This is a genomic window from Pseudomonas sp. GW822-FHT01E03, from assembly GCF_058802985.1.
On the sequence record NZ_JBXAOQ010000016.1, the window covers coordinates 54,383 to 111,308 of the forward strand.

A 56,926-nucleotide genomic window follows, 5' to 3' on the forward strand; every position below is an offset into this window, starting at 1 on the left:
CATACATGCTTCCCTTGGGCCATCCGGTGGTAATCGAATTGATCAAACGCAATACTGTTTGAAACACAATTGGTGAAAGACAGGTGCTGCAAATAACGTCCGCCAGACAAAAGGAAGTGCAACGGGTGGACACGTAATAGATACGAGCCAAGCTCGTAGGAAATCACCCTGATACCATTAGGAAGTTTCGACATCGTATTCTTCAGATTCATAGTTGACGATTGATTACTTACAAGAAAAAACGTACTCATTACGCATACGTTAAGCACTCAAAAAGCATATGTCAAAAGGAAGAGGCTCAAATTGCGTAGCAAAAAATCACAAGCTGTTTTGGCCCGCCTGAAGCAAATCACGGGTACAAAAACTGACGCTTCCCTGTCTACTGCGCTACAGATCAGCCCCCAGACACTCAGCAGCTGGAAAGGCCGCGACAGCACGCCATACTCATTATGCGTAGATATTGCACAGACTCGCGGCATCTCCCTTGACTGGTTGCTGCTGGGCGAGGGGCCAATGCTGCGGCAGCCCCATGTCAACGCTCCTGCAAATGCTGCGGAAACTGCAACAACGCAGGAAAGCACCATCCTTTCGCTGTGGCGATTACTTGATGAGGATGACCGCTGCGCAATACAAAACGCATTGGAGGAAAAACGACGCCTGCGGGATCTGGAAACACAACTTTCGGAAATGGCCGCTACCCTGGCCTCACTTGGACACTCAAACAAAACCTGACTTGAAGTCCGACGTTTCAATGCTTGAAGGCATGCCACAAAACAATAATGTTGCCACTACTGCGAACAATCATTACGCATGAAAAAACACTCACCACTGCGTGCCATGGGCTCACCGGCAGGAATGTCAGCAATACATCGATGCCGGCAAGGCAGAACACTGCGCCAAGCAAGCTGATCAATATCCTGTCGCACCAGTGGTAACGTTGTTCGTCGCGCTGGTAACACGCCAGCCTCAACGCACTGACCAGGTGAGCCACGCCCGCCACCCACACCAGAGCCGCCATCTCAAAGGTCATTGCCCTCTGAGATGACGAAGGATGTCACCGAGGCCGGCGCCATCGATCCACTGCATGAGCTTGATGCTGATGGGAATGACCAGTAACGCGCACAGAAAGGCCGTCACGCCGGCTGTCAGAAAAGGCGCCATTGGCTGGGCCACCGGGGCAAACAGGTAACCGACACCCGCCGACAACAGCCAGGAACCGATGCGTTGCCAGGCCTTGAAGTTGGCGCGAGTGGTCGTGACCAGCCACGCGCCAAGTGTCGCGCCGAACAGGGCTTCTCCATCGATAGCCGGCAACGTCGCAATACCCAACCCCACCATGAGCCCGCTGATACTGTTGTAGGTCGAATCAGTCAGGCTCATGGGTATCTCGCGACTGCAATGGCTCAACAGTGATGGCTCCCGACTCCAGCGCCCTGAACACGGCAGCGTTGCGAGATCTGACGGCGAACTTGCGACGGATATTGGAAAAGTGGAAGTTGATGGTGGATTCCGAGCAACTCTGAATCCTGGCGATCTCCCAGGACGTCTTGCCTTTGAGGCACCACTCCAGGGCTTGTGTCTCTTTCGTTGTCAGTCGCACCAGCGGAGTAAGCATTGCGCTACCGGGTGCATCCTCCACCAAGGTCTCCAGCGTTTGTTGCGTTTTCATAAGAACTCCCTCTACACAGAACGCCCATCGCAGGGCGTGCACTATGAGAGAGATGTTGAAGACAAGCTCCCCGCCGGACAACGTTCGGGAACTGTGTCGCGGCGCATTACAAAAGCACATGAAGCCCTGGCTTAACCCAGCACCACCAGACGATTCGGCAGCTCGTTGCGCACATGGGTCACCGGCACATGTACCTTGAGCAACTCGCCACAGGCCTCGACGCAACTGACAAAGCCCTGCAGCGTCTGCCCCTGTTTCACCTGCTGGGTGAACGTCGCGACGATCGCGTCCCAGTTCTTGTTGTCCAGGCGACTGGAAATCCCTTCATCCACCAGGATCTCCACGTAACGCTCGGCCTCGGAAACGAAAATCAGTATGCCGGTGCTGCCCTCGGTGTGGTGCAGGTTCTGCTCCAGGAACTGCCGGCGCGCCAGGTTCGAGGCACGCCAGTGGCGCACCGAGCGCGGGATCAGATGGGTGGTGACTTTCGGCAGGCGGAACACCAGGCACAGCACGATGAAGATGGCCCATTGCACCATCAGCAGACTGTGCATGGTCAGCCAGCCGGTGAGGTAATGCACGATGCCCGGCACCAGCAGCGCCAGCAAGCTGGCCCACAGCAACGGGATGTACGCATAGTCGTCGGCGCGGGCTGCGAGTACTGTCACCAGTTCTGCGTCTGTCTCGCGCTCGACCCGGGCAATGGCCTCGGCCACCTTGCGTTGTTCGTGTTCAGTCAGTAATGCCATGTCGTGAAGTGCCTGCTAATTTTTATTATCACCAGCCGCCGGACGAACCGCCCCCGCCGAAACTGCCCCCGCCGCCGCTGAAGCCTCCCCCTCCACCGCCGCCGCCAAACCCGCCACCGCCAAAGCCGCCCCCGGATCCACCGGAGCCGCCCCGGCCAGCGGGAAGAATACCGAGCATCTGGCACACAAAAACAGTCAGGATGAATAACATCACAAAAAACACGAACAACCCGGGATGCCGCGCGATGAAATCGTCCCCCGGATCGCCTCTGGATTCATACGCCGTGGAGGGTTCGTCCAGGGGGTTGCCGCCCAGCACCACCAGCATCGCCGCTACGCCGTCACTGATGCCTTTACTGAAATTGCCGGTCTTGAATGACGGGGTGATGACCTGGTTGATGATCACCGAACTCTGGGCATCGGTCAGGCGATCCTCCAGGCCGTATCCGACTTCGATACGCAGCCGGCGCTCGTCCCGGGCGATGATCAGCAAGGCGCCGTTGTTCTTGTCCTTCTGCCCGATGCCCCAGTGGCGGCCGAGTTGGTAACCGAAGTCGGCGATGTCGGTACCTTGCAAGTCCGGCAACGTCACTACCACAAGCTGCTCACCGGTGGCTTGCTCATGGGCCTGAAGCTGTTGGCTGAGCTGCTGGCGCACCGATGGCTCGATCATCTGCGCAGTGTCGACCACCCGCCCGGTCAGCGCCGGAAAGCTCAGCTCGGCGCGGGCAGCGATCGCCACCACCCACAACAACAGCAACAGGCCTGTTTTCAGGACGCGCATTGGCAACCTCTTGCGTGGTGACGCCGATTAGCGCTGTTCAGAATTTGACCTCGGGGGTCTTTTCCGAACCCGGCGTGGCTTCGAAGGTCTCGCGCATCGGCAGGTCGCTATACATCACGCTGTGCCACAGGCGACCGGGGAACGTGCGGATCTCGGTGTTGTATTTCTGCACCGCGAGGATGAAATCACGCCGGGCCACGCTGATGCGGTTCTCGGTGCCTTCAAGCTGCGATTGCAGGGCGAGGAAGTTCTGATTGGCCTTGAGGTCCGGATAACGTTCGGAGACCACCATCAAGCGACTCAAGGCGCCGCTGAGCTGGTCCTGGGCCTGTTGGTACTGCTTGAGCTTTTCCGGGTTGTCGAGGGTCGAGGCATCCACCTGGATCGACGTGGCCTTGGCCCGGGCTTCGATGACGGCGGTCAGGGTTTCCTTCTCGTGGGCCGCATAGCCCTTGACGGTTTCCACCAGATTGGGAATGAGGTCGGCGCGCCGCTGATACTGGTTCTGCACCTGGCCCCAGGCGGCCTTGGCCTGTTCATCGAGCGTCGGGATGTTGTTGATGCCGCAGGCGGTCAGCAACGTAGCCAGCATCAGCAACGTGACGACCTGCAAACGCGAGCGGTAGGTTGGACTTACATTCATCAGGATGATGCTCCCTTGTGCATTTCATGAAAAAACCGACCGTGAAACCTTCTGGGCCGGCTCTTGGGGCATAATCGCCCGCGCCTCTGGATTGCAACGGGCCGATGGGCTAAAAAGAGGCCCTGCGCGAAAACGCATCCGCCATCTGGCTGTGGTTTTTTGGCTCTGGTCTTTTGAGCTGGTACCCGAACAACAATAGACGCTCCCTAAATTTTGGCTGGCCGGCGTGTACATCGCCGTTTGGGCCCTTGAGAAAACTATTCATGAAGAAGCTGTGTTTGCTGGGCCTGTTCGTCAGCCTGGCCAGTCATAACGTATTGGCCGCCACGACGCCCGCACCCCTGGAGAACAAGGAAGCCTTCGTCAGCAACCTGATGAAGCAAATGACCCTCGATGAAAAAATCGGCCAGCTGCGCCTGATCAGCATCGGCCCGGAAATGCCGCGCGAAATGATCCGCAAGGAAATCGCGGCAGGCAACATCGGCGGTACGTTCAACTCGATCACCCGCCCGGAAAACCGGCCGATGCAGGACGCAGCCATGCGCAGCCGCCTGAAGATCCCGATGTTCTTCGCCTACGACGTGATCCACGGCCACCGCACCATTTTCCCGATCCCGCTGGCCCTGGCCTCGAGCTGGGACATGGACGCCATCGGCCTGTCCGGACGCATTGCCGCCAAGGAAGCCGCGGCTGACAGCCTCGACATCACCTTCGCACCGATGGTCGACATCTCCCGCGACCCACGCTGGGGTCGTACTTCCGAAGGCTTCGGTGAAGACACTTACCTGGTGTCGCGCATTGCCGGCGTGATGGTCAAGGCGTTCCAGGGTACTGGCGCGAACGCAGCCGACAGCATCATGGCCAGCGTCAAGCACTTTGCCTTGTACGGCGCGGTCGAGGGTGGCCGCGACTACAACGTGGTCGATATGAGCCCGGTCAAGATGTACCAGGACTACCTGCCACCGTACCGCGCCGCCATCGATGCCGGCGCCGGCGGGGTCATGGTCGCGCTGAACTCGATCAACGGCGTGCCGGCCACCGCCAACACCTGGCTGATGAACGACCTGCTGCGCAAGGAGTGGGGCTTCAAGGGCCTGGCAGTCAGCGACCACGGGGCGATTTTCGAGCTGATCAAGCACGGTGTTGCCGCCGACGGTCGCGAAGCGGCGAAGCTGGCAATCAAGGCTGGCATCCACATGAGCATGAACGACACCCTGTACGGCAAAGAGCTGCCAGGGCTGCTGAAGTCCGGCGAGATCCAGCAGAGCGACATCGACAACGCCGTGCGTGCGGTACTGGGCGCCAAGTACGACATGGGCCTGTTCAAGGACCCGTACCTGCGCATCGGCAAGGCCGAGGATGATCCGGTCGACACCTACGCCGACAGCCGCCTGCACCGCGCCGAGGCCCGTGATGTGGCACGCCGCAGCCAGGTGCTGCTGAAAAACCGGAATGACACCCTGCCACTGAAGAAGACCGCGAAAATCGCCCTGGTCGGTCCGCTGGCCAAGGCGCCCATCGACATGATGGGCAGCTGGGCAGCCGCCGGTCGCCCTGCTCAATCGGTGACCCTGTTCGATGGCATGACCAACGCCCTGGGAGACAAATCGACACTGATCTACGCCCGTGGCGCCAATATCACCAGCGACCCGAAAATCCTCGGTTACCTGAACTTCCTCAACTTCGATGCCCCGGAAGTGGTGGACGACCCGCGCCCGGCGAACGTGCTGATCGACGAAGCAGTCAAAGCGGCCAAGGATGCTGATGTGGTGGTTGCCGCCGTCGGCGAATCCCGTGGCATGTCCCACGAATCGTCGAGCCGCACCGACCTGAACATCCCGGAAAACCAGCGCGAGCTGATCCGGGCCCTGAAAGCCACCGGCAAACCGCTGGTACTGGTGTTGATGAATGGCCGTCCACTGACGATCCTCGAAGAAAAGGAACAGGCCGACGCAATCCTGGAAACCTGGTTCAGCGGCACCGAGGGCGGCAACGCCATCGCCGACGTGCTGTTCGGCGACTACAACCCGTCGGGCAAACTGCCGATCAGCATCCCGCGTTCGGTAGGCCAGATTCCGACCTACTACAACCACCTGACCATTGGCCGGCCGTTCACTCCGGGCAAACCGGGCAACTACACCTCGCAGTACTTCGATGACATCACGGGCCCCCTGTACCCGTTCGGTTATGGCCTGAGCTACACCGAGTTCAGCCTGAGCGACATGGCGCTGTCGTCGACCACGCTGAACAAGACCGGCAAGCTCGACGCCAGTGTTACGGTGAAAAACACCGGCAAGCGCGACGGCGAAACCGTGGTGCAGCTGTACATCCAGGACGAGACCGGCTCGATGATCCGCCCGATCAAGGAACTGAAGAACTTCCAGAAAGTGATGATCAAGGCCGGCGAACAGAAAGTCGTGCACTTCACCATCACTGAGGACGACCTGAAGTTCTACAACACCCAGCTCAAGTACGCGGCGGAACCGGGCAAGTTCAACGTGCAGATCGGCCTGGATTCAGAGGACGTGACGCAGCAGAGTTTTGAGTTGCTGTAATTAATCAAACACCGCAAAACCATGTGGGAGCGAGCTTGCTCGCGATAGCGGACTGACAGTCGACAGAGATGTTGAATGTTAAGCCCTCATCGCGAGCAAGCTCGCTCCCACAGTGGTTTCAGTGTTCAGAAAACTGGGGTCAACCCCGCCGATTCAGCAGGTTCACCACCACCCGATCCACCCATCCCCACACCCGCTGCTTGACCCGCCGCCACAGTGGCCGGCGCTTCCATTCCTCCAGGCTGACTTGCTCACTCAACCCAAAGTCCCGTTCGAAACTCGCCGCCACCGACCGGGTCAGTCCGGGGTCCAGGGCTTCCAGGTTGGCTTCCAGGTTGAAGCGCAGATTCCAGTGATCGAAGTTGCACGAACCGATGCTCACCCAGTCGTCGACCAGGACCATTTTCAGGTGCAGGAAACACGGCTGGTATTCGTAGATCTTCACCCCGGCCCTGAGCAGTCGCGGGTAGTAGCGATGCCCGGCATAGCGCACGGATGGGTGATCGGTACGGGGCCCGGTCAGCAGCAACCGCACATCGACGCCCCGGGCAGCCGCCCGGCGCAGGGAACGGCGGACTTTCCAGGTCGGCAAAAAGTACGGCGTGGCCAGCCAGATCCGTCGCTGACCACTGTTCAGGGCACGCACCAGCGATTGCAGAATGTCCCGGTGTTGACGGGCGTCGGCATAGGCCACCCGGCCCATGCCCTCGCCTATGGACGGCACCCGTGGCAGGCGCGGCAGACCGAAATGTGAAGCCGGTCGCCAGGCACGTCGATGGCGATTGGCAATCCATTGACGATCGAACAGCAGCTGCCAGTCGAGCACTAGCGGGCCGGTGATTTCCACCATCACTTCGTGCCATTCGCTGACGTCTTCGCCCGGCGTCCAGAACTCATCAGTGACACCGGTGCCGCCGACCACGGCCAGGCTCTGGTCCACCAATAACAGCTTGCGGTGATCGCGGTAAAAGTTACCGACCCAACGTCGCCAGCTCAGGCGATTGTAAAAACGCAGCTCCACGCCAGCGGACATCAGCCGCTGACGCAAGGCCAGGGTGAAAGCGAGGCTGCCATAATCATCGAACAGACAGCGCACCCGTACACCGCGCTCGGCGGCCTGCACCAATGCCTGGACCATGGCTTCGGCGCAGGCGCCCGCCTCCACCAGATACAGTTCCAGCTCAACCTGCTCTTCAGCCCGGGCAATCGCCACCAGCATGCGCGGAAAAAACTGCGGACCGTCGATCAGCAGTTCGAAGTGGTTGCCTTCACGCCACGGAAAAATCGCTCCGGCCATGTCAGCGCGCCGTGAAAATCAGTACCGCACCCACCGGTACGGAAAGACTGATAGCTGATACACCGGCCAGTTTGCGCAACGTTTCCAGGCCGGGAGCCAAATCGAAATCCTCGGCGCTGATCACCAGCGGTTCGAGGGTCACCACCTGGAAACGCCGGTCATCGAGTCGGGTCGCCAACAGTTCGGCCTGGTATTCGTGTTGTTTGCCGTGCAGGTCGACCATCAGCGGCAGGCGCAACTCCAACTGCGCGCCGGGAGCGAGGTCGTTGATCGGGCGCAGATCGATTTTCGTGGTGATCATGGCGTCGGGAAACCGGTCGATCTGGAACAGTTCCTTGCGCATGCGCTCATCGCGCAACGGGATGCCGCTGTTGATCGACTCCAGCTCGACTTCCACCTGCGCCAGCCCCTCGGGGTCGACCTTGCCGTGCAGCACCAGGAAGCGCTGCACTTCGGAAACATTGGCATTCTTGGTGCTGACAAACGACAGGCGCGAAGACTCGCCATCGAGGTACCAGTCGGCGCGGGCCGACAACGCGGCAGCGGCCAGCAGCAGGAAAGTGAGGGTTTGGAAGGTGGAGCGCTTGAACATAGAAACTCGTGGGGCAGATAAACCTGTGCTGAACCTTAACTGGCTTGTCACAGGTTGCAAACTTTCTGTTGCTCCATGAACACATTCCATAGGGCGAGTGAGCTTTTGTGGCGAGGGGGCTTGCCCCCGTTGCGCTGCGAAGCAGTGCTGAAGTCTACAACCAAGTAAGCCTGACGGACCGGGGAGGCTGGCTTTGCGTCTGCTTCGCAGCCGAACGGGGGCAAGCCCCCTCGCCACAAAAACTCACCACCACCCAAAGCACATACCCCGCTCAAGGCTCCAAACGACAACCCTGACGCTCGCCGATCCACACCGCGCTGTTGCTGCGGCCCATGCCACTGACCGAGACACGCTTGCCGGCCGGGTCATCGGTAAAGCCGCTGGCGGGCAGCCACTGTTTCACATAACCGTGGCAGTACTCGGCATCGTTGTTCATCACGTAGCGGCACGAACAATATTCCTTGGCGGTGTAGGCGCTGATGATGTCGGGGAACGCCCACAGCGCCGCCCGCTCGAGCCAGATCCAGCCGAGCAAGGCGATCAGCAGGATCAACAACAGGGAACTGAGCGGTCGACGGCGAATAAAACCACTCATGGCTGCACCTTCCCGGCAAAGGCCTTGAGCGCGAGCTGGAGCAATTGGTTGTGCCGGTAAGTGCCGTCGCGGTCATCGCCGTAGCGGACGATCACCAGCTGTTCACTGGGGATCACGTACATCGCCTGGCCCCAATGCCCCAGCGCGGCGAAGGTGTCGGCGGGAGCATCGGGCCAGGGTCGTGCCGCGCCCTCAACGGCTCGATTGAGCCACCACTGGCCGCCGGGGACGGCCTCGTCTTGATCGGCGTGATAGTGAGCGAACGGCTCGCGGTTGAACGCCACCCAGTCCCTGGGCAGCAGTTGCCTGTCTGCCCAACGCCCCTCGCGGGCCATCAACAGACCGACCCGGGCCAGGTCCCGTGCAGTGAGGTAGGCATAGGACGAAGCAACGAAAGTGCCCGTGGCATCGGTTTCCCACACGGCTTGGCGGATGCCCAGCGGCTCGAACAGCGCAGTCCACGGATAGTCCGGATAGCGGCCGGGGCCGACGATGGTTTTCAGCGCGGCGGACAACAGGTTGCTGTCACCGCTGGAGTAGCGAAACGCCTGGCCCGGCGCCGCGTACTCGGCATGGGCCGCGGTGAACGCAGCCATGTCGTGGTGACCGCGGGTGTAGAGCATGGCCACTACCGAAGACTTCAGCGGTGCATATTCGTAGTCTTCCTGCCAGTCCAGGCCCGAGGCCCAGTGCAGCAGGTCGGCCATGGTCAGGTCGGGGTATTTTTGCAGGGGCGGATAAAACTTCGCCACAGGGTCGCCGAGTTTGAACAAGCCTTCGCCGTAAGCCACACCGAGGACCGCGGCCATCAGGCTCTTGCTGATCGACCAGGTCAGGTGCGGCGTCTCGGCCGTCGTTGGGCCGGCGTAGCGTTCGTAGATCAACTGGCCGTCGCGGATCACCAGCAAGGCATCGGTGCGAATGCCCTGGCGAGTGGTGTCATCGCGGGATGGAAAGGCGTAGGTCTCCAGGGCTTGAAGCGCCGGGCCAGCGGGCGTCGGCGTGGTCGGCCATTGCTCGGCGGGCCAGCTTTCAGCCTGGGTCGTGAGGCTGAGCAACAGCAGGAAAATCAGGGACAAGCCTTTGGGCATGACGGGGGCTCGAAGATTGAACCTGCTGAGCCTAGTCGAGGTTGATGACAGTTCAGGAATTCATGCTGCCAATCAGGCCGCCATCGCGAGCAAGCTCGCTCCCACAGGGGAATGCATTTCAAATGTGGGAGCGGGCTTGCTCGCGATGAGGCCAGTCAGGGCAGTGAAGATTGCGCCAATGCCTTGGCCAACCGCTTGCCCCGCGCCCCTGCCGCCAAATCCATCACCGCCTGATCCCGCTGCCACATCGCCGCCCACTCTTGAGGCCCTCCGGCCAGCGCCTCATTCACTTCAGCCTTGAGCCCTTCGAACTGCGCAAACAACCCGCCAAGCAACACATGCCCGGCCGGATGGGTGGGTGGCTGGCGGCTGGTTTCCGCGCACCCCGCCAGCAACCCCAGCAACCGCAATTGCAAGCCTTGCGGCCAATCGCATTCCTGGCCGACGCCATACAACCACGCTGTCATGGCGCTCAGCACATAGATGTCTTCCAACGTTCGGAACGGTTTGACGTAAGCGTCCCAACCATCCCCTGCGAGCAACTCGCACAGCGCGTTATCCAGAAACAACCGGCCATGGCTGATGTCCGGCATCAACGGGAGCGGCGCCAGCTTTTCCACCCGCACACCCGGCTCATCGCGATAGATCACCGCCAGGCTCAAGCGTGGATCGGCGCCGGGCTCCTCGCTGCGCGCCGCCACCAGCAGCCAGTCGGCGGCATTGCCGGCGGTGACGAAATCCTTGCGTCCGCTCAGACGCAAATCGCTCAGTCGGGTTTGCATATCGACCGGGCGCAGGCTGCCCTGCTCGGTGGCGCACAACGCGCCCAGGCTCAGTGGCGCGCTCGGCCAGAGCATGCGCAAGGCCGCCTGATATCCCACCAGAAACGCTTGCCCCGGTGTCGCCATCAACCGCCCGCCAAGCACCGCCAATTCAAACGGAGTGACCGTTCCCAACTGCTGCAACAAGGTCGCGAAACCTTCCGCCAGATCCGGGTTGGCGGGCAAGCGATCACGGCGGTTCAACAGGGTTTGCCAGGGCATAAGAGTCTCCTCGAAGGCTGTCATATAAGCATCACCAAAGCTTAATGGCGATGACACCGGGGCTACATAGCCTGACTTTGCACAACACGGCTAGACAAAGAAAGTCGATTCGCTGTAGCCCAAAGACGGGTGAGCAGCCCGCACGGAGATTCGCCATGACTCAAATCGCCCGCATCAGCGACACCGGCAACGAACGCCGCCTGCAAGCCGAACGCCTGCTGGGCGCCGAGGCGTTGCAGGAAGCCCAGGCCTTGCGCTTCAATGTGTTCAGCGGCGAATTCAACGCCAAACTCAAGGGCGCTGAACTGGGTCTGGACATGGATGACTACGACGTTCACTGCGCCCACATCGGCGTGCGTGACTTGAATACCGGGCGCCTGGTGGCAACCACCCGTTTACTCGACCACACGGCTGCCAGCAGCCTGGGCAAATTCTACAGCGAAGAAGAGTTCAGCCTCCACGGTCTGGTGCACCTGCAAGGCCCGATCCTGGAAATCGGTCGCACCTGTGTCGACCCAGCCTACCGCAATGGCGGCACCATCGCCGTGCTCTGGGGCGAACTGGCCGAAGTCCTGAACCAGGGCGGCTACAGCTACCTGATGGGTTGTGCGAGCATTCCGATGCAGGATGGCGGTGTGCAGGCCCACGCGATCATGCAGCGTCTGCGCGAACGCTACCTGTGCACCGAACATCTGCGCGCCGAGCCGAAAAACCCGCTGCCGAGCCTCGACATCCCGTCGAACGTGATCGCCGAAATGCCACCGCTGCTCAAGGCCTACATGCGCCTGGGCGCGAAGATCTGCGGCGAGCCATGCTGGGACGAAGACTTCCAGGTCGCCGACGTGTTCATCCTGCTCAAGCGCGACGAACTCTGCCCGCGTTACGCCAAACACTTCAAGGCGGCTGTGTAATGGGCCGGTTGCGGGTGTACGCGCGAATCGCGCGAGTGCTGATGGTGGTGACGCTGGGCTTGGGCATGGCCAGTGTGTTCGGGCTGTTCGAGCGCTTGGGCATGGCCCATTCGATGGCGCGCCGGCAACGCTGGTCGCGGTTTTTCATGGCCCGCCTGAGCAATGCCCTGCCCTTCGACGTGACCGTCCACGGCGAGCTGCCGAAGGCACCGATGCTCTGGATCAGCAACCACGTGTCCTGGACCGACATCCCGCTGCTGGGCATGCTCACGCCGCTGTCGTTCCTGTCCAAGGCCGAAGTGCGCACCTGGCCGGTAGCCGGCTGGTTGGCGGCCAAAGCCGGCAGCCTGTTTATCCGCCGTGGCTCGGGTGACAGCCAGTTGATCCGCAAGCAGATGACCCGTCACCTGGAACAGGCACACCCGCTGCTGATGTTCCCCGAAGGCACCACCACCGATGGCCGTTCGCTGCGTACTTTTCACGGCCGCCTGCTGTCCGCCGCCATCGATTCAGAAGTGGCAATGCAGCCGGTGGCGATTCGTTATGTGCGTGACGGCGAGCCTTGCGCGCTGGCGCCGTTCATTGGCGACGATGACTTGCTGTCGCATCTGATGCGGTTGTTCGCCAATGACCGTGGCGGCGTGGAGATTCATCTGCTCAAGCCAATCGCTTGCGAAGGCCGGGAACGCGCGGCACTGGCGTTCGAGGCGCAGCAGGCGGTGCAGAAGGTGTTGTTTGGTGAAATTGTCGAACCGCAACGAGCACCGATGCGCCCTGCCATTGCGGCTTGACGCGATCTTTTATTCACCGAAGTACCCTGTGGGAGCGAGCTTGCTCGCGATAGCGGTGGGTCATTCAGCATCATCGTTGAATGTTAATCCGCAATCGCGAGCAAGCTCGCTCCCACAGGGGTTTTATGGTGTTGGATAGTTCCGGGCAAAATCCTGAAGCTGCGGATAGAACAACCTGAAGTCCTCGCTCAACGGTTCATACAACCGCCGCAATTCCTGCATCGCCGCCGCCAGTTCCTCCGGCCGGGTCAGGCGTCGCGAGATCCCGCGCAACACCTGCTCCAGCACTTCGAATTCCTGATACGAACCCAGCCAGTCATTGGCCACCATGTGCGGCGCAATCTTCGCCAGCCGCTCCGGCAATTGCCGTTCGCTGGACAGCACCCGGTAAACGTCCGAAGTGAACAACGCCAGGGGCCGGTCGGCATACAGCATCCAGTCCCGGGCCAGGCAATGGTCGAAAAACACATCGAGCACGATACCCGCGTAGCGACGACGGGTCAGGGAGAAACGCGACAACGCGACGTCCACCAGCGGATGGCGGTCGGTGAACACGTCGATGCTGCGGTGCAACTGGATAGCCCCCTCGATGTCCGGAGCGAACTGCCCTTGCAGGCGTCCCTTGACGAAATCGCCATACAGACTGCCGAGCAATTGGCCGGGACGCTGGCCACCGAGGTGAAGATGTGCGAGATAGTTCATGGGCGCAGCTTAGCACTGCCCCCTTGTCTTGTTACACTCAACATATCGTTATAACTCGATATACCGAAATGTGAGTTGGTCAGAGCCAAATCATATTTGTATATCGCGAAATACCGATTTAAAGTTCGCCTCATCGCGATATAGCGTTTTAAACATCACGAGCCCACATCATGACCATCAATCTCGACGAAATAATAAAAGCCCTGGCACACCCAGTACGGCGAGACATCCTGCACTGGCTCAAGGACCCGACCGTCGAATTTCCCGACCAGTCCCACAGTAACGAGCACGGCGTTTGCGCCGGGCAGATCGATCAACGTTGCGGCCTGTCGCAGTCCACGGTGTCCGCACACCTGGCGACCCTGCAACGCGCCGGCCTGATCAGCAGCCGCAAAGTCGGCCAGTGGCATTTTTTCAAACGCAACGAGGAAACCATCCAGGAATTCCTCAAAACCTTCAGTAAAGAGCTCTGACCCTTAACGTCAGTCGGCCGACAAGGAATTAAACATGCCCCTCTCGCTACTCATCCTGGCCTTGAGCGCCTTCGCCATCGGCACCACCGAGTTCGTCATCATGGGCCTGCTGCCCAACGTGGCGGCTGACCTCGGTGTCTCGATTCCCGGTGCCGGCTGGCTGGTGACCGGTTACGCCCTGGGCGTGGCCATCGGCGCGCCGTTCATGGCGCTGGCCACCGCCAGACTGCCGCGCAAGGCAGCCCTGGTGGCGTTAATGGGCATCTTCATTGTCGGCAACCTGCTTTGCGCAGTGGCCGGCGACTACAACGTGCTGATGTTCGCCCGTGTGGTCACCGCTCTATGCCATGGCGCCTTCTTTGGTATCGGTTCAGTGGTAGCCGCCGGCCTGGTGCCTGCGAACAAACGCGCTTCGGCCGTGGCCCTGATGTTCACCGGCCTGACCCTGGCCAACGTCCTCGGCGTACCGCTGGGCACCGCACTCGGTCAGGAAGCCGGCTGGCGTTCGACCTTCTGGGCCGTGACCGTGATCGGTGTGATCGCGCTGATCGGCTTGATCCGCTTCCTGCCGGCCAAGCGTGATGAAGAGAAACTCGACATGCGCGCCGAACTGGCCGCACTCAAGGGCGGCGGCATCTGGCTGTCCCTGAGCATGACCGCGCTGTTCGCCGCCTCGGTGTTCACCCTGTTCACCTACGTCGCCCCGCTGCTCGGCGAAGTCACCGGCGTTTCGCCCCGTGGCGTGACCTGGACCCTGATGCTCATCGGCCTGGGCCTGACGGTCGGCAACATCATCGGCGGCAAGCTGGCCGACAAAGGCATGGCCGCGACGCTGATCGGTGTGTTCGTCACCATGGCCGTGGTGTCCACCGTGCTGACCTGGACCAGCGTCGCGCTGATCCCTACCGAAATCACCCTGTTCCTCTGGGCCACCGCGTGCTTCGCCGCCGTACCGGCGCTGCAAGTGAACGTGGTGACCTTCGGCAAGGCCGCACCGAACCTGGTGTCGACCCTGAACATCGGCGCTTTCAACATCGGCAACGCACTCGGTGCCTGGGTCGGCGGCAGTGTGATCGCCCACGGCTTCGGCCTGACCAGTGTCCCCCTCGCCGCAGCGGCCCTGGCGGTACTCGCCCTGCTGGTCACCCTGATTACTTTCCGTCAGAGCGGCAATCCCGACCTGGCCCCAGCTACTTCTAACTGATCTCCAAAAGAGAGCCACTAAATGACGACTATTTTCGATCCGATCAAACTGGGCGACCTCGAGTTGGCCAACCGCATCATCATGGCGCCACTGACCCGCTGCCGCGCCGACGAAGGCCGCGTGCCCAACGCGCTGATGGCCGAGTACTACGTGCAACGCGCCACCGCCGGCCTGATCCTCAGTGAGGCCACTTCGGTAACCCCAATGGGCGTCGGCTACCCGGACACCCCGGGCATCTGGTCCAACGATCAGGTGCGTGGCTGGTCCAACGTGACCAAGGCTATCCATGGCGCGGGCGGCAAGATCTTCCTGCAACTGTGGCATGTGGGTCGCATTTCCCACGGTTTGTACCTGAACGATGAAGCCCCGGTCGCTCCGAGTGCCATCCAGCCCAAGGGCCACGTCAGCCTGGTTCGTCCGCTGGCCGACTTCCCTGTGCCGCGCGCCCTGGAAACCGCTGAAATCGCCGACATCGTCGACGCTTACCGCGTCGGTGCCGAGAACGCCAAGGCCGCCGGCTTCGACGGTGTGGAAATCCATGCCGCCAACGGTTACCTGCTCGACCAGTTCCTGCAAAGCAGCACCAACCAGCGCACCGATAACTACGGCGGTTCCCTGGAAAACCGTGCCCGTCTGCTGCTGGAAGTGACCGACGCCGCCATCGAAACCTGGGGCGCCGGCCGCGTGGGTGTGCACCTGTCGCCACGCGCCGACCTGCATGACATGGGCGACGACAACCTCGCTGAAACGTTCACCTATGTCGCTCGCGAACTGGGCAAGCGTGGCATTGCCTTCATCTGCTCGCGGGAGAAAGAAGGTGCCGACAGCCTCGGCGCACAACTCAAGGAAGCCTTCGGCGGCCCATATATTGCCAACGAGCGTTTCACCAAGGACAGCGCCAACGCGTTGCTCGCCAGTGGCCAGGCCGATGCAGTCGCCTTCGGTGTACCTTTCATTGCCAACCCTGACCTACCGGCACGCTTGCAGGCTGACGCGCCGCTGAACGAAGCGCGTCCGGAACTGTTCTACGCCAAGGGGCCTGTCGGTTACATCGACTATCCAACCTTGTAGGCCTGCGAAAAACTCGAATAGCCCGGCGTTTTGGACGTCGGGTTTTTTTTGCTTTAAACAAGCCAAAACCCGCTTGTCATACTTAAATCTCTGACAACTTACCTGCCATCTAAATTTGCATCACACCTGCACGTACCTCAATACAAAATTACAATTAAACCCCAGACAAACCCAACAGAACAATCTAATACTTCACAACGCTCCGCTACAACATTTCGAGCGCCACGGAAAGCCTCTCAATAACTTTAAAGGATTAACAGCATGAACAACAATGGCCCGATAAACGTGCCTCGCATCATTGCACGCACAGAATATGAACCTGATGATTCCAGCATTTTTTCTGCTTCAGCCAGTAAATTCCCCAATCAATACACCATAATGACCATTAACATTTCCAACAACACCGATGGCCCGATCCGGCTCTTGAAAGCAGGCTGGGATTTGACCGGAACCTCGCTATCAGCTTTCGAAATCGAAGCGAACGATGAGCAAACCCTCGATCTTCCTTACCTTCGGGACTTCTCAAGTAATGGAATGTATTACAACAAAAGAAAGTTCGCCCCGATCCTGCAACAGTTCTCGTACATTACCGAAGATGGATTAATATTCACGCTAGCTATTCAGCTGACAGTTTCAGTGGTTTTCGGCGTCCTGCATCCGAACCTGAAACCAAATTGGTCAAAAACAATAACGCGATCCGGCAACAGCAACAGCTCATATAAGGTCACTGCCGACATCACGAAAAAGAATAAAGAGGCGCCCTTCAGTTTTAGCGTCGACTTGATAGTCGGTTGATACTGATCAGATAGAAAAGACGCCGGTGAAAAAACGTATCAAATCAGCTTGCTGATGCATTTTCTTCGCCACATTCCAGGCCCCGGCTCGCAAAACCGGGGTTCTTTTTAGCAGTAGTGGAATCCGCACGAGGTTCACTCCCCATGCAAGCTCGACACAAAATTCCTACAAATTATGTAGCCTGGTAGCTGTCAACCTGGCACACGTCCGTATATAAAAGCCCCCATTGCAAAAAAGGCACGCGAAGTAAAATGATCCTCGGTGACTTCAACGGTTGACTTGCAGGGAGCCAATTTATCATTTTGTTTCATTTGCACAGGCTGGGGCTAAAGCGCAACAGATCCAGCCCGGTATCGACCCAACGCTCGGCTTCGGCGTGCAATTCAAAGCTGTCGGGGGCCAGCAGCCACTGGTACAGGATGCCATCAATATAAGCATGCAAGCTGATCGCCGCGCGGGCGGTGTCGAGGTTTTCCGGCAACTGACCGCGATTCACTGCATTACTCAGGGCCAGGCCGATCCGCACATTGCATTCGAGGCTGGCTGACACCCGTTGTTGGCGCAGGTCGCACATTTCATCGGTGAATTCGCACTTATGAAAAAGAATCTCATTGATGCGTCGGGTTTTCGGGTCCAGCGCAATTTGATGAAACAAATGAATCAACAACTTTCGCATGCAGCCCAGAGGATCGAGTTCGTCTTCGCTTTCGCTGGCCTTGGCCATTTCTTCCAGCGGCTCATGCAGAGTGTCGAGCATGGCCTGCACCAGATCGGCCTTGTTGCTGAAATGCCAGTAGATGGCCCCTCGAGTGACGCCGGCCAGGGTCGCGATGTCCGCCAGGGTCGTGCGTGCCACGCCTCGCTCGAAAAAGGCCTTTTCGGCCGCCACGAGAATTTGCGCGCGGGTTTCCTGAGCTTCCTCTTTGGTACGACGGACCATGGCAGTACAACCTCAATCAGGGTGCTTCAGCGATGCCTGAACATCAGCTGAATAAAAGTGGGGCGAACGTTCTGGGGGTTCGTCCCCGGCCTACAATTCCAACCTTTCAACGGCTTGTGTAGCGGCTTGTGTAACGGCGTTGATACGCAGCCTGGGTATTTACAAACAGCCATGTACGTAAGTATATTCCTTAGCAAGCTACTTATCCACTCGGCAAACATTTTTCAACCTTCCACCTTTCTAGTGCGCACCTTGCGTGCCTGACCCGAGGATTTTCATGCAATTCAAGCCAGCTGTTACCGCTCTGGTCGCCGCCGTCGCCCTGGCATCGCTGCTCAGCGGATGCAAAAAGGAAGAGGCAGCACCGGCCGCCCCACCGCCTCAGGTCGGCGTCGTGACTCTGCAACCTCAAGCTTTCACCCTGACGTCCGATCTGCCAGGCCGTACCAGTGCATTCCGCATTGCCGAAGTCCGTCCTCAGGTCAACGGCATCATTCTCAAGCGCCTGTTCAAGGAAGGCAGTGACGTCAAGGCCGGCCAGCAGCTGTACCAGATCGATCCGTCGGTCTATGAAGCGACGCTGAAAAGCGCTGAAGCCAACCTGCGCTCGACCAAGTCGATTTCCGACCGCTACCAGCAACTGGTCAACGAACAAGCCGTAAGCCGTCAGGAATACGACACCGCCGTGGCCAACCGCCTGCAATCGGAAGCCGCGCTGCAAACCGCACAGATCAACGTGCGCTACACCAAGGTCTATGCCCCGCTGACCGGCCGCATCGGCCGCTCCTCGGTGACCGAAGGCGCGCTGGTGAGCAATGCCCAGGCCGATGCGATGGCGGTGATTCAGCAAATCGACCCGATCTACGTCGACGTGACGCAGTCCTCGGTCGAGCTGCTGCAACTGCGCCGTGAGCTGGAAAGCGGTCGCCTGCAGAAAGCCGGCGACAACACGGCTTCGGTCAAGCTGACCCTCGAAGACGGCAGCGACTACAAGCTGGACGGCAAGCTGGAGTTCTCCGAAATCTCGGTTGACCAGACCACCGGTTCCGTCACCCTGCGCGCCATTTTCCCGAACCCTGACCACACCCTTCTTCCTGGCATGTTCGTGCACGCCAAGTTGCTGGCCGGTGTGAACAGCGCGGCGATCCTGGCCCCGCAGCAAGGCGTGACCCGCGACCTCAAAGGTACGCCGACCGCACTGGTTGTCGGCCCGGACAACAAGGTCGAACTGCGTCAACTCAAGGCCAACCGCACCGTCGGCAATCAATGGCTGATCGAAGACGGCCTGAAGGCCGGCGATCGCCTGATCACCGAAGGTCTGCAATTCGTCAAACCTGGCATCGAAGTCAAGGCCAGTGAAGCGACCAACGTAGCCGTAAAGAACCCGGCCCCCGCCCAGGTAGCTGATAAAGCCTCTGGCGGCAAAGGGGAGTAAACCATGTCGAAATTTTTTATCGACCGTCCGATTTTCGCCTGGGTAATTGCCCTGGTGATCATGCTGGTCGGGGCACTATCGATCCTCAGACTACCGATCAACCAGTACCCGAGCATTGCGCCTCCAGCGATCGCCATCTCCGTGGCCTACCCGGGTGCTTCGGCACAAACGGTTCAGGACACCGTGGTTCAGGTGATCGAGCAACAGCTCAACGGTATCGACAACCTGCGTTATGTCTCGTCGGAAAGTAACTCCGACGGCACCATGACCATTACCGCGACCTTCGAGCAAGGCACCAACTCCGACACCGCGCAGGTCCAGGTCCAGAACAAGCTGAACCTGGCCACCCCGCTGCTGCCGCAAGAAGTGCAACAGCAAGGTATCCGCGTCACCAAGGCAGTGAAGAACTTCCTGTTGGTGATCGGCGTGGTGTCGCGTGACGGCAGCATGACCAAGGACGACCTGTCCAACTACATCGTGTCGAACATGCAGGACCCGATCTCGCGGACCGCCGGTGTCGGCGACTTCCAGGTGTTCGGTTCCCAGTACGCCATGCGAATCTGGCTCGACCCGGCCAAGTTGAACAACTTCAACCTGACCCCGATCGACGTCAAGACCGCCATCGCTGCGCAAAACGTCCAGGTGTCGTCCGGCCAGCTCGGCGGCCTGCCTGCCCTGCCCGGCACCCAGTTGAACGCGACCATCATCGGCAAGACCCGCCTGCAGACCGCGGAAGAGTTCGAAAAGATCCTGCTCAAGGTCAACAAGGACGGTTCCCAGGTTCGCTTGAGGGATGTTGCCGAAGTCGGCCTGGGGGGTGAGAACTACAGCATCAACGCCCAGTTCAACGGTGCCCCGGCTTCCGGCCTGGCCGTGAAACTGGCCACCGGTGCCAACGCGCTCGATACCGCCAAGGCCCTGCGCGCGACCATCGACAGTCTCAAGCCGTTCTTCCCGCAAGGGATGGAAGTGGTGTTTCCGTATGACACCACTCCGGTAGTAACCGAATCGATCAAGGGCGTGGTTCACACCCTGGTCGAAGCGGTCGCGCTGGTGTTCCTGGTGATGTTCCTGTTCCTGCAGAACTTCCGCGCCACCATCATCACCACGATGACCGTGCCGGTGGTATTGCTTGGTACATTCGGCATCCTCGCGGCCGCCGGTTTCAGCATCAACACCCTGACCATGTTCGGCATGGTGCTGGCCATCGGCTTGCTGGTGGACGACGCCATCGTCGTGGTGGAAAACGTCGAACGGGTGATGAGCGAAGAAGGCCTGTCACCCAAGGAAGCCACCAAGAAGTCCATGGGCCAGATCCAGGGTGCACTGGTCGGTATCGCCCTGGTGTTGTCGGCGGTTCTGCTGCCGATGGCGTTCTTCAGCGGCTCCACCGGTGTGATCTACAAGCAGTTCTCGATCACCATCGTCTCGGCCATGGCCCTGTCGGTACTGGTCGCGCTGATCTTCACCCCGGCGCTTTGCGCCACCATGCTCAAGCCGATTCCCAAAGGCGAGCACGGCGTACCCAAGCGTGGTTTCTTTGGCTGGTTCAACCGCAATTTCGACCGTGGCGTTCGCGGCTACGAGCGCGGTGTCGGCAATATCCTGCAGCGCAAGATCCCGTATCTGCTGGCGTACCTGCTGATCGTGATTGGCATGATCTGGCTGTTCACCCGCATTCCAACGGCGTTCCTGCCGGAAGAAGACCAGGGTGTACTGTTCGCCCAGGTGCAGACCCCGGCCGGTTCGACGTCCCAGCGCACCCAGGTGGTCGTGGACGAAATGCGTGAATTCCTGCTGCGCCCTGGCAAGGATGGCGGTGAAGGCGATGCGGTGAACTCGGTGTTTACCGTGACCGGCTTCAACTTCGCCGGCCGTGGCCAGAGTTCGGGTATGGCGTTCATCATGCTCAGACCGTGGGACGAACGTAATGCCGACAACAATGTGTTCAAGGTGGCGGCCCGTGCCCAGCAGCACTTCTTCACCTTCCGCGATGCCATGGTGTTCGCCTTCGCGCCACCGGCGGTACTGGAACTGGGTAACGCCACCGGTTTCGACGTATTCCTGCAGGACCGTGCCGGTATCGGCCACGAAAAACTGATGGAAGCGCGCAACCAGTTCCTCGGCATGGCCGCACAAAGCAAGATTCTGTCTCAGGTGCGCCCGAACGGCCTGAACGACGAACCGCAATACCAGCTGGAAATCGATGACGAGAAGGCCAGTGCCCTGGGCATTACCATCGCCGACATCAACAACACCCTGTCGATTGCCCTGGGCAGTAGCTACGTCAACGACTTCATCGACCGTGGCCGTGTGAAGAAGGTGTACGTGCAAGGCCAGCCAGGCGCTCGAATGGGCCCTGAAGACCTGCAGAAGTGGTACGTGCGCAACAGTACCGGCAACATGGTTCCGTTCTCGGCGTTCGCCAAGGGCGAGTGGATTTACGGTTCGCCGAAACTGGCCCGTTACAACGGCGTGGAAGCGATGGAAATCCTCGGTGCCCCGGCGCCAGGCTATTCCACCGGTGAAGCCATGCTCGAAGTCGAGGCCATTGCCAAGAAACTGCCGGCGGGTGTCGGTATTTCCTGGACCGGCCTGTCGTACGAAGAGCGTCTGTCCGGTTCGCAAGCACCAGCGCTGTACGCCCTGTCGCTGCTGATGGTGTTCCTGTGTCTGGCGGCGTTGTATGAAAGCTGGTCGATTCCGATCGCGGTGATGTTGGTTGTACCGCTGGGGATCATCGGTGCGCTGATGGCCACCAGCCTGCGTGGTTTGTCCAACGACGTGTACTTCCAGGTAGGTTTGTTGACGACTATCGGTCTGGCGGCGAAAAACGCCATTCTGATTGTCGAATTTGCAAAGGAATTGCACGAACAAGGGCGTAGCCTGCGCGATGCAGCGATCGAAGCCTGCCGCATGCGTCTGCGACCGATCATCATGACCTCGCTCGCCTTCGTCCTCGGTGTGGTACCACTGGCGATATCCACCGGTGCGGGCTCCGGTAGCCAGCATGCAATCGGTACCGGCGTAATCGGCGGTATGATCACGGCCACTGTGCTGGCGATCTTCTGGGTCCCGCTGTTCTTCGTCACCGTGTCGTCCATTGGCCAGCGCAAAATCGCCGACCAGGATGACGCTATTGAAACTTCTAAAGAGGCTGGCTAATGAGCAAGTCGCTACTCTCCCTGGCAGTCGCCGCCTTCGTGCTCGGTGGCTGCTCGCTGATACCTGACTATCAGCAGCCCGAAGCGCCGGTGGCGGGCCAGTACCCGCAGGGCCCGGCGTACTCGCCGGCCCAGGCACCGGCGCAAGCGGCTGCCGAGCAGGGCTGGAAGCAGTTTTTCCATGACCCGGCGCTGCAACAGCTGATCCAGGTTGCCCTGGAAAACAACCGTGACCTGCGTGTCGCGGCCCTGAACATCGACGCGTTCGCGGCTCAATACCGCATCTCCCGTGCCGATCTGTTCCCGGCCGTCTCGGCCAATGGCAGCGGCAGCCGTCAGCGGCTTCCGGCTGATGCTTCCCAGACCGGCGAAGCCGGCATCACCAGTTCCTACTCGGCAACTGTTGGCGTCAGCGCCTATGAACTCGACCTGTTCGGTCGGGTTCGCAGCCTGAACGAAGAAGCGTTGCAGAAGTACTTCGCCACTGAAGAGGGCCGCCGCAGCACGCAGATCAGCCTGGTGGCCAGCGTGGCCAATGCCTACCTGACCTGGCAGGCCGACAAGGAACTGTACAAGCTGACCCAGGACACCCTCGCCGCCTTCGAGGAGAGCTACAAGCTCACCGCCCGCAGCAACGAAGTGGGCGTCGCCTCGGCCCTGGACCTGGCACAGTCGCGCACCTCGGTGGAAAACGCCCGTGCGCAACTGGCCAAGTACACCCGTCAGGTCGCCCAGGACGAGAACAGCCTGGTGCTGCTGCTCGGCACCGGTGTCCCGGCCAACCTGCAAGCGGCCAAACCACTTGACGACGACCTGCTGAGCGACGTTCCACCCGGCCTGCCGTCGGACCTGCTGCATCGTCGTCCGGACATCCTTCAGGCCGAGTACAACCTGAAGGCCGCCAATGCCAACATCGGCGCGGCGCGGGCTGCGTTCTTCCCGAGCATCAGCCTCACGGCCAATGCCGGCACCCTGAGCCCGGACCTGTCCGGTCTGTTCAAGGGAGGTTCGGGCACCTGGTTGTTCCAACCGCAGATCAACCTGCCGATCTTCAACGCCGGCGCCCTGAGCGCCAGCCTGGATTACTCGAAAATCCAGAAAGACATCGGCGTGGCGAACTACGAGAAGTCCATTCAAACGGCCTTCCAGGAAGTCGCCGACGGCCTGGCCGCCCGCCAGACCTACGTCCAGCAGTTGCAGGCACAGAAAGATTTCGTCAGTGCCAACCAGGACTACTACCGCCTGGCCGAGCGTCGCTACCGCATTGGTGTCGACAGCAACCTGACCTTCCTCGATGCCCAGCGTCAGTTGTTCAGTGCGCAACAGGTGCTGATCACCGACCGACTGGCGCAGCTGGTCAGCCAGGTCAACCTGTACAAGGCCCTGGGTGGTGGCTGGAACGAACAGACGGCGAAGAACGAGCCGTTGAAAGAAGAAGCGCCGAAGATGAAGTATTTCTGATAGCGCTGTAAAAACGAGAAGCCCACCGATTGGTGGGCTTTTTGTTGGCTGCGGGAAAAGGTGTGTTCTCAGTGATGGCCCCATCGCGAGCAAGCTCGCTCCCACAGGAGGCTGGGTTTGGCAAAAATCTTATGCACGCTGTAAGTCCACTGTGGGAGCGAGCTTGCTCGCGATGAGGCCCGCACAGGCCACACAAAATCCAGCGACATGTTGCGTTCGATAATCGCCCAAAACCTGCTTTTAACAATTGAACCATCCAGTACATTCCACGCACCATCCGAACCACAAAACCAATAACAACAGGTTCGACACCATGCCCCCGCGCCCTGCCCTCTCCGGCTGATCCGCTTCGTTCGTGCTGATTTCGAATATTCGTCTGCAACCCAGGGTTGCGGCATTACCCCGCTTCATCCCAAAGAATTAGAGAGACCCGAGCCCATGACGCCTTCTCCCGCGCAGTACTTCGTTCCCAGCCTGATTGCCATGGCCCTGGCCAGCGCGGCCCTGCCCGCCAGCGCCGAAGAGTCGGGTTTTGTCGAAGGCGCCAAGGTCAACCTGAACCTGCGCAACTTCTACATCAACCGCAACTTCACCAACCCGACCAAGGCCCAAGGCAAGGCTGAAGAGTGGACGCAAAGTTTCATCCTCGACGCCAAGTCCGGCTTCACCCAAGGCACCGTCGGATTCGGCATGGATGTGCTCGGTTTGTATTCGGTGAAGCTCGACGGCGGTAAAGGCACAGGCGGTACGCAACTACTGCCGCTGGATCATGACGGTCGCCCGGCGGATAACTTCGGGCGCACCAATGTCGCGTTCAAGGCCAAGCTGTCGCAGACCGAAGTGAAAGTCGGCGAGTGGATGCCGGTGTTGCCAATCCTGCGTTCGGACGACGGTCGTTCGTTGCCGCAAACCTTCCGGGGCGGCCAGATCACGTCGAAGGAGATCAATGGCCTGACGCTCTACGGCGGCCAGTTCCGGCAGAACAGCCCCCGCGATGACAGCAGCATGGACGACATGTCGATGACCGGCAAAGCGGCGTTCACCTCCGACCGTTTCAACTTTCAGGGCGGCGAATACCTGTTCAACGAAAAGCGCACCCAGATCGGCCTGTGGAACGCCGAGCTCAAGGACATCTACAGCCAGCAGTTCATCAACCTGACCCACAGCCAGCCATTGGGTGACTGGACCCTGGGCGCCAACCTGGGTTTCTTCTACGGCAAGGATGACGGCAGCGCCCGGGCCGGCGAGCTGGACAACAAGACCATGTACGGCTTGTTCTCGGCCAAATACGGCGGCAACACCTTCTACGTCGGCCTGCAAAAACTCACCGGCGACAACGCCTGGATGCGGGTCAACGGCACCAGCGGCGGTACCCTGGCCAACGACAGCTACAACTCCAGCTACGACAATGCCCAGGAGAAATCCTGGCAAGTACGCCACGACTACAACTTCGCCGCCCTGGGCGTTCCGGGCCTGACCCTGATGAACCGCTACATCAGCGGTGACAATGTGCACACCGGCACCATCACCGACGGCAAGGAATGGGGACGCGAAAGTGAACTGGGCTACACCGTGCAAAGCGGTGCGCTGAAGGACCTGAACCTGAAATGGCGCAACTCGACCATGCGCCGCGACTACAGCAACAACGAGTTCGATGAGAACCGCCTGATCATTAGCTACCCGATCAGCCTGTTGTAAACACAAAACAAATGTGGGAGCGAGCTTGCTCGCGATGGCGGTGTATCAGGCGACATCAATAGTGAATGTGCCGACGCCATCGCGAGCAAGCTCGCTCCCACAGGTTGTTCACCGTTACCGCTTACTCCCGCGATTCAACCCCCAACTCATCCCACACCGACTCGGCCAGGTGGAACGTCGCATTGGCTGCCGGGATCCCGCAATAGATCGCGCTCTGCATGATCACTTCCTTGATCTCGCCACGGCTCACGCCATTGTTGGCGGCGGCGCGCAGGTGCAGTTTGAGTTCACCCTCGCGGTTCATGCCGATCAGCATCGCGATGGTGATCAGGCTGCGGGTGTGGCGTGGCAGACCCTCGCGGGTCCAGATGTCGCCCCAGGCGTGGCGGGTGATCATTTCCTGGAACTCCGAGTTGAACTCGGTCAGAGTGGTCAGGCTGCGGTCGACGTGAGCATCGCCCAGTACCGCGCGACGGACTTTCATGCCTTCGTCGTAACGTTGTTTCTCGTCCACGGAATATCCCTCAACGAGCCTTCAGAAAGGCCAGAACACATTCGCTGAAATCAGCGCCAGCCTGCACGTTGGACAAGTGCGCAGCGTAGAACTCGGCGTACTCGGCGCCCGGCACATGTTCCTGAATGAAGTGCCCACCCGACGGCGGCGTGACCGCATCCTCAGTGCCGGCGATCACCAGCAGCGGCGCCTTGATCGAGGACAACTGATCGCGGAAATCGGCATCGCGCACAGCTGCACAATTGGCCGCGTAACCTTCTGGCGAAGTCGCCGCCAGCATGTCGGTAATCTGCTTGGCCGCCGCCGGGTTGGCTTCGGAGAAATCCGGGGTGAACCAGCGGGCAATCGACGCATCGCGCAGGGCAACCATGGCCGCCTGACCATCGCGCAGCACCATTTCAATGCGCGGGTTCCACACCGACGGATCGCCGATTTTCGCTGCGGTGTTGCACACGATCAGCTTGTTCAGTCGATCGCCGGCGTTGATCCCCAGCCACTGGCCAATCAACCCGCCCATGGACAATCCGCAGAAATGCGCGCGTTCGATGTGCAAGGCATCCAGCAATGCGAGCACGTCGCGGCCCAGTTGCTCGATGCTGTAAGGCCCCGGTGTCACCAATGACTGGCCATGGCCGCGGGTGTCGAAACGCAGCACGCGAAAATGCTTGGAGAACGCCGGGATCTGCGCGTCCCACATGTGCAGGTCCGTGCCCAGGGAGTTGGACAGCACCAGCACCGGCGCATCGACCGGTCCATCGAGTTGGTAATGCAGTTCGCCCTCGGCGAGTTGTACAAAAGCCACAGCAAGTCTCCTTCAGGCAGTCAATGCAGAATGTTCAGCCACCGCCCTCTCGACCCAGGTTTTGGCCTGGCCGAGGTAATGGGCAGGGTCCAGCAGATGATCGAGCTCAGCCGCCGACAGTTCGGCGGTCACTTGTGGTTCGTCGCCGAGGACCGCACGCAGGTGACGTTGTTCGGCCACGGCGCGTTTGCAGCATTGCTCCAACAGATGATGCGCGGTATCGCGCCCAACCCGCTGCGCGAGGACGATGCTCACCGCTTCGGCGAGCACCAGGCCCTGGGTCAAATCGAGATTGCGCGCCATGCGCTCGGCATCCACTTCCAGCCCTTGGACGATCAACAATGCTTGATGCAGGCTGCCCGACACCAGGCAGCAGATTTCCGGCAGGGTTTCCCACTCGGCATGCCACAGACCGAGGCTGCGCTCGTGCTCCTGGGGCATGGCGCTGAACAGCGTCGAAAGCAAACCGGGTACGCGAGTCGCCGCGCCGATCAACACCGCCGCGCCCACCGGATTGCGTTTGTGCGGCATGGTCGAGGAACCGCCCTTGCCCGGCGCCGAAGGCTCGAACACTTCGGCGGCCTCGGTTTGCATCAACAGGCTGATATCACGCCCGAGTTTGCCGAGACTGCCGGCGATCAGGCCGAGCGCAGCGCCGAACTCCACCACGCGATCGCGCTGGGTGTGCCACGGTTGATCGGGCAAAGTCAGTTGCAGTTCTTCGGCCAGCGCCTGGGCAATCGGCATGGCCTGGTCGCCGAGGGCTGCGAGCGTTCCGGACGCGCCACCGAATTGCAGCACCAGCAGACGCGGTTTGAGTTCAACCAGTCGCTGACGGCTGCGCGTCACCGCCCCCAACCAACCGGCGATTTTCATGCCGAGGGTGACCGGAGTTGCGTGTTGTAACCAGGTACGCCCGGCCAACGGCGTAGCCGCATAACGCTGGGCCTGGTCAGCGAGGATTTGCCCCAATTGCGCCAGATCGTTTTCGATCAGTTCCAGCGCCTGCCGCAGTTGCAGCACCAGGCCGCTGTCCATCACGTCCTGACTGGTCGCGCCCAGATGCACATGGCGCTCGGCTTCGGCATCGGTGGCCGCGATCTGCTTGCCCAGCGCCTTGACCAACGGAATCGCCGAGTTACCCGCCGTGGCAATGGCCTCGCCCAACATCGCAAAATCATAAAGCCCGGCACGGCAAGCTGCTTCAATCGGCGCGACAGCACTCGACGGAATCATCCCGACCCGTGCTTCGGCCCGGGCCAATGCCGCTTCGAAATCGAGCATGGCCTGGACCCGACCCTGATCGCAGAACACCTCACGCATATCGCGGGCCGTGAAATAGGCATCGAACAATTGATTGCCCGGTCGCTGGTTCATAAACAATTCCTGGAGGCGCGGGCCTGCGGTCCGCGCGTGAAGATCAAAGGTCGTGATGCAGATACTTCGCCTGTTTCGGCAGACGCAGGCTGAACAGGAACGCTATCGCCATCATCACCGTCACGTACCAGTAGAAGGTGTTTTCCATGCCCACGGCCTTGAGGCTCAAGGCCACATACTCCGCCGAACCACCGAAAATCGCATTCGCCACCGCATACGCCAGGCCGACACCCAATGCACGCACCTCGGGCGGGAACATCTCGGCTTTCACCAGGCCACTGATGGAGGTGTAGAAACTGACGATCGCCAGCGCCAGGGTAATCAACACGAAGGCCAGAAATGGACTTGTCACGCTTTTCAGGCTCAACAGGATCGGCACGGTGCACAGCGTGCCGAGGGCGCCGAACCAGAGCATCGAGTTACGCCGGCCGATCTTGTCGGCGAGCATGCCGAAAATCGGCTGCATGCACATATAGAGGAACAGCGCGCCGGTCATGATGTAGCTGGCGGTCTTGGCCGGCATGCCGGCGGTGTTCACCAGGTACTTCTGCATGTACGTGGTGAAGGTGTAGAAGATCAGCGAACCACCGGCGGTATAACCGAGTACGGTGATGAATGCGGTTTTATGGTCGCGAAACAGGGCACTGATGCTGCCGGCATCCTTGTTTTCGCGCATTGCCTTGCTGGTGGTTTCCTTGAGCGAACGACGCAGATACAGCGAAACCAGCGCCGCCATGGCACCCACCACGAAGGGTATCCGCCAGCCGTAGGCACGCAGGTCATCTTCAGTGAGGAACTGTTGCAGGACCACCACCAGCGACACCGCGAGCAATTGGCCGCCAATCAGGGTCACGTACTGGAACGAGGCGAAGAAACCGCGCTGGCCCTTGAGCGCCACTTCACTCATGTAGGTTGCGGTAGTGCCGTACTCACCGCCCACCGACAAGCCTTGCAGCAAACGGGCGAACAGCAACAGGATCGGCGCCCAGACCCCAATGCTGCTGTAGGTCGGCAGGCAGGCGATAAGCAGCGAGCCGAAGCACATCATCAGAATCGAGATCAACATCGAATTCTTGCGCCCGTGCTTGTCCGCCAAGCGCCCGAAAATCCAGCCACCAATCGGCCGCATCAGGAACCCGGCGGCGAACACGCCAGCGGTATTGACCAGCTGCACGGTGGGGTTATCGGACGGGAAAAAGGCCGGTGCGAAATAGATCGCACAGAAGGCGTAGACGTAGAAGTCGAACCATTCAACCAGGTTGCCGGACGAGGCACCGACAATGGCGAAGATCCGCTTGCTGCGTTCTTCGCCCGTATAAAGAGCTATAGGCGCTGTGGGTGTTGTCATTGTTTTTCACTCAATGGGGAAAGTGAGAGTCTAGACACACTTTGCAACACTCCCGTTCCGCAGATAAATCAGCAACACAGATCCCCTGTAGGAGCTGGCTTGCCAGCTCCTACAAGGTGTTGCGGTGTTCACTTAATAGTCGAAGAACACCGTCTCGGCATCGGTACCCTGCAGAATCACATTCCACTGATAAACACCCGACGCATCCTTCTTGGCCAGCAAGGTACTGCGGCGCTCGGCCGGCACGCACTCCAGCAACGGATCGTTGACGTTGGCCGCCTCGCCTTCAAAGTAGATCCGCGTCAGCAGGTGCTTCACCAAACCACGGGCAAACACCAGAACGACAAGGTGCGGTGCCTGGGTCGTGCCTTTGAGCCCCTCGACCGTACCGGGCTTGATGGTGGTAAAGCGAAAGCGTCCTTCGGCATCCACCGGCACCCGACCAAAGCCTTCGAAGTTCGGGTCCAGGGGTTTGTCCTGGTCGTCTTCCGGGTGGTCATACTTGCCGGCGGCGTTGGCCTGCCAGACTTCCAGCATCGCGTCGTTGACGATGTCGCCATTGCCGTCGACCACTTGCCCGGTGATCGCTACGCGCTCGCCCAGGGTTTGTTCGACGGTCAGGTTTTCGCGGTTCAGCCAGGTCAGGCCGATGTGGTAGTACGGCCCGACGGTGTGGGACGTGGTCGCAGTCAGCGTCATCTTATTTCTCCATCGGCGTGGCGTCGCGGCCGCGCAATACGATGTCCCAGCGATAACCGAGGGCATAGGAAGGGATGGTTTTTTCCAGATCGAACGTCGCGATCAAGCGCTCTTTGGCGCTGGTATCGGGTACGCAGTTGTAGATCGGGTCGTACGCCAGCAACGGGTCGCCCGGGAAATACATCTGCGTCACCAGGCGCGTCAGGATGCTCGGCCCGAACAGCGAGAAATGGATGTGCGCCGGGCGCCAGGCGTTGTGGTGGTTACCCCATGGATAGGCGCCGGGCTTGATGGTCTGGAACTGGTACCAGCCATCGGCGTCGGTCACGGTGCGGCCGGTGCCGGTGAAGTTCGGGTCCAGCGGTGCGTCGTGCAGGTCGCGGGCATGGGCGTAGCGACCGGCGGCGTTGGCCTGCCAGATCTCCACCAGAATCCCCGGCACCGGCAGACCGTTTTCATCCAGCACACGGCCGTGGATGATGATGCGCTCACCCTGAGGCTGCCCCTCGTGCTGGGCGGTCAGGTCGTTATCCTTCTCGTTGATGCGCTCGGCGCCGACGGTAGGACCGGTGATTTCCGACAGCGAATGCGGCAGGAACACCAACGGCTTGGACGGCGAGCGCAGGTTGGTGGATTGATAGGTCGGGTGCAGGTACTCCGGCTGGGTGCCTTCCTGCGGGCGACGGTAACCAGGCTTGTCAGTCATGAAACATTCCTCAGTTCTTATAAGTCTTCAGAGCGCGTCAGACGCGCTCGATCGCCAGGGCCAGCCCCTGACCGACACCGACGCACATGGTCGCCAGACCATTCTTGCCACCGGTTTTTTCCAGCTGATGCAATGCGGTCAACACCAGCCGCGCGCCGCTCATGCCCAACGGGTGACCCAAGGCAATCGCGCCACCGTTCGGGTTGACCTGGGCCGCGTCGTCCGCGATCCCCAGTTCACGCAGCACCGCCAGGCCTTGGCTGGCGAAGGCTTCGTTGAGCTCGATCACGTCGAAATCGCTGACCGCCACACCGAGGCGCTCGATCAGTTTACGCACCGCCGGCACCGGGCCAATGCCCATCACCCGCGGGGCAACACCGGCGCTGGCCATGCCCAGCACTTTGGCACGGGCAGTCAGGCCGTGTTTCTTCACCGCTTCGGCCGAAGCCAGGATCAACGCGGCGGCGCCGTCGTTTACACCCGAGGCATTGCCGGCGGTGACGGTCTTGTCGGGGCCGTTGACCGGTTTGAGTTTGGTCAGAGCTTCCAGGGTGGTGTCGGCGCGAGGATGCTCGTCCTGGCTGACCACGGTTTCACCCTTCTTGTGGGCTATGCGCACTTCAACGATTTCTTCGGCGAAGAACCCGGCGGCTTGTGCGGCGGCCGTGCGTTGTTGACTGCGCAGGGCGAACGCGTCCTGATCAGCGCGGGACACCTTGTAATCGTCGGCCACGTTGTCAGCGGTCTGCGGCATCGCATCCACGCCGTACTGGGCCTTCATCAACGGGTTGATGAAGCGCCAGCCGATGGTGGTGTCTTCGAGCTTCATATTGCGCGAAAAAGCGGCATCGGCCTTGCCCATCACGAACGGCGCACGGGACATCGACTCGACGCCGCCGGCAATCGCCAGCTCCATCTCGCCGCTGGCGATGGCGCGGAACGCGGTGCCGATGGCATCCATGCCCGAAGCGCAGAGGCGGTTGAGGGTCACGCCGGGTATGGTTTCCGGCAGGCCGGCCAGCAACAGTGCCATACGCGCAACGTTGCGGTTGTCTTCACCGGCCTGGTTGGCGCAGCCGAGGAACACCTCGTCCACCGCGTTCCAGTCCACCGACGGGTTGCGCTCCATCAAGGCCTTGATTGGCACGGCAGCCAGGTCGTCGGCACGCACCGTCGACAGGCCACCGCCGAAACGGCCGATGGGGGTACGAATCGCGTCGCAGATATAAACGTCACGCATCACGCTTCTCCGGGGGCTTGGCCGTGTGCGGCAGCGGTACGGGCTTCGAGGTCGCGCAGCGCGGTCAGTTCGACTTCAGTCGGCTCGGCGGTTTGCTCAACCTGGTCGGCAAAGCGAATCGCCCAACCGGTGGCATCAACCACTTGCTCGCGGGTCACACCCGGATGCAGTGCAGTGACCACGAACTCATGGGTACCGGCTTCCGGCTCCATGATGCACAGATCGGTGATGATCCCCACCGGTCCGGCGCCTGGCAGACCGAGACGCTTGCGCGAATCGCCGCCCTCGCCGTGGCCGACCGAGGTAATGAAATCGAGTTTGTCGACAAAGGAGCGCGACGACTGCTTGAGGATGATCAACACGCTCTTGGCGGAACCGGCAATCTCCGGCGCGCCACCTGCACCCGGCAGACGGACTTTCGGCGCGTGATAATCACCCACGACGGTGGTGTTGATGTTGCCGAAACGGTCGACCTGCGCCGCGCCGAGGAAACCGACGTCAATGCGCCCGCCCTGTAGCCAGTAACGGAAAATCTCGCCGGTCGGCACCACGGTGTCGGCGGTTTCCGCCAGCTCACCGTCGCCAATCGACAGTGGCAATACACTTGGCTTGGCACCGATCGGGCCCGATTCGTAGATCAGCACCACATCAGGCGAGGAAGTCAGGCGCGCCAGGTTGGCCGCTTTGGATGGCAGGCCGATGCCGACGAAGCACACCGAGCCGTTCTTCAGGCGACGGGCAGCGGCAACGGTCATCATTTCATTGGTGGTGTAAGTCATTACTTCGCCTCCGAAGCGGCGGCCAGTTTGGCCTGGAACTCGCTGAAGTCAGCGCTGCCGTGGATGTATTCGTTGATCCACGCGGTGAAGGTTTCACGGTCGCGGGCAATCGGGTCCCAGGCCTGGTAGAAGCGGTTGTCGCGTTCGTTGTAACCGTGGGCGTAGGACGGATGCGCGCCGCCAGGTACGTGGCAAACCGCGCTCAAGGCCCAGGTTGGCAGCACACAGGAGTTCATCGGCGCATTGAGGTCGTCGACGATTTCCTCAACGGTGACGATGCAGCGCTTGGCCGCCAGCGCAGCTTCTTTCTGCACGCCGAGTATGCCCCACAGCAGCACGTTGCCCTTGCGGTCGGCTTTCTGCGCGTGAATCACCGTGATATCCGGACGCACCGAAGGCACTGCTGCCAACACTTCGCCGGTGAACGGGCAGGTCACGGATTTGATCAGCGGGTTAACCTTCGGCAAATCGGAACCGGCGTAGGCACGCAGCACCGCGAACGGCAGGCCGGATGCCCCGGCGACGTAGGCGTTGGCCAGGTCGGCGTGGCTGTGTTCTTCGATTTCCAGCGCGTGGGGCCACTGTTTCTCCACAGCGTCACGCAGGCGATGCAGTGAGCCGACACCCGGGTTGCCGCCCCAGGAGAAAATCAGTTTGCGGGCACAACCGGCACCGATCAACTGGTCGTAGATCAAGTCAGGGGTCATCCGCACCAGGGTCAGGTCTTTCTTGCCCTGGCGAATGATTTCGTGACCGGCGGCCGTCGGGATCAGGTGAGTAAAGCCTTCGAGCGCGACCGTATCGCCGTCGTTTACGAATTGCTTCACCGCGTCGTGCAGCGAAAGGATTTCAGCCATTGGGGCAGGCTCCCGTTTATTGTTGACCGACAGTGGAAGAAGGCGCCGATGCGCAGCGCCGGAATGACTGAAGGTTAAGCTTCTGAAAAAGGCCAAACAATCCGATAATCGACTGAGCGTTCGATTATCGAACACATTGTTGCTCGGCTAACAATCCAGATCAAAAGCTTCGCGAGCAAGCCCGCTCCCACAGGGATAAGTGTGATCCTTGTGGGAGCGGGCTTGCTCGCGAAGAGGCCCGCAACAGCAATAAAGAACCCGAGTGATGGCCTCAGGTCGCATCCGCATGACTGACCATGCCCTTGATCACCACTGCCGTCGTCGCCAGCGCCGCCGGAATCACCAGCGCCGTCAGCACTTGCTCGAAGTTCCAGCCCAGGCCCAGCAACGTCGCGCCCATCCACGCCCCGAGGATGGCGCCGAAGCGGCCGATCCCGAGCATCCACGACACGCCGGTGGCCCGCCCCTGAGTCGGATAAAACCGCGCAGCCAGTGACGGCATTGCCGATTGCGCACCGTTGACACACATCCCGGCCACCAGCACCAGCGTCGCCAACAGCGCGATGTTGCCCAGGCTCTGCCCTACCGCGTAGGCAAACACCCCGGCCAGCAGGTAGAAAGTGCCGATGACCTTGTGCGGATTGAACCGGTCCATTGCCCAGCCCACGCCCACCGCACTCAGCACGCCACCAAACTGGAACAGCGCGCCGATGAAGGCGGCCTGCTCCATGCTCGCGCCACTGTCACGCATCAGCGTCGGCAGCCAACTGGTCAGCAGGTAAACGATCACCAGGCCCATGAAGTAGGTCAGCCACAAGAGCAAGGTGCCGGTGCTGTAGGTGCCGGAGAAGATCACCGCGAACACATTGCGCGCCTTCACGGTTTTCTGTTCCGGCACACTGAAACTGGACGCCTGGGCCACCACCGTCGGGTCAATCGGCGCCAGTGCCTTGCGCACTTTGTCCGTACCGCGGTTGCGCACCACCAGGTAACGCGCCGACTCCGGCAGCCAAAACAGCAAAACGACGGCGAGGATCAGCGGCAGCACTCCACCGATCAGCAGCAGGCTGTGCCAGCCAAAGGCCGGAATGAGCTTGGCCGAAATAAATCCGCCGCCAGCCATGCCGAGGTTGAAGCCGCAGAACATGCTGGTCACCAGCAGGGACTTTTTGCGCTCAGGGGTGTATTCCGACAGCAGCGTGGTGGCGTTCGGCATGCCGGCGCCCAGACCCAGGCCGGTCAGGAAGCGCAACACCAACAGCTGATCGACATTGGTGCTGTAGGCCGAGGCCAGGCTGAAGGCACCGAACAACAGCACCGCGCCGACCAGTACGACTTTTCGCCCGAAGCGGTCAGCCAGAGGGCCTGAGCCCAGTGCGCCGAAGACCATGCCGATCAACGCCGCACTCATCACCGGGCCGAGACTGGCTCGGTCGATACCCCAGTCCTGGGACAGGGCCGGGGCGATGAAGCCCATTGCCGCGGTGTCGAGGCCATCGAGGAAGACAATCAGGAAACACAGGATCACCACGCGCCACTGGTAGCGCGAAATGGGTTGGGCATTGATGAAGGACTGCACGTCGAGGCAGTTCCCTACAGCAGACTGAGGCTGGTTCATTATTTTTATCCCACGGATCGCGGTCGAACGATGTCAGCAGATGCCGACGAAGCCGCGACAGTAATGATCCGGAGGAAACAGCGTCAATTCGATAAACGCGACTCTGTGCGTTTATCGAACGGCTTAGGCAAACAACTGGGCGCTGAGGTCGCGGCTGGCGCTCAACAAACCGGGCAGGAAACGCTGTTCCAGTTCATTGCGGCTGACTCGCCCGGCGTGAGTGCTGACATTGAGGGCCGCGACCACCTGCCCGGAAGCGTCGTACACCGGGACGGCAATCGAACGCAGTCCTTGCTCGAGTTCCTGGTCGACGATGCACCAGCCTTGCTTTCGCACCTCTTGCAGGCATTCGAGCAACGCCTCGGGGGTGTGGATCGTGCGGCTGGTCTTGGCTTGCAATTCGGCGTGGTCGAGGTATTCGCCCAGCGAGGTGTCATCCAGTGCGGCCAGCAGGATCCGCCCCATCGAGGTGCAATAGGCCGGCAAGCGCCCGCCCACCGACAGGTCCACCGAAATCAGCCGCTGGGTGGTCGCGGAGCGCGCGATGTACAGAATGTCATCACCCTCCAGCGTGGCCATGTTGCAGGCCTCGTGCAGTTGCTCGCTCATGCGGTCCAGGTAAGGCTGGGCGGAAACCGCCAGCGGCGTTGATGACACATAGGCATGGCCGAGGGTCAGCACTTTGGGCAGCAGCGAATAGGTGCGGCCGTCGGTGGTGGCGTAGCCGAGCTTGATCAGAGTGTGCAGGCAACGACGCACGGCGGCGCGGGGAATTTCCGTGCGGTGACTGATCTGGGCGATGGTCAGGTGTCGTTTGCGCTCCTGGAACGCTTGCACCACGGCCAGGCCACGGGCCAGGGACGTCATGAAATCCGGGTCGCCGGTCAGTGCCTGGATCCGTTTGGCAGGTGAGGCAACGATGGGAGGCGCCACTGAAGCGAAGGAATTGCGCATTTGATCGTTCATACAAGGTCCTTTTACCCATTCGGATCAGCGACTATTACAAAGGGCGAGCCTGGCGCTCAAGCCCGGCCCGCCAACTCCGTGCGATTATCGAACGCTCGACCGATAATCGCAATCCGTCGTGCAAATCACATGCGCTGATGCGCGGTTTTCGCTGACTTGCGCCCCCATGTTTACGGCGACTCGACACAGGACTTAATGGGGCAATCCAATTACCGTAACTTGCCTGATTTAATGGCGTCAGAAAGGCATCGCAGCAATGCGGTATCCGTCGACGTTCTAGTTAATCGCAAAGTTTCGAGCAACAAAACGGTCACACACCAAGATTCACTTTTAACTCTTTGGAGATAGTGTTCTTCAAATCGGCCGCTATAATACAATTCAGTAGCGCTTCGGTTTTTTACTTGCCGAACCCGCTGCCCGGCCAGGCGATGTTCCATCGCCGTTGCCCGTTGCAAGCGCCAGATCCGCATTGCACAGCCTTGCCATCGCGCTTGCCGAAACAGGAAACTGAAGCTACGTCAGCTATTTATCTCTGGTGTCGTGGCCGCCTGTGACATGGAAGTATTGATCACGTTGTTGCCAAAAACGATGCCTTGACGGGCATTGCCCACTCGACGAACGTGATCAAACGATTTGATGCAGCGCGTTTTCACCAGAATTTATCCCAACTCAATCAGGTAGCACTGTGACGAAAGACGAACTGCGCGCGGAACTAGAGCGCCAGGAACAACGTTACAAGGAAGTTTACGGCGGAGAAGTCACCACTTACGCCGCTCAACCCGAACCGGAACGCAAACCCTGGCGTAAACGCGCCACCGTTCAGGATCAGGTTTTCCAGCAAGAACTTCAAAAAATGGAAAAGGAACTCAAAGCCGAAGAGCCGTGACTGCTTCGGCCTGATCCTTACAAGAACCTGCCTCTGCACCCGTTAAAAGCGGGATGTATTGATGTTGCCTTTCGCGCCCGCTACGAGCGGGCAGCGGCCATCACCGTCGTCGAATCAGGCAGATTTCCGGTATCTGACCTATTTCTCAGATTTTTCTCACAACCGTTCAAGCCCCTCCTGCCGGGCGGTGAAGGTTTTGTGACAGTCTATTTTTTCAATAAAATCAATGACTTAAAAAACACAGCAAAACCGTGGGTTTTCAGGTCCTGCGGCAAAAAAATTCGTTGAAGAATGTTACCGATGAGCAGCTAGTGCATTGATTAGCAGTCTTTTCTGGCATAATCGCGCCCCCTTATGACCGGGTCAGAAAACCTTCATGATCGATTTATTCAGCGGACTGGATGCTTGGGTGCTTGTGAGCCTCTTGCTCGCCCTGGCCTTTGTCCTCGCCTTCGAGTTCATCAACGGCTTTCATGACACCGCTAACGCGGTGGCGACCGTTATCTACACCAAAGCCATGCCGCCTCACCTGGCGGTGTTCTTCTCCGGTGTGTTCAACTTCCTCGGCGTGCTGCTGGGCGGGGTCGGCGTGGCGTATGCCATCGTCCACCTGCTGCCGGTAGAACTGCTGATCAATGTGAACACCGGTCACGGACTGGCCATGGTGTTCTCGTTGCTCGCCGCAGCCATCACCTGGAACCTGGGCACCTGGTACTTCGGTATCCCCGCCTCCAGTTCCCACACGCTGATCGGCTCGATCCTCGGCGTGGGCCTGGCCAACGCCCTGATCAACGAAATTCCGTTGGCCGACGGGGTGAACTGGCAAAAGGCGATCGATATCGGCATGTCGCTGGTATTCTCGCCAATGGCAGGCTTCCTGATCGCCGCGCTGATTCTGATCGGTCTTAAATGGTGGCGTCCGCTGTCGAAGATGCACAAGACGCCGGAACAGCGCCGCAAGATCGACGACAAGAAACACCCGCCGTTCTGGAATCGCCTGGTACTTGTGATCTCGGCCATGGCCGTGAGTTTCGTGCACGGTTCCAACGATGGCCAGAAAGGTATCGGCCTGATCATGCTGGTCCTGATCGGTATCGTGCCGGCCCAGTTCGTCCTCGACCTGAACAGCACGACCTACCAGATCGAACGGACTCGCGACGCTACGTTGCACCTGAGCCAGTTCTACCAGCGCAATTCCGAAACCCTGGGCGAGTTCCTGGCCCTGGGCAAGAGCTTGAACGGCGACTTGCCGGAGAAATTCCGTTGCAACCCGCAACAGACCGAACCGACCATCACCGCCCTGCTCGGCACCCTCAAGGGTGTAGCCGACTACCATTCGCTGTCGGCGGAAAGCCGCATCGAAGTACGTCGTTACCTGCTCTGCCTGGATGACACCGCGAAGAAAGTCAGCAAGTTGCCAACGCTCGGGGCCCGTGAAAAGGCTGACCTGGACAAGTTGCGCAAAGACCTGACCACCACCACTGAATACGCCCCGTTCTGGGTGATTCTGGCGGTAGCACTGGCCCTGGGCCTGGGCACCATGGTCGGCTGGAAACGCGTGGTACTGACCATTGGCGAGAAGATCGGCAAGCAAGGCATGACTTACTCCCAAGGCATGTCGGCGCAGATCACCACCGCCAGCCTGATCGGCATGGCCAACATCTTCAGCCTGCCGGTTTCCACCACCCACGTGCTGTCCTCGGGCGTGGCGGGCACCATGGTCGCCAACAAGAGCGGCCTGCAAGGCGGCACCGTCAGAACCATCCTGCTGGCCTGGGTATTGACCCTACCAGCCACCGTGGCCCTGTCGGCCGGGTTGTTCTGGCTGGCCTCGAAGGCGCTGGGTAGCTGATACAGCGGCATCGAAAAAGGCGCGCTCCGCAAGGACCGCGCCTTTTTTATTGCCGCCAATCGCAAAAAATCACTGTAGGAGCGAGCTCTGCTCCGGGCGGCGTTCCGACGATGACCGCAAGGACAACGCGTACATTCAGGCAGCCCGCGTCATCGCTGGCGTCCATCGCGAGCAGAGCTCGCTCCTACAGGGTTACGTGTTTACCGATAGTTTTTTACAGGCAAAAAAAAGGGCAACCGAAGTTGCCCAAAATGCCTTGCGTGCTCATTACATCCAGAAAGAACTACGGTTATTTCCGCTTGTGCGAATCCTTCCAGATAAAAAGTCCGAACCCTGCAAAAAATACAAACATGAGGCTGACAGTCAGCACTCCGGCGATCACCACGTTGTCGAAAAACATGACGCGTCTCCTGTACCTGCCCTGTTGCGATAGGGCTAAGTTAACCAAACGGGCAGGAGAGAATATTGACCGGGATCAATGTCGCCCGAGACTGGGCAAGAGGAAGGGAGAAGTTTGACCCGCATCAATGAATGCGGGGGATTTCAGCGCTTTTTCGGTTTGTTTTTCGGCTTTTTTTTGGCCTTGCCCAATGGCATGGCCTGCTCGAACGCCTGGCGAACTTCATTGAGCCGCTTGTCATTGAGGTCATGAACACGCTTGGCGCGCTCGGCATTGAGGTCAATCAGTTTGTCGTCTTGGCTCATGGCAGTCAGTGCATCGCTTGAAATGAGTTTAAGCCGCCGTAGCGTTCGGCAACCCTGCGCCAATAATGCGGCCTGACGGCCGTGCTGACCAGCCTGCGCTCAAATCTCGATATCGACCCACAACCCTTGCCGCGGCTGATCTTCCATCAGCGGCGCCACCGGCACGGTGTTGTCGGCATTGAGCTCATCCCCGGGAATCGCCAGGTGAGCCTGCGGGTCATTATCAGCTTCGTGGCGACGTCGTTCCTGGTCCTGCCTGCGGCGCTGTTCCTCGCGCAGCACCAGTCCGTCCTCCTCAGGATTGCGCTTTTGCAGGTCGATCGTGCTTTCACTGGAGCTTTCCTGAACCGGCACCACCGGAGGAATATCCGGACGCTGACGGATCGGGTCGGTCTGTGAAGTGATCGGCACGGCACTCAAGGGGAGCATCGGTGGCAGCATGGTTTTCAGTCTCCTGTCAGCAGGCTGTCGGCTGCGGGGATGGCGACTTGAGCCATCGGTCGCAAACTGTGACTCATTTGGCACTCATTAGTGCACCGGGCGGCGCGTCATGCACAGGTGGGCTAACGTATGACTGTGAGTTTTTCTGAGAGTCCTTTGGCCCTGAGGCCCTCATTCCGTTAAGATAGCCCGCTTTTTCAGGTGGGAGTCAGGCAGCATGGCGCAGCAGTATCAACCGGGGCAACGCTGGATCAGTGACAGCGAAGCCGAGCTGGGTTTAGGCACCGTTCTGGCACAGGACGGCCGCTTGTTGACCGTGCTCTATCCGGCCACTGGCGACACTCGCCAGTACGCGCTAAGGAATGCGCCCCTCACCCGTGTGCGGTTTTCGCCCGGTGACTCCATCACTCACTTCGAAGGCTGGAAGCTGACCGTTCGCGAAGTCGACGACGTCGATGGCCTGCTGGTTTACCACGGCCTCAACGGGCAGAACGAAGTGGTCACCCTGCCGGAAACCCAACTGTCGAACTTCATCCAGTTCCGCCTGGCCAGCGACCGTCTGTTCGCCGGCCAGATCGACCCACTGGCCTGGTTCTCCCTGCGTTACCACACACTGGAACACACCAGTCGCCAGTTGCAGTCCTCCCTTTGGGGTCTGGGTGGCGTGCGTGCGCAACCGATCGCGCACCAGTTGCACATTGCCCGCGAAGTCGCCGACCGTATCGCGCCACGGGTTCTGCTGGCCGACGAAGTAGGCCTGGGCAAAACCATCGAAGCCGGCCTGGTGATCCATCGCCAATTGCTCTCGGGCCGCGCCAACCGCGTGCTGATCCTGGTTCCGGAAAACCTGCAGCACCAGTGGCTGGTCGAGATGCGTCGCCGCTTTAACCTGCAGGTCGCGCTGTTCGACGAAGAACGCTTCATCGAAAGCGATGCCAGCAACCCCTTCGAAGACACCCAGCTCGCACTGGTCGCGCTTGAGTGGTTGGTGGACGACGAGAAAGCCCAGGACGCGCTGTTCGCGGCGGGCTGGGACTTGCTGGTGGTCGACGAGGCTCACCACCTGGTGTGGCACGAAGATCAGGTCAGCCCCGAGTATTCCCTGGTCGAGCAACTCGCGGAGACCATTCCCGGCGTGCTGCTGTTGACCGCCACCCCGGAACAACTGGGCCAGGACAGCCACTTCGCTCGTCTGCGCCTGCTCGACCCGAACCGTTTCCACGACCTGCAAGCCTTCCGCGCCGAGAGCGAAAACTATCGCCCGGTGGCTGAAGCCGTTCAGGAGTTGCTGGACAAGGGACGCCTGTCGCCGCAAGCCCACAAGACCATCCACGGCTTCCTCGGCAACGAAGGCGAAGCCCTGCTGGCCGCCGTCAACGATGGCGACACCGAAGCCAGCGCGCGTCTGGTGCGTGAATTGCTCGACCGCCACGGCACCGGCCGCGTGCTGTTCCGCAACACCCGCGCTGCCGTGCAGGGTTTCCCGGAGCGCAAGCTGCACCCGTACCCGCTGCCGTGCCCGGACGAATACCTCGAACTGCCATTGGGCGATCACGCCGAGCTGTACCCGGAAGTCAGCTTCCAGGCCCAACCGGACGCCAGCGAAGAAGAACGCTGGTGGAAATTCGACCCGCGCGTCGAATGGCTGATCGATCAACTGAAGATGCTCAAGCGCACCAAAGTGCTGGTGATCTGCGCCCACGCCGAAACCGCCATGGACCTGGAAGACGCCCTGCGCGTGCGCTCCGGCATCCCGGCCACGGTGTTCCACGAGGGCATGAACATCCTCGAGCGTGACCGCGCCGCCGCCTACTTCGCCGACGAAGAATTTGGCGCACAGGTGCTGATCTGCTCGGAAATCGGCAGTGAAGGTCGCAACTTCCAGTTCTCTCATCACTTGGTGCTGTTCGATCTGCCGTCCCACCCGGACCTGCTGGAACAACGTATCGGTCGACTGGACCGGATCGGCCAGAAGCACATCATCGAACTGCACGTGCCGTATCTGGAAACCAGCCCGCAAGAGCGCCTGTTCCAGTGGTACCACGAAGCACTGAATGCGTTCCTCAACACCTGCCCGACCGGCAACGCCTTGCAGCACCAGTTCGGCCCGCGCCTGCTGCCGCTGCTCGAAGAAGCCGATGACGGTGAGTGGCAAGCGCTGATCGACGAAGCCCGCACCGAGCGTGAGCGCCTTGAAGCCGAACTGCACACCGGCCGCGACCGTTTGCTGGAGCTCAACTCCGGTGGCGCTGGCGAAGGTGATGCGCTGGTTGAAGACATCCTCGAGCAAGACGATCAGTTCGCCCTGCCGATCTACATGGAAACCCTGTTCGACGCCTTCGGCATCGACAGCGAAGACCATTCGGAAAACGCGCTGATCCTCAAGCCGAGCGAAAAAATGCTCGACGCCAGCTTCCCGCTGGGCGACGACGAAGGCGTGACCATCACCTACGACCGTAACCAGGCGCTGTCTCGCGAAGACATGCAGTTCATCACCTGGGAGCACCCGATGGTTCAGGGCGGCATGGACCTGGTGCTGTCCGGTTCCATGGGCAACACCGCCGTGGCGCTGATCAAGAACAAGGCGCTGAAACCTGGCACCGTGTTGCTGGAACTGCTCTATGTCAGCGAAGTGGTTGCCCCGCGCTCGCTGCAACTGGGCCGCTACCTGCCACCGGCCGCCCTGCGTTGCCTGCTCGATACCAACGGCAACGACCTGTCGGCCCGCGTGTCGTTCGAAACCTTGAACGACCAGCTCGAAAGCGTGCCGCGTGCCAGCGCCAACAAGTTCATCCAGGCCCAGCGTGACCAACTGACGCCACGGATCAACGCCGGTGAAGCGAAGATCCTGCCGCGCCACACTGAACGTGTCGCCGAGGCGCAGCGTCGCCTGGCCGCCGATACCGACGAAGAACTGGCGCGCCTGACCGCCTTGCAAGCGGTCAACCCGACCGTGCGCGACAGCGAACTGGTGGCCCTGCGCAAACAACGCGAGCAAGGCCTGGCCATGCTCGACAAGGCTGCGCTGCGACTGGAAGCGATTCGGGTGCTGGTGGCGGGCTAACAACCCTTCTCCACCGCTATAAAAAGAAGGCCCGCAGCGATGCGGGCCTTTTTTGTTTACTTCAAATTCAGTAGTGCTGCTGATGACCTCATCGCGAGCAAGCTCGCTCCCACATTGGATCTTCAGTGCCTATGAGATACCTGTGGGAGCGAGCTTGCTCGCGATAGCGGTTAAGCAGTCACCGCAGAACTGTCAGGCTCAACCACCGCCACCAACCCGTCCTTCATCCGCTTGGCGTCCCTCACAAAACACCGCGAAGCCAGGAACAGAAACACCACGGTGAGCAACAACGCCACCGGTATCAGGTACATCGCGTCATGCAGGCCGACCGCCTTAAACGCCTCAGTCATTTGCTCCGCGCCCGCCGCAAGCATCGCCGTGTGGGCGAAGTGATCCGACAAGGCCCCGACCACCACCGGCCCCAGACCACCGCCCAACAGGTACAGCCCGGCAAAGAACAGCGCCATCGCCGTTGCCCGCAACCGCGGCTCGACCACATCCTGAATCGCCGTGTATACGCAGGTATAAAAGTTGTAGGCGAACAGCCAGCCCATACTGAATACCGCGACAAACACACCGATCTCGATTCGCCCGGAATGCAGCGCCCACGCGGTGCAGACCGTCGAAATCACCAGGCTGAAGGCGGCAAACAAAAGCCGTCCGTTGGCGATGCGCTGGTGAATCTTGTCCGCGATCCAGCCACCGAGGGTCAGGCCGACCAGCCCGGTCACACCGACAATAACTCCGGTCGCCACTGCGGCATCCTGCAACGGCATGAGGAAGTAGCGTTGCAGCATCGGCACCAGAAACGAGTTACAAGCATAGGTGGCGAAGTTGAAACACAGGCCGGCCATCACCAACCACAGGAAGGTTGGCACTGCCAATACCCGTCGGATCGGCCGATCGATTTTTTCCTGCGAAACCTGAACGCTCTCGGCAGCGCCGCGCTTTGGTTCCTTGATGAAAAACATGAAGACCGCCAGGATCAGCCCGGGCACCGCCGCGATAAAGAACGGTGCGCGCCAGCTATCGAAGGCCTTGACCATCGCGCCAATGGTGAAGAACGCCAGCAACAGCCCCAAGGGCAGCCCCAGCATGAAGATCCCCATGGCCCGCGCCCGACGGTGCGCCGGAAACAAGTCGCCGATCAGCGAGTTGGCGGCTGGCGCGTAACTGGCCTCGCCGATGCCGATGCCCATGCGCACGATCAGGAAGCTCCAGAAACTGCCCACCATGCCGTTGACGGCGGTCAACCCGCTCCATACCGCCAGCCCCCAACCCATCAGCTTGCTGCGCGAGCCGGTATCGGCCATGCGCCCCAGCGGCAAGCCGGCAATGGCGTAGACGATGGTGAATGCCGTCCCGATGATCCCCAACTGGAAATCACTGAGGTGCCATTCCATGCGAATGGGCTCGATGATGATGGCCGGGATGGTGCGGTCGAAAAAATTGAACAGATTGGCCAGGAACAACAGGAACAGAATGCGCCAGGCATTGGCCGCTTGGGTCGAGTTCTGCATGGGTCCGTCTCTTTTATTGTTTTTGGGGCGTCACTGCCCCCGGACTTTACAATCTAGACAGGCCGGCCGCGCCTGTCTTTCATTATTCGCCAGGCTGATACCAACCCATGGGACGCAACCTGTAGGAGCTTTCGCGGGACGGGTATTTCGCAGTCCGTCCGAGCGATGAAAAATACCTTTCAGCCCCCCTTCCCAAGCCGTTGGCGAAGCCTAGAATAGCGGCCTTGTTTCCCCCCTGTGTCTCCACTCCTCCTTAGATAATCGCCCATGTCCGAAGCCAGTCCGTGTCTGAATTGCGGTGCCTGCTGTTCTCATTTTCGCGTGTCATTTTTCTGGGGTGAATGCGCCTCGTCCGGGGGGACGGTACCCGATGAGCTTGTCGAGCAGATCAGCCCCAGTCGGGTCGCGATGCTCGGAACCGGCTGCAAACCCGTGCGCTGCACCAGCCTGGTCGGAGACGTGGGCAGTACGGTGCAGTGCTCCATTTACGAAAAACGCTCCAGCACCTGTCGGGAGTTCGACGCTTCGTGGGTCGACGGCCTGGCAAATCCCGATTGCGACGCGGCCCGTGCCGCTTTCGGCTTGCCGGCCCTGCAACCCGCGTTCGAGACGCCTCAGAAGCAAATCGCCTGAGTCATATCACTAATCGCTATTAGGCTAATATCAAAAAAATTGGCATCAATGTGCCACTACCGCTTGCGCTCCATCCACGCCCTCTATACTCCACGACATTCGCCGACGCTCCTTGCGCCGACCTGAAGCTTAACGATGGGGCATGCTATGGAGTGGCTTGGTTTGCATTTCATTACCGAGCTACCAGAGACTGGGCAGGTCATACTTAATTGCACACATGACCCGTTTCTGGTGCTGCTGGCTTATCTGGTCGCCTGTGTCGGCGGTTTCGCGACACTGGACATGGCCGAACGGGTTGCTCACGCTGAAAAATCCGCGTCCCAAACGCTCTGGCGCTGGGTGGGCAGCGGATGCCTGGCCGGCGGCATCTGGGCCATGCATTTCGTCGGGATGCTGGCATTCCAGGCGCCTATCGATCTTCACTACCAACTGCCTGTCACGGTGTTCTCGCTAACCATCGCGCTGTTCGCCGCATGGCTGGCGATGCGTACCCTCAGCCTTCCTGAGCTGAGTTTTCGACAGTGCCTCACGTCATCGGTCGGGATCGGCCTGGGTATCGCGACCATGCATTACGTGGGCATGACGGCCATGCACTCCAATGCCTCGGTCTATTACCATCCGGGCCTGTTCGCCCTTTCCATCGCGATCGCGATCGGTGCCGCGCTGGCCGCCTTGTTGCTGGCATGGTATCTGCGCGACGGTGCAGGCATGCTGCATCAGCTTTTCAAATTCGGCGCCAGCCTGGTGCTCGGGGCGGGCATCCTCGGTATGCACCTCACTGCCATGGCCGCCTTCAACATGGTGATGCCCAGCGACAGCCTGCCAGCGCAAACCGGCGAACACAGCCATCTGCAACTGGCGCTGACCGTGACAGTCATCACCCTGCTGATCATCGGTAGCAGCATCAGCGCGGCACTGGCGGACAAGAAGCTGCAACACAAGGACCACGACCTGCAACGGGTCAACTCTCTGCTAAGCCAACTTGATCAGGCGCGCATGTCGCTGCAACAGCTGGCGCACTACGATGCGCTGACCAACCTGATCAACCGCCGTGGGTTCAACCAGGTCTTCGCTGAAAAACTCATCGAGAAAAGCAACAAAGGCGGGATGCTGGCGGTCATGTTCCTGGACATCGACCATTTCAAGCGGATCAACGACAGCCTTGGCCACGATGCCGGTGACGAACTGCTCAAAGTGCTTGCCGGGCACATCAAGAGCTCTGTTCGCAGTCATGAGGATGTGGTCGCTCGCTTCGGCGGCGACGAGTTCTGCCTGCTCATCGACTTGCGTGATCGTGACGAAGCGCGGCAGATGGCCCAACGCATCATGCTGAAAATGAAGGAGCCCATCGAGTTGGCCGGCAGGCGCATGGTCATGACCACCAGCATCGGCATCAGCCTGTTTCCGGAAGACGGCAAGACCTGTGAGGAACTGTTGAAAAACGCCGACCTGGCGCTGTATCAGTCCAAGGGCAGCGGCCGCAACGGGCTGAGTTTTTTCAGTGCCGACCTGAAAACCCGCGCCACATTCGAGCTGCAATTGGAAGAAGAGTTGCGCCACGCCCTGCGTGAAGACACCGGTTTGATGCTTTATTATCAGCCGATCTATGACCTCAAGACCGGTCAGGTGAGCAAGCTCGAAGCCTTGATCCGCTGGCAACACCCGGTCCACGGTTTCCTCGTACCGGATCGTTTTATCGCCATCGCCGAAGCCAATGGCCTGATCGCCGAGCTGGACAACTGGGTGCTGCGCAAGGCCTGCGAGGATCTGGGCGAGTTGTCGCGCCAAGGCTGTGAAGACCTGAAGATCGCCGTGAACTGCTCGCCCCTGAACCTGGCGCGCGAAGAACTGGCCGATGAAATCGAGTACGCATTGCGGGCCTCCGGTGTAGAGCCCCACCGTCTGGAACTGGAGGTCACCGAAAACGCCTTGATGGGCAATATCGCCGACACCCTGGTGCTGCTGCGCCAGATACGCGCCCTCGGCGTTTCACTGTCTATCGATGACTTCGGCACCGGCTATTCATCCCTGGCCTACCTCAAGCGCTTGCCGCTCAACACGCTGAAAATCGACCGCTCGTTCATCCAGGACATTCCCAAGGCGACCCAGGATATGGAAATCGTCCAGGCGATTATCGTCATGGCCCATACCCTGCACCTGCAAGTGGTCACCGAAGGGGTCGAAACCTTCGAGCAATACCAGTTCCTGGAAGACCATGGCTGTGACTTCGTTCAGGGCTATCTGCTGAGTCGGCCGGTGCCACTGGCCGAACTGCATCCGGTACTGAAAGAAATCAACCAGCGCAAGCACGCCTACACCGTCACGACGCTGAGCCTGGTTCACGGTACATCTGCACTAATGTAGACGGGTCCTTTTCAAGAAACCCCTGACTCCCATGCAGGCGCATCAACTGCGCGGCCAGACCGCTGATCGGTGTCGCCGAGCCTTGTTCACGGGAAAACTTCACCGCTGTATCCAGATCCTTGAGTAACGTCCGTACGTGCCACTTGACCGGTTCGAATCGATTTTGCGCCATCTGCGGAGCCAGGATCTGCAAGGGTTTCGAATCGGCAAAGCCGCCGGCCAGCGCTTCGGCGATCAGGCTGGCATCAACCCCGGAACGCTCCGCCAACGCGACCACTTCGGCAATCACCAATGCATTGCAGGCGACGATCATCTGATTGCACGCCTTGGTCACCTGCCCGGCCCCGACGCCGCCCATGTGTGTCACACGCTGCCCCAGGTTCAACAGGACAGGCCGGACCCGCTCCAGATCCTGTAGCTCACCGCCGACCATGATCGCCAGGCTTCCAGCCTCGGCACCGACCACGCCACCGGACACCGGCGTATCGAGCCAGCCCATGCCGGTTTTAGCGGCAAGTTCTGCAGCCATTTCCCGCGTAGCGTTGGGCTCCAGGCTGGAGAAATCCACCAGCAGCTGGCCTTTTTTGGCACCCTCCACAACACCTGCCGGACCAAACACCACCTCGCGTACGACCGAGGTATCGGCCAGGCACAGCATCACCACGTCAGCGTGCTGGCACAGTTCGGCCGGGCTGGCGACCTGGCGCGCGCCGGCCTCCACCAGCGGCTTGCACTTGTCCGGATTGCGATTCCATACCGCCAGCGGATAACCCGCGGCCAGCAGGCGCCGGCACATCGGCAGCCCCATCAGGCCGATCCCGGCAAACCCTAACGAAGGTAGCGTTGACATCATTTTGCCTCTTCTTGATTAAAGATCACCGAATATTGGCCGATTCATCATGACTCAGGAAAGGATTCACTCCGAGCAATGCTCAGGCTAAAGACCAAGGCATGGTCCAAGTACGCGCTGAAAAAAGACGCGATTGTATTCCGTGACGGTTCGACGACAGTGAGTCGGCCAACCAATCAGCCCAGGTAGATGGCGAACTATGACTTCTAAAAACAACCCGGCCACTGCGGTAACCGATCTGACGTTGAGCCCCGCGGCCAACAGCCCGTCATCACCTAAGCCATCGATTCAATCGCGCCCATTGGCGACCCAGCAATACCTGTACTTCACCGAAACCAACACCGACCGCATCCTCGACAACCTCGACGGCCTGCGCGACATGGTGTTCCCGCGCGCACCGCACCTGGAAGGCGACAGCGAACAGCACAGCGATCAGGAATTCCCGTCGGTATGCCTGATCGGCCTGGGCCGCTGTGGCTCGAACATTGCGCTGGACGTGGCGGAACTGGTGTACAACGCCCGCAAGTTCTACCTCAACGAATTCAACAACGAAGATCGCCTGTCGCCGGACAAGCGTTTTGCCGAAAAGGGTTACAGCCCGGCCCAGTGGATTCGCAACAACCTGCGCCTGGGCCAGAACAAAAACACCAAGCCGGTGTTCCTGGTCGAGCCGCTGGTGATGCTCGGCGACCTGGACAAGGACATCGCCGGGCGCATCCGCTTCTCGCGCAAGGGCGAAAAAAGCGGCTTTCTGCGCGACTACAGCAAGATGAAGATCATGGACCTGTCGGAAGTCCATGCCGGTGGCGCCGGTAACGCGCCGATCCTCGGCCAGTACCTGGCCAAGATCATCCTGAACAAGGACACCCAGCGCTTCTCCAGCCCCGACTGGAAAATGATTCACTCGTACCTGATCGACAGCTGCGGCATCAAGGCCAACCAGTCGCGCCTGTATTTCTCGATCTTCAGTGCCGGCGGCGGTACCGGCTCGGGCATGGCCTCGGAGTTCGGCCTGGCCCAGCAGCACTCGTACATGAACAAGACGTTCGACACCAAGCCGATGGACGAGCACGACAGCAAGAGCGGCCACTCCTTCGTCTTCGAACCGATCTTCACCAGTGGCATCTGTGTACTGCCGAACATTTCAGATCACCGCAGTGAGATGTCCGAGGCGCTGCACATCAACGCCGGTCGCCTGTTGTGCAAATACCTGTCGGAAGAGTGGGACTTCTCCTACAACTTCGCCAACGAAGACAGCAGCGAAGCCAGCGTCATGGGCCGCATCCGCCCATGGAACGCGATGATGCTGATCTCCAACGACATCATGCGTTACGCCGAAGAGAACGATGACGGCAATATCCAGAACATTGATGTCAATGCCATGGAAAAGCATGCCAACCAATACATCTCGCAGCAGATCTTCAACATTCTGACGGCCCAGGCGGTGACCACCGACTACGACCAGAACTATTTCCGTCGTGCCGGCATCGACATCGGTGAAACCATCCGCCTGGACGCCAACGACCTGTTCATGAGCCTGGCCGGCCCGGTGGCGATTGCCTACGCCGAGTCCGTGGTGCCGGAAACCCCGGCGCCGAGCAGCGACAAATTCAAGGTGTTCGAGAAAGAGCCGCAACGCCTGAACATCGACGACCTGTTCTTCCGCTCGATCGACCTGCCGCACTTCAACAAGGTCACCCAGGCCATCGAGGGCATCAGCCTGTTGCCGATCGAGTCCAAGCGCTATCGCGCGTCACTGGAGCAGTACAAGAACTCGGGTTACGACGCGGCGGCCCTGCATGACCTGCACTTCTTCAAGAATTGCTCGTCGGTGGTGTCGATCGTTTCGTTGCCGAAGGACTACAAGCTGTCCTACATGGATTTGAACCGGTTGAAGACTCATCTCAACAGCCTGTTCCCCAACACCACGCTCAAGCGCTACGCGCTGGTGATCGGTGCTTCGGCCAACCTGTCGCTGACCACCCTGATCGCCAAGAGCCCGTGCCTGTCGGACGATTTCCTGACGCTGATCGTGGCCTTCATCAAGCGCTGCTTCGCGAAAAACCCGTACCGCTTCGACGAGACCCTGGACAACTCGATCCTGGACTTCATCATCAACGAACAGTTCGATGAAGACCGGATTGACGAACTACTCAACGAATTCGAGAACCCGGCGAAGATCCTCGATACCAACTGGTACGCGATCAAGCCGATGTACGAGAAGAAGTACCGTGAGCTGATCAACGACAAGGACAAGTTCGTCTCGATCAACGACATCCGCCTGTCCCGGGATTGCGTGAAGAAATCGATCAAGTACCTGCGCGAGATCTACCGTCACCGCATCGGCAAGACCAAGGTTATTTCGTTGAATAACCATACGGGCAAAACGGCTTAACAAGACGCGAAAACTCACCGTCCCTATCGCGAGCAAGCTCGCTCCCACAGTTGACCGCGTTCTGTTTGAAAGAATGCGATCCCTGTGGGAGCGAGCTTGCTCGCGATGGCGGCCTTGAATTACTGCAAATCAACATTCAGAAACAATTGAGCAGACGTTCAGTTGCCCTCCCAACTGTTCCCGTTACGTTTACGTCACCGTGAGGCTGTGGCCTTTCTCTACGGCAACATGCCATCACGCTACTCGGCTACACACTTTTCCTTCAGAAATGAACGCACCAATCAGGTGCAAGCTTTTAAGCCTGCGCCCTTTCCTGGATCAGAATCCACGGCGAAACAACCACGGCCCACAGCTGTGGATCACGTTCAAAAAGATCCAGCGCCCGCGTTTCAGAGAGCTTGCCGAGCTTGTCGGCGGCCAGCCAGGCAGCCACTTTCTCCCCTTCATCCTGGGCAACGGCCTCGGCGGCGGCGATCAGATCCAGGCCAGGATCGACCCACAATAGGGCACCCTTGGCGAAGAACGGCTCCAGCTCTTTCCAGGTAATAGATGCGGTTTCACCAAGCAGCTTGGCATAGAGGGTGCTAGGTTCTTGATTCATGGGACTGTCCGGAAAAGAAATCGACGCGAATGATAACGTCGGTGGACTGGCAGAAAAACCCGGATGCAATTGAGTGACCGAAATGAAAAGCGCAGGAAAGCCAGGGAATGCACTGAATACGGCTATAAGCCCCTCAACACCCCGCCGCAATTCTGTCTTTTACTTTCAATAAAGCGACACTTGCAGGTTTTGTCCCCCGGCGCTGCCTTCCCAGGCTGACAATCGGCGCTCTACACTGTACCGGTACAGTTGCCGAGGGACTTTTCCGGGGAATGTCGCAGATATCCGACCCGGTTCTGCTGCTTTCGGCGCCAGGACTATAAAAACTACAACAGTAAGAGTGGAGCACTATGACTAAGGCTACTAAGCAGATTTCCAAACTGTTTGCCGCTATGGTTCTGGCCGGGGTTGCCAGCCATTCGTTCGCAGCTGACACCATCAAGATCGGCATCGCCGGCCCTAAGACCGGCCCTGTAGCCCAATACGGCGACATGCAGTTCAGTGGCGCCAAAATGGCCATCGAGCAAATCAACGCCAAGGGCGGTGTGGACGGCAAGAAACTCGAAGCCGTTGAATACGATGACGCCTGTGATCCGAAACAAGCTGTGGCAGTCGCGAACAAGGTCGTCAACGACGGCGTCAAGTTCGTAGTCGGTCACCTGTGCTCCAGCTCCACTCAACCGGCTTCGGACATCTACGAAGACGAAGGCGTGATCATGATCACCCCGGCTGCCACCAGCCCGGACATCACCGCCCGTGGTTACAAAATGGTGTTCCGCACCATCGGTCTGGACAGCGCCCAGGGCCCTGCCGCCGGTAACTACATTGCCGACTTCGTAAAACCGAAGATCGTTGCTGTTCTGCACGACAAACAGCAATACGGTGAAGGCATCGCCTCTGCCGTGAAGAAAACCCTGGAAGGCAAAGGCGTCAAGGTTGCCGTGTTCGAAGGCGTCAACGCCGGCGACAAAGACTTCTCCTCGATGATCGCCAAGCTCAAGCAAGCCAACGTCGACTTCGTCTACTACGGCGGCTACCACCCAGAGCTGGGCCTGATCCTGCGTCAGTCTGCGGAAAAAGGCCTGAAAGCCAAGTTCATGGGTCCGGAAGGCGTGGGTAACGACTCCATTTCGCAGATCGCCAAGGACGCTTCCGAAGGCCTGCTGGTGACCCTGCCGAAATCCTTCGACCAGGATCCGGCCAACGTTGCCCTGGCTGATGCGTTCAAAGCCAAGAAAGAAGATCCAAGCGGTCCGTTCGTGTTCCCGGCCTACTCGGCTGTGACCGTGATCGCCGACGGCATCAAGGCTGCCAAGTCCGAAGACTCCGCCAAAGTGGCTGAAGCCATCCACGCCGGCACCTTCAAGACGCCTACCGGCGACCTGAGCTTCGACGAGAAAGGCGACCTGAAAGACTTCAAATTCGTGGTTTACGAGTGGCACTTCGGCAAACCAAAAACTGAAGCCAAGCCTCAGTAAGGCGTTGCCAGACTGACTGCCAATAAAGCCCACGGCGTGCCGTGGGCTTTGTTTTACGAACGTATCTGGGCCGCGCTGGCGTGATCCGCCAGTCTCCCCACCTGAAAATCTCAAAACCGTCATCAGCGGTTCGCTGGCAAACCCCGAATTCGAAGTGGATGCAGATCCACGGGGCTCGGGCGGGAAAATGACTCCACCAGTGAAATGCGTATCAGGTTTTTAGGAGCGCTGTAATGCCTGACATCTATCACTTCTTCCAACAGCTGGTTAATGGCCTGACCATTGGCAGCACGTATGCCCTGATCGCCATCGGCTATACGATGGTCTACGGCATCATTGGAATGATCAACTTCGCCCACGGCGAGGTGTACATGATTGGCTCCTACGTGGCGTTCATCGCCATCGCCGGGCTGGCCATGCTGGGACTCGACAGCGTGCCGCTGTTGATGACCGCCGCTTTTCTCGCAACCATCGTTGTAACCAGTGCCTACGGCTACAGCATCGAACGGATCGCCTACCGCCCCTTGCGCGGCAGCAACCGTCTGATCCCGCTGATCTCCGCCATCGGCATGTCGATCTTCCTGCAGAACACCGTTCTGCTGGCGCAAGACTCCAAGGACAAATCCATCCCCAACCTGATTCCGGGCAACTTTGCCTTTGGGCCAGGTGGCGCACATGAAGTGCTGATTTCCTACATGCAAATCGTGGTGTTCGTGGTGACTCTCGTCGCCATGCTCGGCCTGACCCTGTTCATCTCCCGCTCTCGCCTGGGCCGCGCCTGCCGTGCCTGTGCCGAAGACATCAAGATGGCCAACCTGCTGGGTATCAACACCAACAACATCATCGCCCTGACCTTCGTCATCGGTGCGGCTCTGGCAGCCATCGCCGCCGTGCTGCTGAGCATGCAATACGGCGTGATCAACCCGAACGCCGGTTTCCTCGTCGGCCTCAAGGCCTTCACCGCCGCGGTACTGGGCGGTATCGGCAGTATTCCGGGCGCCATGCTCGGCGGGCTGGTACTGGGTGTGGCGGAAGCCTTTGGTGCCGATATCTTCGGCGACCAGTACAAGGACGTCGTGGCGTTCGGCCTGCTGGTTCTGGTGCTGTTGTTCCGGCCAACCGGCCTGCTGGGCCGTCCGGAGGTTGAGAAGGTATGACTAGGAATCTTAAACAGGCGCTGTTCAGCGCTTTGCTGGTGTGGGCCGTGGCCTACCCGGTACTCGGTCTGAAGCTGACCATCGTCGGCATCAACCTCGAAGTTCATGGCACCAGCGACGCCACCCTGATCACCATCGCGGTGTGCTCGGTGCTGATGTTCCTGCGTGTGCTGTTCGACCAGCAGATCAGCTCGGCCTGGCGCTCTTCGCCGAGCATGCCGCTGATCCCGGCCAAGGCCAGCAACTTCCTGACCCTGCCGACCACCCAGCGCTGGATCATCATCGCGCTGATCGCCGGTGCCCTGGTCTGGCCGTTCTTCGGCTCTCGCGGTGCGGTCGATATCGCTACGCTGGTGCTGATCTACGTGATGCTCGGCCTCGGCCTGAACATCGTGGTCGGCCTGGCCGGTCTGCTCGACCTCGGTTACGTCGGTTTCTATGCCGTCGGCGCCTACAGCTACGCGCTGCTGTCGCACTACTACGGCCTGAGCTTCTGGATCTGCCTACCGATCGCCGGCCTGATGGCGGCCACCTTCGGCTTCCTGCTCGGTTTCCCGGTGCTGCGTTTGCGTGGTGACTACCTGGCGATCGTGACCTTGGGCTTCGGTGAAATCATTCGTCTGTTCCTGCGTAACCTGACCGGCCTCACTGGCGGTCCGAACGGTATCAGCAACATCGAGAAGCCAACGTTCTTCGGCCTGACCTTCGAACGAAAAGCCGCGGAAGGCCTGCAAACCTTCCATGAGTATTTCGGCCTGGAATACAACTCGATCAACAAGGTGATCTTCCTCTACCTGGTTGCGCTGTTGCTTGCCCTGGGTGCGCTGTTCGTCATCAACCGTTTGCTGCGCATGCCGTTGGGCCGCGCCTGGGAAGCGTTGCGTGAAGACGAAATCGCCTGCCGTGCCCTGGGCCTGAACCCGACCGTCATCAAACTGTCGGCCTTCACCCTGGGTGCGAGCTTCGCCGGTTTCGCCGGTAGCTTCTTCGCTGCCCGTCAGGGTCTGGTGACGCCGGAGTCCTTCACCTTCATCGAGTCGGCGATCATCCTCGCCATCGTGGTGCTGGGTGGCATGGGCTCGCAGCTGGGCGTGATCCTCGCTGCCGTGGTGATGATCCTGCTGCCGGAAATGATGCGTGAGTTCAGTGAGTACCGCATGTTGATGTTCGGTGCCTTGATGGTACTGATGATGATCTGGCGCCCTCAGGGTCTGCTGCCCATGCAACGTCCTCACATGGAGCTGCGCAAATGAGCCGCGAGATCCTTAAAGTAGAAAACCTGAGCATGCGCTTCGGCGGCTTGCTGGCGGTCAACGGCGTAGCCTTGAGCGTGAAAGAGAAACAAGTGGTTGCGCTGATCGGCCCCAACGGCGCCGGCAAGACCACCGTGTTCAACTGCCTGACCGGCTTCTACAAGCCGAGCGGCGGCAGCATCCTGCTCGACGGCGAAGCGATCGAAGGCCTGCCGGGCCACAAGATTGCCCTCAAAGGCGTGGTGCGCACCTTCCAGAACGTGCGGTTGTTCAAGGACATGACGGCGGTCGAGAACCTCTTGATCGCCCAGCATCGTCACCTGAACACCAACTTCCTGTCCGGCCTGTTCAAGACCCCGTCGTTCCGCAAAAGCGAGCGCGAGGCCATGGATTTCGCCGAATTCTGGCTGGAAAAGGTCAATCTCAAGGAGTTCGCCAACCGTCCGGCCGGCACCCTGGCCTACGGTCAGCAACGTCGTCTGGAAATCGCCCGTTGCATGATGACCCGCCCGCGGATCCTCATGCTCGACGAACCGGCTGCCGGCCTGAACCCGAAGGAAACCGAGGACCTCAAGGCGCTGATCAGCATGCTGCGTGAAGAGCACAACGTCACCGTGCTGCTGATCGAACACGACATGAAGCTGGTCATGAGCATTTCCGACCACATTGTCGTGATCAACCAGGGCACGCCCCTGGCCAACGGCACGCCGGAACAGATCCGCGACAATCCTGAAGTGATCAAAGCCTACCTGGGGGAAGCGTAAATGCTGCAGTTCGAAAACGTTTCCACCTTCTACGGCAAGATCCAGGCCCTGCACAGCGTCAACGTCGAAGTCCGCCAGGGCGAGATCGTGACCCTGATCGGTGCCAACGGTGCCGGCAAGTCCACGCTGCTGATGACGCTTTGCGGTTCGCCGCGCGCCCACAGCGGCAGCATCCGCTACATGGGTGAGGAACTGGTCGGCCAGGACTCTTCGCAGATCATGCGCAAGAGCATCGCCGTGGTGCCGGAAGGTCGTCGGGTGTTTTCCCGACTGACCGTTGAAGAAAACCTGTCCATGGGGGGTTTCTTCACCGCCAAGGGCGACTATCAGGAACAGATGGACAAGGTTCTCGGACTTTTCCCACGCCTGAAAGAACGCTTCAACCAGCGCGGCG

General features: G+C 59.9%; 54 protein-coding genes (2 of these 54 cut by a window edge). 23 read left to right on the top strand and 31 right to left on the bottom strand.

Going from position 1 to position 56,926, the window contains the following annotated elements; translation table 11 throughout:
* On the bottom strand, positions 1-3 hold the beginning of the coding sequence (locus AC1RP7_RS25445) for an Ogr/Delta-like zinc finger protein (RefSeq protein ID WP_349733369.1). Its footprint begins 276 nt before the window's first position; 3 of the gene's 279 nt are visible here — the first part of the coding sequence; its start codon is at positions 1-3; the stop codon falls past the left edge of the window.
* Between the two features lie 300 nt (positions 4-303).
* Between AC1RP7_RS25445 and AC1RP7_RS25450 the strand changes: the two genes are divergently transcribed.
* Positions 304-732, top strand: a complete 429-nt coding sequence (locus AC1RP7_RS25450) for a helix-turn-helix domain-containing protein (RefSeq protein WP_057716061.1) — start codon at positions 304-306, stop codon at positions 730-732.
* Positions 733-748: 16 nt separating this feature from the next.
* Here the strand turns inward: AC1RP7_RS25450 and AC1RP7_RS25455 are convergent, their stop codons facing one another.
* The 6 genes from AC1RP7_RS25455 to AC1RP7_RS25480 form a co-directional block, all read right to left on the bottom strand.
* The gene (locus AC1RP7_RS25455; RefSeq protein WP_057716062.1) at positions 749-1,030 is read right to left on the bottom strand and encodes a phage holin family protein; all 282 of its coding nucleotides are present in this window, start codon (positions 1,028-1,030) and stop codon (positions 749-751) included.
* The gene (locus AC1RP7_RS25460) at positions 1,027-1,380 is read right to left on the bottom strand and encodes a putative holin (RefSeq protein WP_493182235.1); all 354 of its coding nucleotides are present in this window, start codon (positions 1,378-1,380) and stop codon (positions 1,027-1,029) included. The genes AC1RP7_RS25455 and AC1RP7_RS25460 overlap by 4 nt, the downstream gene beginning before the upstream one ends.
* Positions 1,367-1,669 carry a helix-turn-helix domain-containing protein gene (locus AC1RP7_RS25465; protein ID WP_218495081.1) on the bottom strand — a complete coding sequence of 101 codons (303 nt, stop codon included), beginning with the start codon at positions 1,667-1,669 and terminating at the stop codon, positions 1,367-1,369. The genes AC1RP7_RS25460 and AC1RP7_RS25465 overlap by 14 nt, the downstream gene beginning before the upstream one ends.
* A gap of 131 nt (positions 1,670-1,800) precedes the next feature.
* On the bottom strand, positions 1,801-2,418 hold the full coding sequence (locus tag AC1RP7_RS25470; protein ID WP_407514096.1) for a TPM domain-containing protein: 618 nt from the start codon (positions 2,416-2,418) through the stop codon (positions 1,801-1,803).
* Positions 2,419-2,446: 28 nt separating this feature from the next.
* Positions 2,447-3,202, bottom strand: coding sequence for a TPM domain-containing protein (locus tag AC1RP7_RS25475; protein ID WP_057716066.1), 756 nt, complete (start codon positions 3,200-3,202; stop codon positions 2,447-2,449).
* Between the two features lie 37 nt (positions 3,203-3,239).
* Positions 3,240-3,845: a LemA family protein gene (locus AC1RP7_RS25480; protein WP_493182233.1), complete on the bottom strand. Its 606-nt coding sequence runs from the start codon at positions 3,843-3,845 to the stop codon at positions 3,240-3,242.
* A 263-nt stretch (positions 3,846-4,108) separates the two neighbouring features.
* Between AC1RP7_RS25480 and bglX the strand changes: the two genes are divergently transcribed.
* The gene (gene bglX / locus AC1RP7_RS25485; protein WP_493182231.1) at positions 4,109-6,400 is read left to right on the top strand and encodes a beta-glucosidase BglX; all 2,292 of its coding nucleotides are present in this window, start codon (positions 4,109-4,111) and stop codon (positions 6,398-6,400) included.
* Between the two features lie 139 nt (positions 6,401-6,539).
* On the opposite strand, the gene AC1RP7_RS25490 is transcribed toward bglX, so the two are convergent.
* From AC1RP7_RS25490 to AC1RP7_RS25510, 5 genes are all read right to left on the bottom strand, one after another.
* Complete coding sequence (locus AC1RP7_RS25490) at positions 6,540-7,697, bottom strand: phospholipase D-like domain-containing protein (RefSeq protein WP_493182229.1); 1,158 nt, start codon at positions 7,695-7,697, stop codon at positions 6,540-6,542.
* Position 7,698: 1 nt separating this feature from the next.
* Complete coding sequence (locus AC1RP7_RS25495) at positions 7,699-8,289, bottom strand: YceI family protein (RefSeq protein ID WP_493182227.1); 591 nt, start codon at positions 8,287-8,289, stop codon at positions 7,699-7,701.
* Positions 8,290-8,560: 271 nt separating this feature from the next.
* Positions 8,561-8,884 (bottom strand): amidase, encoded by a 324-nt coding sequence (locus AC1RP7_RS25500; RefSeq protein ID WP_493182225.1) that lies wholly within the window; start codon positions 8,882-8,884, stop codon positions 8,561-8,563.
* Positions 8,881-9,975, bottom strand: coding sequence for a serine hydrolase domain-containing protein (locus tag AC1RP7_RS25505; RefSeq protein WP_493182224.1), 1,095 nt, complete (start codon positions 9,973-9,975; stop codon positions 8,881-8,883). The genes AC1RP7_RS25500 and AC1RP7_RS25505 overlap by 4 nt, the downstream gene beginning before the upstream one ends.
* Before the next feature lie 155 nt (positions 9,976-10,130).
* Entirely contained in the window at positions 10,131-11,018 is an 888-nt protein-coding gene (locus AC1RP7_RS25510) for an acyl-CoA dehydrogenase family protein (protein ID WP_493182223.1), read from the bottom strand.
* Positions 11,019-11,173: 155 nt separating this feature from the next.
* On the opposite strand from AC1RP7_RS25510, the gene olsB reads away from it, so the two are divergent.
* Together olsB and AC1RP7_RS25520 are read left to right on the top strand one after the other, a co-directional pair.
* On the top strand, positions 11,174-11,929 hold the full coding sequence (olsB, locus tag AC1RP7_RS25515; RefSeq protein WP_057716074.1) for an L-ornithine N(alpha)-acyltransferase: 756 nt from the start codon (positions 11,174-11,176) through the stop codon (positions 11,927-11,929).
* On the top strand, positions 11,929-12,720 hold the full coding sequence (locus AC1RP7_RS25520) for a lysophospholipid acyltransferase family protein (protein WP_493182221.1): 792 nt from the start codon (positions 11,929-11,931) through the stop codon (positions 12,718-12,720). The genes olsB and AC1RP7_RS25520 overlap by 1 nt, the downstream gene beginning before the upstream one ends.
* A 123-nt stretch (positions 12,721-12,843) precedes the next feature.
* On the opposite strand, the gene AC1RP7_RS25525 is transcribed toward AC1RP7_RS25520, so the two are convergent.
* Entirely contained in the window at positions 12,844-13,422 is a 579-nt protein-coding gene (locus AC1RP7_RS25525) for an acyl carrier protein phosphodiesterase (RefSeq protein ID WP_218495075.1), read from the bottom strand.
* 170 nt (positions 13,423-13,592) lie between these two features.
* Here AC1RP7_RS25525 and AC1RP7_RS25530 point away from each other — a divergent pair, with 170 nt between their 5' ends.
* The 4 genes from AC1RP7_RS25530 to AC1RP7_RS25545 all read left to right on the top strand — a co-directional run bounded on the left by AC1RP7_RS25530 (position 13,593) and on the right by AC1RP7_RS25545 (position 16,965).
* Positions 13,593-13,895 (top strand): ArsR/SmtB family transcription factor, encoded by a 303-nt coding sequence (locus AC1RP7_RS25530; RefSeq protein ID WP_008019443.1) that lies wholly within the window; start codon positions 13,593-13,595, stop codon positions 13,893-13,895.
* Positions 13,896-13,929: 34 nt separating this feature from the next.
* Positions 13,930-15,099 (top strand): MFS transporter, encoded by a 1,170-nt coding sequence (locus AC1RP7_RS25535; RefSeq protein WP_223502351.1) that lies wholly within the window; start codon positions 13,930-13,932, stop codon positions 15,097-15,099.
* 21 nt (positions 15,100-15,120) lie between these two features.
* A complete protein-coding gene (locus AC1RP7_RS25540) occupies positions 15,121-16,170 on the top strand; it encodes an alkene reductase (RefSeq protein ID WP_057716078.1) in 1,050 nt (349 codons plus the stop codon).
* A gap of 261 nt (positions 16,171-16,431) precedes the next feature.
* Positions 16,432-16,965, top strand: a complete 534-nt coding sequence (locus AC1RP7_RS25545) for a hypothetical protein (RefSeq protein WP_057716079.1) — start codon at positions 16,432-16,434, stop codon at positions 16,963-16,965.
* A gap of 307 nt (positions 16,966-17,272) precedes the next feature.
* Here AC1RP7_RS25545 and emhR read toward each other — a convergent pair whose 3' ends face one another.
* Positions 17,273-17,905 (bottom strand): efflux system transcriptional repressor EmhR, encoded by a 633-nt coding sequence (gene emhR / locus AC1RP7_RS25550; protein WP_057716080.1) that lies wholly within the window; start codon positions 17,903-17,905, stop codon positions 17,273-17,275.
* A gap of 277 nt (positions 17,906-18,182) precedes the next feature.
* Here emhR and emhA point away from each other — a divergent pair, with 277 nt between their 5' ends.
* The 4 genes from emhA to AC1RP7_RS25570 all read left to right on the top strand — a co-directional run bounded on the left by emhA (position 18,183) and on the right by AC1RP7_RS25570 (position 25,663).
* A complete protein-coding gene (emhA, locus tag AC1RP7_RS25555) occupies positions 18,183-19,340 on the top strand; it encodes an efflux RND transporter periplasmic adaptor subunit EmhA (RefSeq protein WP_057716081.1) in 1,158 nt (385 codons plus the stop codon).
* A gap of 3 nt (positions 19,341-19,343) precedes the next feature.
* Entirely contained in the window at positions 19,344-22,505 is a 3,162-nt protein-coding gene (gene emhB / locus AC1RP7_RS25560) for an efflux RND transporter permease subunit EmhB (RefSeq protein ID WP_340316560.1), read from the top strand.
* Positions 22,505-23,965, top strand: a complete 1,461-nt coding sequence (gene emhC / locus AC1RP7_RS25565) for an efflux RND transporter outer membrane subunit EmhC (RefSeq protein WP_090453567.1) — start codon at positions 22,505-22,507, stop codon at positions 23,963-23,965. The genes emhB and emhC overlap by 1 nt, the downstream gene beginning before the upstream one ends.
* A 438-nt stretch (positions 23,966-24,403) precedes the next feature.
* Positions 24,404-25,663 carry an OprD family porin gene (locus AC1RP7_RS25570; protein WP_407514109.1) on the top strand — a complete coding sequence of 420 codons (1,260 nt, stop codon included), beginning with the start codon at positions 24,404-24,406 and terminating at the stop codon, positions 25,661-25,663.
* Positions 25,664-25,784: 121 nt separating this feature from the next.
* On the opposite strand, the gene pcaC is transcribed toward AC1RP7_RS25570, so the two are convergent.
* From pcaC to pcaR, 11 genes are all read right to left on the bottom strand, one after another.
* Positions 25,785-26,177: a 4-carboxymuconolactone decarboxylase gene (gene pcaC / locus AC1RP7_RS25575; protein ID WP_008016493.1), complete on the bottom strand. Its 393-nt coding sequence runs from the start codon at positions 26,175-26,177 to the stop codon at positions 25,785-25,787.
* A 10-nt stretch (positions 26,178-26,187) separates the two neighbouring features.
* Positions 26,188-26,979: a 3-oxoadipate enol-lactonase gene (gene pcaD, locus AC1RP7_RS25580; RefSeq protein ID WP_154909668.1), complete on the bottom strand. Its 792-nt coding sequence runs from the start codon at positions 26,977-26,979 to the stop codon at positions 26,188-26,190.
* A gap of 12 nt (positions 26,980-26,991) precedes the next feature.
* Positions 26,992-28,356 (bottom strand): 3-carboxy-cis,cis-muconate cycloisomerase, encoded by a 1,365-nt coding sequence (locus AC1RP7_RS25585; RefSeq protein ID WP_493182218.1) that lies wholly within the window; start codon positions 28,354-28,356, stop codon positions 26,992-26,994.
* Positions 28,357-28,399: 43 nt separating this feature from the next.
* Positions 28,400-29,704 (bottom strand): MFS family transporter, encoded by a 1,305-nt coding sequence (locus tag AC1RP7_RS25590; RefSeq protein ID WP_218495069.1) that lies wholly within the window; start codon positions 29,702-29,704, stop codon positions 28,400-28,402.
* A gap of 132 nt (positions 29,705-29,836) precedes the next feature.
* A complete protein-coding gene (gene pcaG, locus AC1RP7_RS25595; protein WP_102672182.1) occupies positions 29,837-30,403 on the bottom strand; it encodes a protocatechuate 3,4-dioxygenase subunit alpha in 567 nt (188 codons plus the stop codon).
* A gap of 1 nt (position 30,404) precedes the next feature.
* Positions 30,405-31,109, bottom strand: a complete 705-nt coding sequence (pcaH, locus tag AC1RP7_RS25600; protein WP_057716089.1) for a protocatechuate 3,4-dioxygenase subunit beta — start codon at positions 31,107-31,109, stop codon at positions 30,405-30,407.
* A gap of 37 nt (positions 31,110-31,146) precedes the next feature.
* The gene (gene pcaF, locus AC1RP7_RS25605) at positions 31,147-32,352 is read right to left on the bottom strand and encodes a 3-oxoadipyl-CoA thiolase (RefSeq protein WP_493182216.1); all 1,206 of its coding nucleotides are present in this window, start codon (positions 32,350-32,352) and stop codon (positions 31,147-31,149) included.
* On the bottom strand, positions 32,349-33,128 hold the full coding sequence (locus AC1RP7_RS25610; protein ID WP_057716091.1) for a CoA-transferase subunit beta: 780 nt from the start codon (positions 33,126-33,128) through the stop codon (positions 32,349-32,351). Before AC1RP7_RS25610 ends, pcaF begins: the two co-directional genes overlap by 4 nt.
* The gene (locus AC1RP7_RS25615; protein ID WP_008054173.1) at positions 33,128-33,985 is read right to left on the bottom strand and encodes a CoA transferase subunit A; all 858 of its coding nucleotides are present in this window, start codon (positions 33,983-33,985) and stop codon (positions 33,128-33,130) included. The genes AC1RP7_RS25610 and AC1RP7_RS25615 overlap by 1 nt, the downstream gene beginning before the upstream one ends.
* A 271-nt stretch (positions 33,986-34,256) precedes the next feature.
* Positions 34,257-35,603, bottom strand: a complete 1,347-nt coding sequence (pcaK, locus tag AC1RP7_RS25620) for a 4-hydroxybenzoate transporter PcaK (protein WP_057716092.1) — start codon at positions 35,601-35,603, stop codon at positions 34,257-34,259.
* A gap of 123 nt (positions 35,604-35,726) precedes the next feature.
* Positions 35,727-36,569 carry a pca regulon transcriptional regulator PcaR gene (gene pcaR, locus AC1RP7_RS25625; protein WP_090453552.1) on the bottom strand — a complete coding sequence of 281 codons (843 nt, stop codon included), beginning with the start codon at positions 36,567-36,569 and terminating at the stop codon, positions 35,727-35,729.
* A 685-nt stretch (positions 36,570-37,254) separates the two neighbouring features.
* Between pcaR and AC1RP7_RS25630 the strand changes: the two genes are divergently transcribed.
* Both AC1RP7_RS25630 and AC1RP7_RS25635 read left to right on the top strand, forming a co-directional pair.
* On the top strand, positions 37,255-37,455 hold the full coding sequence (locus tag AC1RP7_RS25630) for a hypothetical protein (RefSeq protein ID WP_007986337.1): 201 nt from the start codon (positions 37,255-37,257) through the stop codon (positions 37,453-37,455).
* 376 nt (positions 37,456-37,831) lie between these two features.
* Entirely contained in the window at positions 37,832-39,307 is a 1,476-nt protein-coding gene (locus AC1RP7_RS25635) for an inorganic phosphate transporter (RefSeq protein ID WP_057716094.1), read from the top strand.
* A gap of 289 nt (positions 39,308-39,596) precedes the next feature.
* Here the strand turns inward: AC1RP7_RS25635 and ccoM are convergent, their stop codons facing one another.
* The 3 genes from ccoM to AC1RP7_RS25650 all read right to left on the bottom strand — a co-directional run bounded on the left by ccoM (position 39,597) and on the right by AC1RP7_RS25650 (position 40,453).
* The gene (gene ccoM, locus AC1RP7_RS25640; RefSeq protein ID WP_007976669.1) at positions 39,597-39,707 is read right to left on the bottom strand and encodes a cytochrome c oxidase subunit CcoM; all 111 of its coding nucleotides are present in this window, start codon (positions 39,705-39,707) and stop codon (positions 39,597-39,599) included.
* A gap of 143 nt (positions 39,708-39,850) precedes the next feature.
* On the bottom strand, positions 39,851-40,012 hold the full coding sequence (locus AC1RP7_RS25645) for a hypothetical protein (RefSeq protein ID WP_008016476.1): 162 nt from the start codon (positions 40,010-40,012) through the stop codon (positions 39,851-39,853).
* Between the two features lie 99 nt (positions 40,013-40,111).
* Entirely contained in the window at positions 40,112-40,453 is a 342-nt protein-coding gene (locus AC1RP7_RS25650) for an aspartate-semialdehyde dehydrogenase (protein WP_090453550.1), read from the bottom strand.
* Positions 40,454-40,670: 217 nt separating this feature from the next.
* On the opposite strand from AC1RP7_RS25650, the gene rapA reads away from it, so the two are divergent.
* Complete coding sequence (gene rapA, locus AC1RP7_RS25655) at positions 40,671-43,517, top strand: RNA polymerase-associated protein RapA (protein WP_057716096.1); 2,847 nt, start codon at positions 40,671-40,673, stop codon at positions 43,515-43,517.
* A gap of 170 nt (positions 43,518-43,687) precedes the next feature.
* Here rapA and AC1RP7_RS25660 read toward each other — a convergent pair whose 3' ends face one another.
* Positions 43,688-45,037: a spinster family MFS transporter gene (locus tag AC1RP7_RS25660; RefSeq protein WP_349733377.1), complete on the bottom strand. Its 1,350-nt coding sequence runs from the start codon at positions 45,035-45,037 to the stop codon at positions 43,688-43,690.
* A gap of 267 nt (positions 45,038-45,304) precedes the next feature.
* Here AC1RP7_RS25660 and AC1RP7_RS25665 point away from each other — a divergent pair, with 267 nt between their 5' ends.
* Together AC1RP7_RS25665 and AC1RP7_RS25670 are read left to right on the top strand one after the other, a co-directional pair.
* Positions 45,305-45,670, top strand: a complete 366-nt coding sequence (locus tag AC1RP7_RS25665; RefSeq protein ID WP_046043993.1) for a YkgJ family cysteine cluster protein — start codon at positions 45,305-45,307, stop codon at positions 45,668-45,670.
* Between the two features lie 147 nt (positions 45,671-45,817).
* A complete protein-coding gene (locus AC1RP7_RS25670) occupies positions 45,818-48,034 on the top strand; it encodes a putative bifunctional diguanylate cyclase/phosphodiesterase (protein WP_493182212.1) in 2,217 nt (738 codons plus the stop codon).
* On the opposite strand, the gene AC1RP7_RS25675 is transcribed toward AC1RP7_RS25670, so the two are convergent.
* Positions 47,991-48,887, bottom strand: a complete 897-nt coding sequence (locus AC1RP7_RS25675) for an NAD(P)-dependent oxidoreductase (RefSeq protein ID WP_223502360.1) — start codon at positions 48,885-48,887, stop codon at positions 47,991-47,993. The two genes, AC1RP7_RS25670 and AC1RP7_RS25675, sit on opposite strands and share 44 nt — an antisense overlap.
* Positions 48,888-49,083: 196 nt before the next feature.
* On the opposite strand from AC1RP7_RS25675, the gene AC1RP7_RS25680 reads away from it, so the two are divergent.
* Positions 49,084-51,279 carry a hypothetical protein gene (locus AC1RP7_RS25680; protein ID WP_090453544.1) on the top strand — a complete coding sequence of 732 codons (2,196 nt, stop codon included), beginning with the start codon at positions 49,084-49,086 and terminating at the stop codon, positions 51,277-51,279.
* 295 nt (positions 51,280-51,574) lie between these two features.
* Here AC1RP7_RS25680 and AC1RP7_RS25685 read toward each other — a convergent pair whose 3' ends face one another.
* On the bottom strand, positions 51,575-51,880 hold the full coding sequence (locus AC1RP7_RS25685; protein ID WP_008052913.1) for a DUF2288 domain-containing protein: 306 nt from the start codon (positions 51,878-51,880) through the stop codon (positions 51,575-51,577).
* Between the two features lie 350 nt (positions 51,881-52,230).
* Between AC1RP7_RS25685 and AC1RP7_RS25690 the strand changes: the two genes are divergently transcribed.
* The 5 genes from AC1RP7_RS25690 to AC1RP7_RS25710 all read left to right on the top strand — a co-directional run.
* The gene (locus AC1RP7_RS25690) at positions 52,231-53,358 is read left to right on the top strand and encodes a branched-chain amino acid ABC transporter substrate-binding protein (protein WP_046816661.1); all 1,128 of its coding nucleotides are present in this window, start codon (positions 52,231-52,233) and stop codon (positions 53,356-53,358) included.
* A 233-nt stretch (positions 53,359-53,591) separates the two neighbouring features.
* Positions 53,592-54,515 (top strand): high-affinity branched-chain amino acid ABC transporter permease LivH, encoded by a 924-nt coding sequence (gene livH / locus AC1RP7_RS25695; protein ID WP_007947264.1) that lies wholly within the window; start codon positions 53,592-53,594, stop codon positions 54,513-54,515.
* Positions 54,512-55,768 (top strand): high-affinity branched-chain amino acid ABC transporter permease LivM, encoded by a 1,257-nt coding sequence (locus tag AC1RP7_RS25700; protein WP_057716102.1) that lies wholly within the window; start codon positions 54,512-54,514, stop codon positions 55,766-55,768. The genes livH and AC1RP7_RS25700 overlap by 4 nt, the downstream gene beginning before the upstream one ends.
* On the top strand, positions 55,765-56,532 hold the full coding sequence (gene livG / locus AC1RP7_RS25705; RefSeq protein WP_057716103.1) for a high-affinity branched-chain amino acid ABC transporter ATP-binding protein LivG: 768 nt from the start codon (positions 55,765-55,767) through the stop codon (positions 56,530-56,532). Before AC1RP7_RS25700 ends, livG begins: the two co-directional genes overlap by 4 nt.
* Positions 56,533-56,926: the 5' portion of an ABC transporter ATP-binding protein gene (locus tag AC1RP7_RS25710; RefSeq protein WP_057716104.1), read on the top strand. The gene runs 308 nt beyond the window's last position; only the first 394 of its 702 coding nucleotides appear in the window; its start codon is at positions 56,533-56,535; the stop codon falls past the right edge of the window. It abuts the gene before it with no gap.

Coding starts and splice junctions, on each gene's coding strand:
- ccoM (WP_007976669.1), bottom strand. CDS start 39,707: ATGTTTTTCGACAACGTGGTGATCGCCGGAGTGCTGACTGTCAGCCTC.
- olsB (WP_057716074.1), top strand. CDS start 11,174: ATGACTCAAATCGCCCGCATCAGCGACACCGGCAACGAACGCCGCCTG.
- AC1RP7_RS25490 (WP_493182229.1), bottom strand. CDS start 7,697: ATGGCCGGAGCGATTTTTCCGTGGCGTGAAGGCAACCACTTCGAACTG.
- AC1RP7_RS25685 (WP_008052913.1), bottom strand. CDS start 51,880: ATGAATCAAGAACCTAGCACCCTCTATGCCAAGCTGCTTGGTGAAACC.
- AC1RP7_RS25500 (WP_493182225.1), bottom strand. CDS start 8,884: ATGAGTGGTTTTATTCGCCGTCGACCGCTCAGTTCCCTGTTGTTGATC.
- AC1RP7_RS25700 (WP_057716102.1), top strand. CDS start 54,512: ATGACTAGGAATCTTAAACAGGCGCTGTTCAGCGCTTTGCTGGTGTGG.
- AC1RP7_RS25590 (WP_218495069.1), bottom strand. CDS start 29,704: ATGACAACACCCACAGCGCCTATAGCTCTTTATACGGGCGAAGAACGC.
- pcaK (WP_057716092.1), bottom strand. CDS start 35,603: ATGAACCAGCCTCAGTCTGCTGTAGGGAACTGCCTCGACGTGCAGTCC.
- AC1RP7_RS25455 (WP_057716062.1), bottom strand. CDS start 1,030: ATGACCTTTGAGATGGCGGCTCTGGTGTGGGTGGCGGGCGTGGCTCAC.
- AC1RP7_RS25635 (WP_057716094.1), top strand. CDS start 37,832: ATGATCGATTTATTCAGCGGACTGGATGCTTGGGTGCTTGTGAGCCTC.
- AC1RP7_RS25505 (WP_493182224.1), bottom strand. CDS start 9,975: ATGCCCAAAGGCTTGTCCCTGATTTTCCTGCTGTTGCTCAGCCTCACG.
- livG (WP_057716103.1), top strand. CDS start 55,765: ATGAGCCGCGAGATCCTTAAAGTAGAAAACCTGAGCATGCGCTTCGGC.
- AC1RP7_RS25615 (WP_008054173.1), bottom strand. CDS start 33,985: ATGGCTGAAATCCTTTCGCTGCACGACGCGGTGAAGCAATTCGTAAAC.
- pcaR (WP_090453552.1), bottom strand. CDS start 36,569: ATGAACGATCAAATGCGCAATTCCTTCGCTTCAGTGGCGCCTCCCATC.
- AC1RP7_RS25495 (WP_493182227.1), bottom strand. CDS start 8,289: ATGTTCAAGCGCTCCACCTTCCAAACCCTCACTTTCCTGCTGCTGGCC.
- emhR (WP_057716080.1), bottom strand. CDS start 17,905: ATGGTCCGTCGTACCAAAGAGGAAGCTCAGGAAACCCGCGCGCAAATT.
- AC1RP7_RS25460 (WP_493182235.1), bottom strand. CDS start 1,380: ATGAGCCTGACTGATTCGACCTACAACAGTATCAGCGGGCTCATGGTG.
- AC1RP7_RS25535 (WP_223502351.1), top strand. CDS start 13,930: ATGCCCCTCTCGCTACTCATCCTGGCCTTGAGCGCCTTCGCCATCGGC.
- AC1RP7_RS25670 (WP_493182212.1), top strand. CDS start 45,818: ATGGAGTGGCTTGGTTTGCATTTCATTACCGAGCTACCAGAGACTGGG.
- AC1RP7_RS25510 (WP_493182223.1), bottom strand. CDS start 11,018: ATGCCCTGGCAAACCCTGTTGAACCGCCGTGATCGCTTGCCCGCCAAC.
- rapA (WP_057716096.1), top strand. CDS start 40,671: ATGGCGCAGCAGTATCAACCGGGGCAACGCTGGATCAGTGACAGCGAA.
- AC1RP7_RS25465 (WP_218495081.1), bottom strand. CDS start 1,669: ATGAAAACGCAACAAACGCTGGAGACCTTGGTGGAGGATGCACCCGGT.
- pcaH (WP_057716089.1), bottom strand. CDS start 31,109: ATGACTGACAAGCCTGGTTACCGTCGCCCGCAGGAAGGCACCCAGCCG.
- AC1RP7_RS25570 (WP_407514109.1), top strand. CDS start 24,404: ATGACGCCTTCTCCCGCGCAGTACTTCGTTCCCAGCCTGATTGCCATG.
- AC1RP7_RS25520 (WP_493182221.1), top strand. CDS start 11,929: ATGGGCCGGTTGCGGGTGTACGCGCGAATCGCGCGAGTGCTGATGGTG.
- AC1RP7_RS25660 (WP_349733377.1), bottom strand. CDS start 45,037: ATGCAGAACTCGACCCAAGCGGCCAATGCCTGGCGCATTCTGTTCCTG.
- AC1RP7_RS25690 (WP_046816661.1), top strand. CDS start 52,231: ATGACTAAGGCTACTAAGCAGATTTCCAAACTGTTTGCCGCTATGGTT.
- emhB (WP_340316560.1), top strand. CDS start 19,344: ATGTCGAAATTTTTTATCGACCGTCCGATTTTCGCCTGGGTAATTGCC.
- AC1RP7_RS25470 (WP_407514096.1), bottom strand. CDS start 2,418: ATGGCATTACTGACTGAACACGAACAACGCAAGGTGGCCGAGGCCATT.
- AC1RP7_RS25545 (WP_057716079.1), top strand. CDS start 16,432: ATGAACAACAATGGCCCGATAAACGTGCCTCGCATCATTGCACGCACA.
- AC1RP7_RS25585 (WP_493182218.1), bottom strand. CDS start 28,356: ATGAACCAGCGACCGGGCAATCAATTGTTCGATGCCTATTTCACGGCC.
- AC1RP7_RS25610 (WP_057716091.1), bottom strand. CDS start 33,128: ATGACTTACACCACCAATGAAATGATGACCGTTGCCGCTGCCCGTCGC.
- AC1RP7_RS25645 (WP_008016476.1), bottom strand. CDS start 40,012: ATGAGCCAAGACGACAAACTGATTGACCTCAATGCCGAGCGCGCCAAG.
- pcaG (WP_102672182.1), bottom strand. CDS start 30,403: ATGACGCTGACTGCGACCACGTCCCACACCGTCGGGCCGTACTACCAC.
- emhC (WP_090453567.1), top strand. CDS start 22,505: ATGAGCAAGTCGCTACTCTCCCTGGCAGTCGCCGCCTTCGTGCTCGGT.
- AC1RP7_RS25480 (WP_493182233.1), bottom strand. CDS start 3,845: ATGAATGTAAGTCCAACCTACCGCTCGCGTTTGCAGGTCGTCACGTTG.
- AC1RP7_RS25665 (WP_046043993.1), top strand. CDS start 45,305: ATGTCCGAAGCCAGTCCGTGTCTGAATTGCGGTGCCTGCTGTTCTCAT.
- livH (WP_007947264.1), top strand. CDS start 53,592: ATGCCTGACATCTATCACTTCTTCCAACAGCTGGTTAATGGCCTGACC.
- bglX (WP_493182231.1), top strand. CDS start 4,109: ATGAAGAAGCTGTGTTTGCTGGGCCTGTTCGTCAGCCTGGCCAGTCAT.
- AC1RP7_RS25525 (WP_218495075.1), bottom strand. CDS start 13,422: ATGAACTATCTCGCACATCTTCACCTCGGTGGCCAGCGTCCCGGCCAA.
- AC1RP7_RS25540 (WP_057716078.1), top strand. CDS start 15,121: ATGACGACTATTTTCGATCCGATCAAACTGGGCGACCTCGAGTTGGCC.
- emhA (WP_057716081.1), top strand. CDS start 18,183: ATGCAATTCAAGCCAGCTGTTACCGCTCTGGTCGCCGCCGTCGCCCTG.
- AC1RP7_RS25475 (WP_057716066.1), bottom strand. CDS start 3,202: ATGCGCGTCCTGAAAACAGGCCTGTTGCTGTTGTTGTGGGTGGTGGCG.
- AC1RP7_RS25675 (WP_223502360.1), bottom strand. CDS start 48,887: ATGATGTCAACGCTACCTTCGTTAGGGTTTGCCGGGATCGGCCTGATG.
- AC1RP7_RS25680 (WP_090453544.1), top strand. CDS start 49,084: ATGACTTCTAAAAACAACCCGGCCACTGCGGTAACCGATCTGACGTTG.
- AC1RP7_RS25530 (WP_008019443.1), top strand. CDS start 13,593: ATGACCATCAATCTCGACGAAATAATAAAAGCCCTGGCACACCCAGTA.
- AC1RP7_RS25650 (WP_090453550.1), bottom strand. CDS start 40,453: ATGCTGCCACCGATGCTCCCCTTGAGTGCCGTGCCGATCACTTCACAG.